General features: G+C 68.1%; 48 protein-coding genes, 2 tRNA genes and 1 riboswitch (1 of these 51 only partly in view). Of the genes, 16 read left to right on the forward strand and 34 right to left on the reverse strand.

Features of this window, described 5'->3' with window-relative positions:
- From V3W47_RS13595 to mazE, 3 genes are all read right to left on the reverse strand, one after another.
- Window positions 1-5, reverse strand: the start of a protein-coding gene (locus V3W47_RS13595; RefSeq protein ID WP_331825762.1) for a hypothetical protein. It extends 157 nt beyond the left edge of the window; 5 of the gene's 162 nt are visible here — the first part of the coding sequence; its start codon is at window positions 3-5; its stop codon lies off the left edge, out of view.
- Window positions 6-199: 194 nt separating this feature from the next.
- Complete coding sequence (locus V3W47_RS13600) at window positions 200-439, reverse strand: PIN domain-containing protein (protein WP_331825763.1); 240 nt, start codon at window positions 437-439, stop codon at window positions 200-202.
- Complete coding sequence (mazE, locus tag V3W47_RS13605) at window positions 436-687, reverse strand: type II toxin-antitoxin system MazE family antitoxin (RefSeq protein ID WP_331825764.1); 252 nt, start codon at window positions 685-687, stop codon at window positions 436-438. Before mazE ends, V3W47_RS13600 begins: the two co-directional genes overlap by 4 nt.
- A 73-nt stretch (window positions 688-760) precedes the next feature.
- Between mazE and V3W47_RS13610 the strand changes: the two genes are divergently transcribed.
- Complete coding sequence (locus V3W47_RS13610) at window positions 761-1,309, forward strand: DUF1802 family protein (protein ID WP_331825765.1); 549 nt, start codon at window positions 761-763, stop codon at window positions 1,307-1,309.
- Between the two features lie 99 nt (window positions 1,310-1,408).
- Here V3W47_RS13610 and V3W47_RS13615 read toward each other — a convergent pair whose 3' ends face one another.
- Entirely contained in the window at window positions 1,409-1,876 is a 468-nt protein-coding gene (locus tag V3W47_RS13615) for a hypothetical protein (protein WP_331825766.1), read from the reverse strand.
- A 162-nt stretch (window positions 1,877-2,038) separates the two neighbouring features.
- Here V3W47_RS13615 and V3W47_RS13620 point away from each other — a divergent pair, with 162 nt between their 5' ends.
- The 4 genes from V3W47_RS13620 to V3W47_RS13635 all read left to right on the forward strand — a co-directional run bounded on the left by V3W47_RS13620 (window position 2,039) and on the right by V3W47_RS13635 (window position 4,647).
- The gene (locus tag V3W47_RS13620) at window positions 2,039-2,803 is read left to right on the forward strand and encodes a class I SAM-dependent DNA methyltransferase (RefSeq protein WP_331825767.1); all 765 of its coding nucleotides are present in this window, start codon (window positions 2,039-2,041) and stop codon (window positions 2,801-2,803) included.
- On the forward strand, window positions 2,800-3,771 hold the full coding sequence (locus tag V3W47_RS13625) for an NAD(P)H-dependent glycerol-3-phosphate dehydrogenase (protein ID WP_331825768.1): 972 nt from the start codon (window positions 2,800-2,802) through the stop codon (window positions 3,769-3,771). The genes V3W47_RS13620 and V3W47_RS13625 overlap by 4 nt, the downstream gene beginning before the upstream one ends.
- Window positions 3,772-3,837: 66 nt before the next feature.
- On the forward strand, window positions 3,838-4,068 hold the full coding sequence (locus V3W47_RS13630; protein ID WP_331825769.1) for a hypothetical protein: 231 nt from the start codon (window positions 3,838-3,840) through the stop codon (window positions 4,066-4,068).
- Between the two features lie 6 nt (window positions 4,069-4,074).
- On the forward strand, window positions 4,075-4,647 hold the full coding sequence (locus V3W47_RS13635) for an HD domain-containing protein (RefSeq protein WP_331825770.1): 573 nt from the start codon (window positions 4,075-4,077) through the stop codon (window positions 4,645-4,647).
- A 46-nt stretch (window positions 4,648-4,693) separates the two neighbouring features.
- Here V3W47_RS13635 and V3W47_RS13640 read toward each other — a convergent pair whose 3' ends face one another.
- The 13 genes from V3W47_RS13640 to V3W47_RS13700 form a co-directional block, all read right to left on the reverse strand.
- Entirely contained in the window at window positions 4,694-5,362 is a 669-nt protein-coding gene (locus tag V3W47_RS13640) for a V-type ATP synthase subunit D (RefSeq protein WP_331825771.1), read from the reverse strand.
- A 114-nt stretch (window positions 5,363-5,476) separates the two neighbouring features.
- Window positions 5,477-6,886 (reverse strand): V-type ATP synthase subunit B, encoded by a 1,410-nt coding sequence (locus V3W47_RS13645; protein WP_331825772.1) that lies wholly within the window; start codon window positions 6,884-6,886, stop codon window positions 5,477-5,479.
- Entirely contained in the window at window positions 6,883-8,643 is a 1,761-nt protein-coding gene (locus V3W47_RS13650; RefSeq protein ID WP_331825773.1) for a V-type ATP synthase subunit A, read from the reverse strand. The genes V3W47_RS13645 and V3W47_RS13650 overlap by 4 nt, the downstream gene beginning before the upstream one ends.
- A gap of 107 nt (window positions 8,644-8,750) precedes the next feature.
- Window positions 8,751-9,107: a V-type ATP synthase subunit F gene (locus V3W47_RS13655; RefSeq protein WP_331825774.1), complete on the reverse strand. Its 357-nt coding sequence runs from the start codon at window positions 9,105-9,107 to the stop codon at window positions 8,751-8,753.
- Complete coding sequence (locus V3W47_RS13660; RefSeq protein ID WP_331825775.1) at window positions 9,104-10,081, reverse strand: V0D/AC39 family V-type ATPase subunit; 978 nt, start codon at window positions 10,079-10,081, stop codon at window positions 9,104-9,106. The genes V3W47_RS13655 and V3W47_RS13660 overlap by 4 nt, the downstream gene beginning before the upstream one ends.
- A gap of 16 nt (window positions 10,082-10,097) precedes the next feature.
- Window positions 10,098-10,658 (reverse strand): V-type ATP synthase subunit E, encoded by a 561-nt coding sequence (locus V3W47_RS13665; protein WP_331825776.1) that lies wholly within the window; start codon window positions 10,656-10,658, stop codon window positions 10,098-10,100.
- A 1-nt stretch (window position 10,659) separates the two neighbouring features.
- Window positions 10,660-10,959, reverse strand: a complete 300-nt coding sequence (locus V3W47_RS13670; protein WP_331825777.1) for an ATP synthase subunit C-like protein — start codon at window positions 10,957-10,959, stop codon at window positions 10,660-10,662.
- A gap of 15 nt (window positions 10,960-10,974) precedes the next feature.
- On the reverse strand, window positions 10,975-13,032 hold the full coding sequence (locus V3W47_RS13675; RefSeq protein WP_331825778.1) for a V-type ATP synthase subunit I: 2,058 nt from the start codon (window positions 13,030-13,032) through the stop codon (window positions 10,975-10,977).
- Window positions 13,029-13,346 carry a V-type ATPase subunit subunit G family protein gene (locus V3W47_RS13680; RefSeq protein WP_331825779.1) on the reverse strand — a complete coding sequence of 106 codons (318 nt, stop codon included), beginning with the start codon at window positions 13,344-13,346 and terminating at the stop codon, window positions 13,029-13,031. Before V3W47_RS13680 ends, V3W47_RS13675 begins: the two co-directional genes overlap by 4 nt.
- Before the next feature lie 685 nt (window positions 13,347-14,031).
- Window positions 14,032-14,406, reverse strand: coding sequence for a P-II family nitrogen regulator (locus V3W47_RS13685; protein ID WP_331825780.1), 375 nt, complete (start codon window positions 14,404-14,406; stop codon window positions 14,032-14,034).
- A gap of 125 nt (window positions 14,407-14,531) precedes the next feature.
- Window positions 14,532-15,848 (reverse strand): ammonium transporter, encoded by a 1,317-nt coding sequence (locus V3W47_RS13690; protein WP_331825781.1) that lies wholly within the window; start codon window positions 15,846-15,848, stop codon window positions 14,532-14,534.
- Between the two features lie 10 nt (window positions 15,849-15,858).
- Window positions 15,859-16,239 carry a P-II family nitrogen regulator gene (locus V3W47_RS13695; protein ID WP_331825782.1) on the reverse strand — a complete coding sequence of 127 codons (381 nt, stop codon included), beginning with the start codon at window positions 16,237-16,239 and terminating at the stop codon, window positions 15,859-15,861.
- A 218-nt stretch (window positions 16,240-16,457) separates the two neighbouring features.
- Window positions 16,458-17,015, reverse strand: a complete 558-nt coding sequence (locus V3W47_RS13700) for a DUF4126 domain-containing protein (protein ID WP_331825783.1) — start codon at window positions 17,013-17,015, stop codon at window positions 16,458-16,460.
- A 185-nt stretch (window positions 17,016-17,200) separates the two neighbouring features.
- On the opposite strand from V3W47_RS13700, the gene V3W47_RS13705 reads away from it, so the two are divergent.
- The 3 genes from V3W47_RS13705 to V3W47_RS13715 all read left to right on the forward strand — a co-directional run bounded on the left by V3W47_RS13705 (window position 17,201) and on the right by V3W47_RS13715 (window position 19,348).
- A complete protein-coding gene (locus tag V3W47_RS13705) occupies window positions 17,201-17,854 on the forward strand; it encodes a hypothetical protein (protein ID WP_331825784.1) in 654 nt (217 codons plus the stop codon).
- 136 nt (window positions 17,855-17,990) lie between these two features.
- Window positions 17,991-18,668: a MarC family protein gene (locus V3W47_RS13710; protein ID WP_331825785.1), complete on the forward strand. Its 678-nt coding sequence runs from the start codon at window positions 17,991-17,993 to the stop codon at window positions 18,666-18,668.
- 104 nt (window positions 18,669-18,772) lie between these two features.
- On the forward strand, window positions 18,773-19,348 hold the full coding sequence (locus tag V3W47_RS13715) for an HNH endonuclease (protein WP_331825786.1): 576 nt from the start codon (window positions 18,773-18,775) through the stop codon (window positions 19,346-19,348).
- Window positions 19,349-19,723: 375 nt separating this feature from the next.
- Here V3W47_RS13715 and V3W47_RS13720 read toward each other — a convergent pair whose 3' ends face one another.
- Together V3W47_RS13720 and V3W47_RS13725 are read right to left on the reverse strand one after the other, a co-directional pair.
- Entirely contained in the window at window positions 19,724-20,437 is a 714-nt protein-coding gene (locus tag V3W47_RS13720) for a DUF6973 domain-containing protein (RefSeq protein ID WP_331825787.1), read from the reverse strand.
- Between the two features lie 362 nt (window positions 20,438-20,799).
- On the reverse strand, window positions 20,800-21,939 hold the full coding sequence (locus V3W47_RS13725; RefSeq protein WP_331825788.1) for a GlgC family sugar phosphate nucleotidyltransferase: 1,140 nt from the start codon (window positions 21,937-21,939) through the stop codon (window positions 20,800-20,802).
- Between the two features lie 90 nt (window positions 21,940-22,029).
- On the opposite strand from V3W47_RS13725, the gene V3W47_RS13730 reads away from it, so the two are divergent.
- Together V3W47_RS13730 and V3W47_RS13735 are read left to right on the forward strand one after the other, a co-directional pair.
- A complete protein-coding gene (locus V3W47_RS13730; RefSeq protein WP_331825789.1) occupies window positions 22,030-22,578 on the forward strand; it encodes an HD domain-containing protein in 549 nt (182 codons plus the stop codon).
- Window positions 22,579-22,705: 127 nt separating this feature from the next.
- Window positions 22,706-23,251: a hypothetical protein gene (locus V3W47_RS13735; RefSeq protein ID WP_331825790.1), complete on the forward strand. Its 546-nt coding sequence runs from the start codon at window positions 22,706-22,708 to the stop codon at window positions 23,249-23,251.
- A gap of 85 nt (window positions 23,252-23,336) precedes the next feature.
- Here the strand turns inward: V3W47_RS13735 and V3W47_RS13740 are convergent, their stop codons facing one another.
- Window positions 23,337-23,798, reverse strand: a complete 462-nt coding sequence (locus tag V3W47_RS13740) for a response regulator (protein ID WP_331825791.1) — start codon at window positions 23,796-23,798, stop codon at window positions 23,337-23,339.
- Between the two features lie 155 nt (window positions 23,799-23,953).
- A complete protein-coding gene (locus V3W47_RS13745; RefSeq protein WP_331825792.1) occupies window positions 23,954-24,619 on the reverse strand; it encodes a response regulator transcription factor in 666 nt (221 codons plus the stop codon).
- Between the two features lie 353 nt (window positions 24,620-24,972).
- On the opposite strand from V3W47_RS13745, the gene V3W47_RS13750 reads away from it, so the two are divergent.
- The gene (locus V3W47_RS13750) at window positions 24,973-26,670 is read left to right on the forward strand and encodes a ribonuclease J (protein WP_331825793.1); all 1,698 of its coding nucleotides are present in this window, start codon (window positions 24,973-24,975) and stop codon (window positions 26,668-26,670) included.
- Window positions 26,671-27,005: 335 nt separating this feature from the next.
- Here V3W47_RS13750 and V3W47_RS13755 read toward each other — a convergent pair whose 3' ends face one another.
- Window positions 27,006-28,067, reverse strand: a complete 1,062-nt coding sequence (locus V3W47_RS13755) for an aldo/keto reductase (protein WP_331825794.1) — start codon at window positions 28,065-28,067, stop codon at window positions 27,006-27,008.
- A 330-nt stretch (window positions 28,068-28,397) separates the two neighbouring features.
- Here V3W47_RS13755 and clpP point away from each other — a divergent pair, with 330 nt between their 5' ends.
- From clpP to lon, 3 genes are all read left to right on the forward strand, one after another.
- On the forward strand, window positions 28,398-29,009 hold the full coding sequence (gene clpP / locus V3W47_RS13760) for an ATP-dependent Clp protease proteolytic subunit (protein ID WP_331825809.1): 612 nt from the start codon (window positions 28,398-28,400) through the stop codon (window positions 29,007-29,009).
- On the forward strand, window positions 29,006-30,226 hold the full coding sequence (gene clpX / locus V3W47_RS13765; protein WP_331825795.1) for an ATP-dependent Clp protease ATP-binding subunit ClpX: 1,221 nt from the start codon (window positions 29,006-29,008) through the stop codon (window positions 30,224-30,226). Before clpP ends, clpX begins: the two co-directional genes overlap by 4 nt.
- A gap of 174 nt (window positions 30,227-30,400) precedes the next feature.
- The gene (gene lon, locus V3W47_RS13770; RefSeq protein WP_331825796.1) at window positions 30,401-32,848 is read left to right on the forward strand and encodes an endopeptidase La; all 2,448 of its coding nucleotides are present in this window, start codon (window positions 30,401-30,403) and stop codon (window positions 32,846-32,848) included.
- Window positions 32,849-32,989: 141 nt separating this feature from the next.
- Here the strand turns inward: lon and sugE are convergent, their stop codons facing one another.
- The 8 genes from sugE to V3W47_RS13810 all read right to left on the reverse strand — a co-directional run bounded on the left by sugE (window position 32,990) and on the right by V3W47_RS13810 (window position 41,088).
- Complete coding sequence (sugE, locus tag V3W47_RS13775; protein ID WP_331825797.1) at window positions 32,990-33,310, reverse strand: quaternary ammonium compound efflux SMR transporter SugE; 321 nt, start codon at window positions 33,308-33,310, stop codon at window positions 32,990-32,992.
- A gap of 20 nt (window positions 33,311-33,330) precedes the next feature.
- Window positions 33,331-33,399, reverse strand: a riboswitch (guanidine-III (ykkC-III) riboswitch).
- 82 nt (window positions 33,400-33,481) lie between these two features.
- Entirely contained in the window at window positions 33,482-34,189 is a 708-nt protein-coding gene (locus tag V3W47_RS13780; RefSeq protein WP_331825798.1) for an ABC transporter ATP-binding protein, read from the reverse strand.
- The gene (locus tag V3W47_RS13785; RefSeq protein WP_331825799.1) at window positions 34,182-35,006 is read right to left on the reverse strand and encodes an ABC transporter ATP-binding protein; all 825 of its coding nucleotides are present in this window, start codon (window positions 35,004-35,006) and stop codon (window positions 34,182-34,184) included. The genes V3W47_RS13780 and V3W47_RS13785 overlap by 8 nt, the downstream gene beginning before the upstream one ends.
- Window positions 34,999-35,985, reverse strand: coding sequence for a branched-chain amino acid ABC transporter permease (locus V3W47_RS13790; RefSeq protein WP_331825800.1), 987 nt, complete (start codon window positions 35,983-35,985; stop codon window positions 34,999-35,001). Before V3W47_RS13790 ends, V3W47_RS13785 begins: the two co-directional genes overlap by 8 nt.
- 118 nt (window positions 35,986-36,103) lie before the next feature.
- Window positions 36,104-36,964, reverse strand: a complete 861-nt coding sequence (locus V3W47_RS13795) for a branched-chain amino acid ABC transporter permease (protein WP_331825801.1) — start codon at window positions 36,962-36,964, stop codon at window positions 36,104-36,106.
- Window positions 36,965-37,049: 85 nt separating this feature from the next.
- Window positions 37,050-38,192, reverse strand: coding sequence for an ABC transporter substrate-binding protein (locus V3W47_RS13800; protein ID WP_331825802.1), 1,143 nt, complete (start codon window positions 38,190-38,192; stop codon window positions 37,050-37,052).
- Window positions 38,193-38,791: 599 nt separating this feature from the next.
- The gene (locus V3W47_RS13805; protein WP_331825803.1) at window positions 38,792-40,537 is read right to left on the reverse strand and encodes an NAD-dependent malic enzyme; all 1,746 of its coding nucleotides are present in this window, start codon (window positions 40,535-40,537) and stop codon (window positions 38,792-38,794) included.
- Window positions 40,538-40,668: 131 nt separating this feature from the next.
- Window positions 40,669-41,088 carry a thioesterase family protein gene (locus V3W47_RS13810; RefSeq protein WP_331825804.1) on the reverse strand — a complete coding sequence of 140 codons (420 nt, stop codon included), beginning with the start codon at window positions 41,086-41,088 and terminating at the stop codon, window positions 40,669-40,671.
- A gap of 45 nt (window positions 41,089-41,133) precedes the next feature.
- Between V3W47_RS13810 and V3W47_RS13815 the strand changes: the two genes are divergently transcribed.
- Window positions 41,134-42,324 carry a YihY/virulence factor BrkB family protein gene (locus tag V3W47_RS13815; protein WP_331825805.1) on the forward strand — a complete coding sequence of 397 codons (1,191 nt, stop codon included), beginning with the start codon at window positions 41,134-41,136 and terminating at the stop codon, window positions 42,322-42,324.
- An 81-nt stretch (window positions 42,325-42,405) separates the two neighbouring features.
- Here the strand turns inward: V3W47_RS13815 and hisA are convergent, their stop codons facing one another.
- Window positions 42,406-43,137: a 1-(5-phosphoribosyl)-5-[(5-phosphoribosylamino)methylideneamino]imidazole-4-carboxamide isomerase gene (gene hisA, locus V3W47_RS13820; RefSeq protein WP_331825806.1), complete on the reverse strand. Its 732-nt coding sequence runs from the start codon at window positions 43,135-43,137 to the stop codon at window positions 42,406-42,408.
- A 55-nt stretch (window positions 43,138-43,192) separates the two neighbouring features.
- Here hisA and V3W47_RS13825 point away from each other — a divergent pair, with 55 nt between their 5' ends.
- Window positions 43,193-44,362: a glycosyltransferase family 4 protein gene (locus tag V3W47_RS13825; protein WP_331825807.1), complete on the forward strand. Its 1,170-nt coding sequence runs from the start codon at window positions 43,193-43,195 to the stop codon at window positions 44,360-44,362.
- A gap of 90 nt (window positions 44,363-44,452) precedes the next feature.
- Here the strand turns inward: V3W47_RS13825 and V3W47_RS13830 are convergent.
- The 3 genes from V3W47_RS13830 to V3W47_RS13840 form a co-directional block, all read right to left on the reverse strand.
- Window positions 44,453-44,537: transfer RNA gene (locus V3W47_RS13830), tRNA-Leu, on the reverse strand.
- 550 nt (window positions 44,538-45,087) lie between these two features.
- A tRNA-Thr gene (locus V3W47_RS13835) sits at window positions 45,088-45,162 on the reverse strand.
- A gap of 72 nt (window positions 45,163-45,234) precedes the next feature.
- The gene (locus V3W47_RS13840) at window positions 45,235-46,929 is read right to left on the reverse strand and encodes a dynamin family protein (protein WP_331825808.1); all 1,695 of its coding nucleotides are present in this window, start codon (window positions 46,927-46,929) and stop codon (window positions 45,235-45,237) included.
- Between the last annotated feature and the right edge of the window lie 186 nt (window positions 46,930-47,115).

Below are 47,115 nucleotides of genomic sequence, written 5' to 3' on the forward strand. Positions count from 1 at the left end.
GGCATCAAGCTCAAGGTGAGATCACCCTCAACCCAGGGAAAGCCAGTTGCTAATGCTGTGGGTCCAGCGTGACCAGGCAGGTACATGTCTGCTGTGCATGAGCACCGACGATGAAGTCAGCCAGCAGTCGTCGAGGGAGACCACCGCCGCTTGCCTTGCGGCGCAGGGCATACTGGCCGTATCCCCGCCCCGTCTCCTCTCAGACCGTGAGCGGCAACTGTTGATCGAGCGTCACCTCGGTGCTGAGCAGAAATTGCCAGAGATGCGCGACGGAGGCTCCCGGCCCGGCCAGCAGTTCGGCATACACCACTGGACAGATCACCAAAGAATGCGTTTGGCGGAGCGTACCCAGCAGACCAGCCACGCGGAGCGCAGACGGCTCACGGCGGAGCAGGGTATTCAGGATGTTGGAGTCGAGCGCCGCCCGGTCGGTCGTCAAGTGGCGTCCTCTTCCTCACCGCGCAATTCACGGGTAAAGCTTACGGCGTCCTGCCCTTCCGGCAAGGGGGGAAGGGTGCCGACCCAGGCGGTGAACGGATTGTCCCCCGCGCTGACAAGGCCACGTCCCGCCGCCAACACCGCCTCCGGCAGTTCGACGGCCTCACCCTCGTGCAACCCCAGTTGGGCCGTCACCTCGGCGGGAAAGACGAGTTGTCCGTCCTTGACTGTGCCCCGGATGTTCGTCATGGCCTCCTTATTGTAGAGGGGAACGAATGGTGTCCGAACGACCACCCGCATACCCCGCGCTACCCTCTTCCCCATGACCACCTTCGCCCTCAAGGAATGGGATACCCAGTGTCAGGCCGTCACCACCGGGAAGACCGCCCTCCTCGTCCGCAAGGGCGGCATCATGGAGACGCACGAGGGCTTCGAGGTCGAGCACCGCGCCTTTCTCCTCTACCCCACCTTCCTGCACCAGAACCCGGCGGAGCTGCGCCCGGAGTTCACACCCCTCCTGCGCGACGATCCCGATCCCGGCCAGATCATCCTTCCCGCGCTGGCTGAAGTGGTGGCAGTCCACAAGGTCGAGTCGTTGGAGCAGGCGCTCGCGCTGGAGCCGTACCAGGCGTTGACGGCGGGAGCCATCGAGCGCCGATTCCACTACCGGGGCCGCCCGTGGGTCCACGCCCTGCTGCTGCGGGTGCGCCCACTCACCACTTCCCTGCGGCTGCCCGAGACGCCCCAGATGCTCGGCTGCGTGAGCTGGGTGCCGCTGGGTGAGCTGGACGTGCAGGCCGGGCCACCCGTGCTCGGAGACGAGGAACTGGGGCGGCTGCGAACGGAAGTTGAGGGGGCGCTCGGCGTGTAGCTGCTCCTGCGAGCTTGGCTGGTCGCTGGAAGCTGGCGGCCCATCACATGGAGGAGGGAGAGGCCCGCAAGCCTCCCCCTGTCGGTGCCGCGCCGGAACCTACTGGGCGGCGATGGCGTCGAGGTCGTAGTTGTTGAGCAGGGTGGTCTGGACGCTGCCGCCGCTGTAGAGGTTCCAGCCGCGCTTGGTGCCGTTGAAGAACTGGTTGTCGCGCTGGGCGAGGACGAGGAGCTTGCCGTTGTCGCGGCTGAGCACCGTGTCGCCCGTGTTGAAGCGGTTGTCGCTGTTGGCGTCGCGGAAGACGATCACGCGGTAGGTGCCGTAGGGTACGTTGGTGGGCAGGTCGAGCGCGAAGCCGCCCGTCAGGAACTTGTCGATGACCTGCGATTGGGTGCCGTCGGCGGTGTACTGGCCGTTGTTGAAGCCGACGAGCGCGAGGCCGAGGTTCTGGTTGGCGGAAAAGCCGCGCAGTTGGCCCGTCACGTCCTTCTTGACGGGGTTGCCCGCGAGGGTGCAGGAACTGAGGGCGACGGTGCCGAGGGCCGCGAGAGCGAGAAGCTGTTTCATGGGAAGACCTCCTGTGGTGATGGCCCTACCGTAGCCCCTGGATTGGGGGATGAGCTACAGGGCAAGCCTTCCCGCTGGACTCACGGGCCATTCATAGAAGGCCGAATTCTCCCTTGACACCTGACGCGGCGTTGAGGAGACGGGGGCGGTAGACTCCCCCCCATGCAGAGTCAGCCTCCCTTCACCGCGCTCGCCGCCGTGTACGACGCAATTATGGCGGACGTGGAATACGACCACTGGGCCGACTTCGTGCTGACCTACGCGCGGGACGGGGGGCTGGAGGCGCGCTCGGCCCTGGACCTCGCGTGTGGGACCGGGGGACTGACGCGGGAACTCCTGGCGGCGGGCCTGCGGGTACATGGGCTGGACGGCAGCGCCGAGATGCTGCGGGTGGCCCGAGGGCGGCTGGGGCCGGGGGTGGCCCTCTCCGTCGGCGACCTCCGCACCTTCGACCTGGGGGAGACGTTCGACCTCGTGACCTGCGTGTTCGATAGCCTGAACAACCTCCTCACGCCCGCCGACCTGGGGGCGGCCCTGGCGCGGGCGCGGGCACACCTCCACCCAGGCGGCCTGCTCGCCTGCGACCTGAACACGCGAATCGGGGTGCGCGACCTGTGGGAGGGTGACGCCGTGGAGGGGCTGGCGCGGACGCCGGACGGGCGTGAGGTCCACTACCACTGGTCGCACCACCACGACGCGGAGGCCGACCTCGGTGTGGTCCAGGCCCTGTGCCGGGTGCAGGACGACCGGGGCGGCTGGGAGGAGTTCGTGGAGGTCCACCGCGAACGTGGGTACGACCCGGCGGACCTCGAACCGCTGCTGCGAGACGCAGGATTCGACCGCTGGGAGATTGTGGAATACCCGGACTACGCGCCGCCCTCGCCGGACACGCCGCGCGTGTGGGTCTTCGCGTGGGTGGGCGCGTGAGCGGGCCAGTTCCGGTCCTCGGGGCCGGGGGCTGGGGAACAGCTCTGGCCGTCGCGGTCACGCGGGCGGGGCGGCGGGCGACCCTCTGGGCGCGGCGGGCGGACTTCGCGGCCCGGCTCGGCGAGGTGCGCGAGAACCGGGAGTACCTGCCGGGCGTGACCCTGCTGGACGGGGTGGGCGTGACGGCAAACCTGGGGGAGGCAGTGGCGGGGGCCGACTTCGCCCTCGTCGTCGTGCCGAGCGTGGGGGTGCCGGAACTGCTGGAGGGGCTGCCGCGTGAGTTGGGCGTCGTGCTGTGCGCGAAGGGCCTCGCGCCCGACGGGCGGCGGCTGACCGAGTTGGCGCGCGAGATGGGCTTTCTCCGCGTCGCCGTCCTCAGCGGCCCCAACCACGCCGAGGAGGTCGGGCGCGGCCTGCCCGCCGCGACGGTGGTGGCGAGTACAGATACGGCGCTGGCGGCGGCGGTGCAGACGGCCCTCGTCTCCCCCAGCCTGCGGGTGTACACGAGCACGGACGAGGTGGGCGTGGAACTCGGCGGCGTGCTGAAGAACGTGATCGCGCTGGCGGCGGGCATGGGGGACGGCCTGCGGCTGGGAGACAACGCCAAAGCCACCCTGATCACGCGCGGCTTGCGGGAGATGGGCCGCTACCTGCACTCCCTCGGTGCCCACGAGGACACCGTATATGGCTTGAGCGGCCTGGGCGACCTCGTGGCGACCGCGACGAGCCGCCACAGCCGCAACCGTGCCGCCGGGGAGGCGCTGGCACGCGGCGAGAGTCCGGCGCAGGGCGGCAAGGTGGTGGAGGGCCTGCGGACGGCGGGCCTGCTGGACGCCTGGGCCAGCGCCCACGGCCACGACCTCCCCATCGTGCGGGCGGTGGCGCGGGTGACAGGCGGGGAGTGGACGCCGGAGATGGGCCTCGCGCACCTGATGGAGCGGGACGCGAAGGCGGAGCTGGAGACGTGAAAGAGTCTAGAGGGCTGGGCAAGCGCGGTCCTCTTCCCCTCTCCCGCTGATATACCAAAAGCAATTATGGAAACATTCGAGACCAAAGCTCTGCACTTCGCCTTCTACCTCACCGAGCGCAACACTTACGAGGGCACGATGGGGCAGGGCTACGTGGAGGCCCGCGCCGCCGACATCCGCCGCACCTACAACATCCTGTGCGGTCTGGACCCCGAGCATAAGCCCGCCGCCGCGCCCGCCCGCAAGCCGCCCACCCGGCGCAAGGTGGCGGACTCCACCGACTCAGCCAAGTTGTAGTCGTCGGTGAATGACGTGGAGCCGGGCGACCTTCTGACCGCCGCCGAGGCGTTCGCGCGGCCCTTCTATGCCGAGGCCCACCGCGCCTACCACAGCGCGGAGCATGTGCGGGCGGTGCTGGAGGCGCTGGACTCACGCGGGTTGCTGACCCCAACCCTCGCCCTCGCCGTCTGGGGTCACGACTTCATCTACAACCCACGGGCAAGCGACAACGAGGAGCGGAGTGCGGAGGTGTTCGGGAAGTGGTTGCGTGAGCAGGGCGCATCCTCAGAACTTATGGCCGAGGTCCGCCCCCTCATCCTCGCCACGAAGCACGCGGCTCCTCCGACGACCCGCGCCGAAGCCCTCCTCGTGGACGCTGACTTGAGCATTCTGGGTGCGGACGAGCGGACGTTCGCCGCCTACGACGCGACCATCCGTCGGGAATATGCCCACGTGCCGGGTCCGCTCTACAGCATAGGGCGGCGGAAGGTGCTGCGCGGCTTCCTCGAACGGGAGCGCATCTTCACCACGCCGGAGTTCACGGAGTTGGAGGGGCGGGCGCAGGTCAATCTCACGGCAGCCCTCAAGAGGTTGTAACGAAAAAACCGCCCCACGTGGAGGCGGTCTTCGTCCTTCTCGGCGTTCAGTCGGCGGCGGTGCCGTGCTGCCCGGCCTGGACGTTCTGCTCTTCCTTCTCGCGCTCCAGCTTCGCCTTGATCTTCTTGAGGCGGAAGCTTTCCTCGCGCTCGCGCTGGTCGAGGACGCCGCGAATGAAGCGGATGTCGTCCTGGATGCCGGGAATCACGACCTGCTCCAGCGCGTTCACGCGGCGGGAGGTCTTCTTGATCTCCTCGCCGATGCGCCGCAGCTTCGTCTCGGTCGCGGCGACCTTGACGATGGCCTCCATCACGCCGCCGAAGTCGGTCGCCGCCTGAATGGTCCGCGCGCCGACGTTGATCGGGCTGAAATTGACCTGCTGCGAACGCTCGGGAATGTCGATCTTCGGCACCTTCACGCCGTAGATGCTCTCGATCTGCATCTTCACGGCGTAGTCCCCGCTGCCCGCGAGGCTCAGGCTCTCCACCGCCTCCGGGCTGTCCCACGCCTTCGCGCCGAACAGGCTGGTATACGCGCCCTTGCTCACGCCGCCGAGCTGCTCACGGGCGGCCAGCGCGTCCTTCACGAGCGCGAAGAACTCCCCGATCAGGGCGTCCCGCTTGCGCTTGAGGAGGTCCGCGCCGCCCGAGGCCGTCTTGAGGCTGGCCTTGCTGGCGAGCAGGGCGGAGCGGGTGGGGCTGATCTGTCCTGCCATGATTCCACCTCCTTCGTCGGTGAAGCGATCAGCGGTCAGCCCTCAGCTTTCAGCAAGAAGAGACTGATGCTTCAGCTTATCTTGCTGACTGCTGAAAGCTAATTGCTGAAGGCTTTAAATCCGGTTCCCCCGCCACATCTCGTCCACCTTCGCCCCGTAGAACTTGTCGATGGAATCCTTCGAGAGGCGGGTGAGCTGGCTCTGGGGCAGCTTGGAGAGGATGGCCCACGCCACCGTCAGGCTGTCCTCGATGGAGCGGTCCTGGTCGCCCTGGCCGATGAAGTACGTCTCGAAGTCGTCGGCGAAGCGCAGGTACAGCTTGTCGGTCTCGGTCAGCGCGTCCTCACCCGTGATGGCGACGAGCTTGCGGAGGTCGAGGCCGTTCGCGTAGGCGGCGAAGAGCTGGTCGGAGACGTTCTTGTGGTCGGCGCGCGTCTTGCCCTTGCCGATGCCGTTGCCCTGGAGACGGGACAGCGACGGCAGGGGGTTGATCGGCGGGAAAATGCCCTTCGCGTTCAGGCCACGGTCCACCACGATCTGCCCCTCGGTGATGTACCCGGTCAGGTCGGGGATGGGGTGGGTGATGTCGTCGTCGGGCATCGACAGAATCGGAATCTGCGTGACTGAGCCGGGCTTGCCCTGCACCACGCCCGCGCGCTCGTAGAGGGAGGCGAGGTCGGTGTACATGTAGCCGGGGAAGCCGCGCCGACCGGGAATCTCCTCACGCGCGCCGCCGATCTCACGCAGCGCCTCGCAGTAGTTCGTCAGGTCGGTCAGGATCACGAGGACGTGATAGCCCTGCTCGAACGCGAGGTACTCGGCGGTCGTCAGCGCCATACGGGGGGTGAGCAGCCGCTCCACGGCGGGGTCGTCCGCGCGGTTCAGGAAGAGGACCGACCGGGCCAGCGCCCCCGTGCGCTCGAACTCCTGCGTGAAGAACGAGACCTCACGCTGGGTCAGGCCCATCGCCGCGAACACCACCGCGAAGTCGCCCTCGTGGCCGGGCACCTTCGCCTGACGGGCGATCTGCGCCGCGAGTTCGTTGTGAGGCAGACCCGAGCCGGAGAACACCGGGAGCTTCTGCCCGCGAATCAGCGAGGTCTGCACGTCGATGGTGCTGATCCCCGTCTGGATGAACTCCTCGGGCTTGGCGCGGGCTGCCGGGTTCATGGGCTGCCCGTTGATCGAGAGGCGCTGCTCGGCGACCACGGCGGGCAGCCCGTCGATGGGACGGCCCAGCCCGTCGAAGCGGCGACCGATCATCTCCCGGCTCACGCCGAGGCGGGCTACGTCCTCCACGAGGCTCACCGAAGCGGTGGCGAGGTCCAGCCCGCGCGTCTCCTCGAACACCTGGATGACGGCGTTCTGGTCGGACACCGAGATGACCTGCCCGCCGCGCGTCCGGCCCGTGCCGTCGCGGATATCCACGATGGCCCCGTAGGCGAGGTCCGAGGCCGCGTTCACGAACAGCAGCGGCCCGGAGATGTACGCGACATCGTTGTATTCCTTCTTCAGGAGGGTCACGCGCCCACCCCTCTCGCGGCAGTTTTGAAGGTCGTGTCGAGTTCGTCCATCACGCTCTCGCCGTAGGCGTTGAACTCACCCTCGGCCACATAGCGGGCGCGCGACAGCCTCTCGATCACGGGGTTGCGGATGATCTCGTCGATGGTGGCCCCCTGCTTCAGCGCGGCGTCGGCCTCATCGTAGAACTTCAGCATCATCTTCATCAGGCCGTAGTTCTTGGGCATGGAGGCGCTGGCGTCCACCGGGTCGAAGCCGTTCTGCTGGAGGAAGTCCTGCCGCAGCATCCGGCCCGCCTCGATGACGAGACGCTCCTGGTCCTGAAGGGCGTCCGGGCCGACGAGCTGCACGACCTCCTGCAAAGACGCCTCCTGCTGGAGGATGTTGCCGATGCGCTGGCGCAGTTCGGGGAAGTCGCGCCCCACGTTCTCGCGGTACCACGAGTCGAGGATGGGCGTGAACAGCGAGTACGAGCCGTTCCAGTTGATCGCGGGGAAGTGACGGCGACGGGCCAGGCCCGCGTCCAGACGCCAGAACGCGCCCGTGATGCGGAGGGTCGCCTGGGTGACGGGTTCGGACATGTCGCCGCCCGCCGGGGACACGGCCCCGATCACGGACACCGCGCCGTCCTCGCCCGCGAGGGTCTTCACCGCGCCGGAGCGCTCGTAGAAGGCGGCCAGCTTCGCGCCCAGGTAGGGCGGGTAGCCTTCTTCTGCGGGCATCTCCTCCAGGCGGGAGGAAATCTCGCGGAGCGCCTCGGCCCAGCGGCTCGTCGAGTCGGCCATCAGCGACACGCTGTAGCCCTGGTCGCGGAAGTACTCGGCGAGGGTGATGCCCGTGTACACCGACGCCTCACGCGCGGCCACCGGCATGTTGGAGGTGTTGGCGATCAGGATCGTGCGCTGCATCAGCGGGTTGCCGGTCTTGGGGTCCTCTAGCTCGGGGAACTCCACCAGCACGTCCGTCATCTCGTTGCCGCGCTCGCCGCAGCCCACGTACACCACGATGTCGGCATTGCCGTACTTCGCCACGCTCTGTTGCGTCACCGTCTTGCCCGAGCCGAAGGGGCCGGGAATCGCCGCCGCGCCGCCCATCACGAGGGGGAACATCACGTCGAGAATCCGCATCCCCGTGAGGAACGGCAGGCTGGGATCGAGCTTGCGGGCCACCGGACGCGGCGCGCGGACGGGCCAGTAGTGCGCCATCCGCAGCTTCGTGCCGTCCTCCAGCTCCGCGATGGTGTCGTCGATGGTGTACTCGCCCGCCGGGACGATGCTCCGCAGGCGGCCCTGCGCCTCGGGGGGCGTGAGAATCTTGTGCGTGAAGGAGAACTCCGGCACGGTGCCCAGGATGGAGCTGCCCGTGACCGTATCGCCCACCCCCACGCTCGGCGTGAAGCTCCACGTCTTCGTCCGGTCGAGGCTGCTGACCTCGATGCCGCGCGCGATGAAGTCGCCCGACGCCTCCCGAATCTTGTCGAGGGGGCGCTGGATGCCGTCGTAGATGCCGTTGAGCATCCCCGGCCCGAGTTCGACGGACAGCGGCAGGTTGGTCGTGACCACCGGCTCCCCGACCGTCAGGCCGCTCGTGTCCTCGTACACCTGCACGAAGGCCGTGTCGCCGTCGAGGCGAATGATCTCGCCCACGAGGCGCTCGTTGCCCACGCGCACAATGTCGTACATCTTCGCGCCGTACATGTGATTGGCGATCACGGCGGGGCCGGCGATGTTCTGCACGACGCCCTGCTTGTTCTGCGTCATCATTTCTCCTTCGGAGAGGTCGAGAGGTCGAGGGGTCAGTAGTCTAGAGGGTGCTCAGGACGGCGTTTGTGCCTTTTCTCGACCCCTGGACTCCTCGACCCCTCGACCTAGAGCTTGATATCGAACCCGATAGTCTCCCGCACCAGCTTGCCCATGTACGCCTTGGCGTCCACCGTGTCGGTGGCGAAGGCGTCCCTGAGGCTGGGGATGGGCAGCAGGATGGGGAGGTCGCGGCCCCGCATCACGCGGGCGGTGGCCGCCCCCGGGTCGGGAATGAGGCCCGTGTCCACGGCGACGAGGCCGTACCGCCCCTCCGTGATAACCCGTTCGAGTTCGCGCACGGCGGTCTCGGGGATCGCCTCGATGACTTCCGCGCCCGCGAGGCGGTAGCCCGTGGCGGTTTCGGCGTCGGCGAGGACGGCGACCCGCTGGGTTTGAGCGCCCGTTCCGGCTTTGGCGGTCATGCCTGCACCTCCCGGCGAATCTGGTCGGTGGCGAGGTTGTAGAACTTGCCCCGCCCGATCAGCCGCAGCTTGGCGATCTCTATTTCCTTGCGGCGCAGGAAGTCGAGGATCACGCCCACGCCCTCGGGGTCGCTCATGGACGTGTTGCGCGCGGCGCGGTCGAGGGCGGCGCGGGCCGCGACCTCGGCCTCCTCCAACGACGGGGCGTCGAGGATAGCCGCCGCGTCCGGCAGACCCCCCGCGTCCCCGCCCGCCAGACGGCTGTACCCGCCCGCGTCGAGGTGTCCGCCCGGCACGAAGAGGTTGGGATCGAGCGCCTGCCCGCGCGTGCCACGGACGATCAGGGCATTCCGCACGTCGATCTCCCGGCCCAGGTAGCGGCGCAGGCTGGTATTGCGCGCCACCGAGAGGGCGTAGCGGTAGTAGCCCTGGTCGAGCGCGACCTCCAGATCGAGGAGGCGGTTGCTCGCCCCGTAGGCGGCGGCCCCGTCGCGCATCGAGCGGGCGAGCGGGTGCCCGCTGACCGCGATGGCGGTGGCGGCGCTCGCCAAGTCGGTGCTCTGTGCGGCGGCCTGGAGGGCGGCGGGCTTGATGGTCCCGCCGGGAATCAGCCCCTCCAGAATCGCGTCGGTGCCCCGGCCCCTCACGATGCCGCGCGCAATCGTCTTGAGGTTGATCAGGTCCCAGCGCATCAGCAGGACCTCGATCTCCCGCCGCGCCTCGCCGTCCGCGAAGCCCAGGACCCGCCGGGTGGTGGCGAAGAGGTTCTGCGAAAGCGCCCGGTCGAGTTCGGGCAGGCCCGCGCCCTCGCCGGTCGTCTCGCGCAGGTTGGCGGCGAGGTCGGTTTCGGTGAGGACGCGCAGGAACTCCTGGTAGCTGCCCGCCGCGAGCGCGGAGTCGAGCGCGCGACCGTCGAGCAGTTTGGTCCGCATCACGCGGACGCGCGTATTGATATAGGCGTAGTCGTCGGGCATGGGCGCAGCCGACCCCCTATTCCCCGGCGAGCAGGCGACTGACCTGCGGGGCGAGTTCGGCCTTCACGCGCTCCAGGCGACCGCCCAGCGTGTTCGTGATGCCGCTCTTGCCACCGCGCGCCAGCAGCCGCACGCCGCCCCGGATCGCCGGGTTCTCCCGCACGGGCAGGTCGGGCACGAGTTCACGGGCGAGCGCGACCTCCGCCGGGTTGACCTCCACCGCCTCGGCATCGGGGATGGCCTGCCGGGCCTCGGTGATGAGGCGGCCCAGGATTTCGCGGTACTCGGGGGCCTGAGTGATGCCCTGGAGGTACTGCTCGACCATCCCGTACACCTGCCCCAACCCCTGCTCGCCGGCGTTCAGCCGGGCGGCGCTGAGTTCGAGGTCGGCGGAGGAGCGGGCGCGCACCAACCCGGCCTGACGCTGGGTTTCCAGGGCGCGGGTGCGGCTGTCGATGAGGGACTGGGCACGTTCGCGCGCCCCGGCCAGAATCATCCCGGCGCGGTCGCGGGCCTCGGCGCGGACGCGTTCGATCTCCGCCTGCGCCTCGTGTTCGAGGAGCTTGTCGAGCGCCATCTCAGTTGAGGATGAACAGCGCGAGGAAGCCGAAGATCACGAGCGTCTCGGGAATCAGGAAGTACAGCAGCAGGCTACCGGCCTTGCTGGCGTCCTCGGCGACCGCGCCGACGAGGCTGGAGCCGATCCGCGCCTGCGCGATGCCGGTGCCCACCGCGCCGAGGCCGAGGGCCAGACCCGCGCCGAGCGCCCGCAGGCCACGGTAGGTTCCGTCGTCGCCCGCTCCCGCCTCCTGCGCGAGACCGGTCGTGGCGAGGGCGAGGACGAGGGAGGCGAGGACGATCTTGTTGTACTTGGTCATGGGTAGGCTCCTGTTTTACTTACCTGCCCCACTCGTGGGGCTGAGGCGGCGAAGGGGGTTGTAGGCGGGGCTGGTCTCGGCGTTGAAGCCGGTGGGGTTCAGGAACTCCACCATATGCAGACGCAGCGGCTGGACGATGTGGCCGATGAGGGTCAGCGCGAGGACAAAGGAGTGGAGCAACACGCCGAGCACGATGCCCAGGATGATCCCCAGGAAGCCGATGCGCTCGTACATGCTCCAGCCCACGTCCGAGCACAGCTTGGCGAGGATCGCGGAGACCAGCCCGACCGCGAAGATACGGGCGTAGCTCACGACCGCGCCGCCCTGCGACAGCAGCTCGATGGGCAGCAGCGGGAAGTGACGGATGACGCGAATCCAGCCGACGAGAAACAGCGCGAAGCCGAGGTACATCACCAGGATCAGCGGGTTGGCGAAGTTGGTGAACTGCCCGAAGTCCTTGCCCGCCTGCGTGGCGAAGGCCATGCAGATCAGCGCCAGCACGCCGCCGAAGAGGGCCAGGCCCTCCCAGGTGTGGGTGGCGTCCCGGTGCTTGATCCCCTGCTGGATGCGGATGCCCCACCCCCACAGCACTTGCAGGATGCCGAAGAGCAGCGCGAAGACGAGCGCCACGTTCGAGAAGTATTCGGTCTCCAGACGCGGGAAGAGCGTCGGGATCAGCCCGTAGTGCTCCTCGCCCGCGTGGGCCTCGGCGCGGATGCCGGTCCAGCCCCACAGGTTGTTCACGAGGTTGGGGTCCACGTAGAAGAGGTGGAGGTGCTCGCCGAGCGTGCCGAACAGCTCGCCCGTGATGACACCCCACAGGATGCTCCACGCCGCCATCACGTTCGTGACGAACGAGAGGTTACGCAGCGTCGCGGGCGGCACGTAGGCCCCGAAGAAGCTCAGGTCCCAGCCCTCGTTCCGCCGCGCCTTGCCGCCCAGCCACAGGCCGAACAGCAGGAACAGCAGGCCATAGCCCACGTCCGCGATGATGATGCCGAAGAAGAGCGGGAAGAAGACGGCCACGACCCAGGTGGGGTCGAAGGTCCCGTACTTCGGCAGGCTCATCAGCCCCATCACGACCTGGAAGGGCCGGACGTAGCCGTTGTTCTTGAGCTGCACGGGCACGGCGGCGTCGTGGTGCTCGTCCACGGGGTGAAACTCGTAGCTCACCGCGTCCCCGAACCCGCCGAGCGCCCCCGTCAGCGCGGGCACCCGGTCGGCGGGCACATAGCCCTGCATGGCGAGGCTGTACTTGCCCCGCGCGGACACGGCGCGCACGTCGTGAATCGCCACGCGGTCCTTCAACGCGTCGCGCACGGCGAACAGCAGCGGCCCGTGCGCCTGCGCGAGGCGGTCGCGGTCCTCGGTCAGCCGCCGCGACCGCTCGGCCCCGCCCGTCCGCACCCGCTCCAGCTCGGCGGCGGCCTCGGAGAGGGGCATCCCGTCGAGGCGGCCCGGCAGCCGCAGCTCACCGAGGCGCACCCGACCGAGCGCCCCACGGGCCGCGTCCCGGTCGCCACGCAGGGTAGCGATCAATCCGACGCGGTTGACGCCCACCGTCTCCGTCGCCAGCGCGTAGCGCTCGGGGAGCGCCGATGCCAGCGCGGCGTCGAGGTCGGCGAGGTTGTCGCTGGGCTGGAGGAGGAAGGGCACCACGGCGAGGCGGCGGCTGCGGTCCAGCCCCCCGGCGAGCCGGGCGAGGGCGCGCACCGCGTCCCCGTAGGCGGCCTCCGCGTCGAGGTCCGCCTGGAGGTCCTGGCGTTGACGGGCGAGGGTCGAGACGGGACCCGCCGCGTCCTCCACCACGCGCTCCCACTCGCCCTGGGCGGGCAGCGGGGCGGGCGCGGGACGGTAGGCCCCGAGTTCGGCGATGGTGCTCTCCGCGCGGGCCAGGAGCCGCTCGTCCTCGCGGCGGGACTGGGCGTCCTGCCCGGCGAGCGAGCCGGTGGAGAGTGGGCCGCCCGTGATGGGCCGCAGGTGCAGGACCCCGGCGTCTTGCAGCGCCGTGATGACCGCCTCGCTGTCGCGCTTGCGAACGGCGATCACGACCTGCTGCATGGGGTTGATCACGGCAGCACCGCCCGCAGGATCAGCTCGGCGGCCTGCTGGACCCGCCCGCTCGCCCGCTCACGGGTGGCCTGGGTGCCCTGCTCGGCCTGCTGGCGGGCCTCGTCGCGGATGCGCGCGGCCTCGGCCTGAAGTGCCTGCTCGCTCTCGGTCTGCATGGCCTGGGCGCGGGCCTGGGCCGCCTGCACGATGCGCGCGGCCTCGGCCTCGGCGGCCTCGACCTCCCGCCGCGCGTCCTCACGGGCCGCCTCGATCTGCGCGTCCAGGGCCGCCTCACGGCTCGCCAGCTCACTCAAGACTCGACTGGAAACGTCCAAATCCCTCCTCCTTTCCTCTCACAACATCGTCCTTGCGTGGCTCGGAGCCACCCCGCCCCAAAAAACCCCCGTCGAAGGGACCGGGTGTGCGGGGTGCGGTGAACGTTCTGCGTTGGCCCGACCTTTGGAATGGCGTCAGACTCGTGGAGCATCCTAACACAGCCTTCTTTCCCGCCCCGGAGGGCCAAGCGTCCCGCAGTTCATGGGGGAGGTGACAGGAGCGGCCCCCCGCGCCCGTCCTCCTGGGGGTGAGAACAGGGCGTGGACTGTGTGCTCAAGTCCGTCTGGAAAACGGTTCTTACATTCTGACCGTGGAGGGCGGCTGAGGGACGACCACAACGAGTCGGGGAACGTCTTCACCGTCCAGAAGAAGGACGAGCGGTGTTCGTCACCCCTCTCCCCGGTCCTCTCCTGCAAACGCCTGATGTGAATTGCGAATAGAGTGAAAGGAGCGTTTTTATCTTCTGGCAGGAGGACGAGCGTCGCTCGTCACCCCCTCCCCGACCCTCCCCCACAAGGAGGGAGGGAGAAAAGGGCACGTCTGGCGCGCTGGGTTTCTATTCCACATCAGGCCTTACAAGAGGAGAGAAGAAGCACGCCGACTTCCCATCACGTATCAGACATTCAGGAGGAAGGGCGAACGAGGCTCTTCGTCCTGCGTCCAGGACCCCTCTCAACCACGCCCTCACATGCCCGGCGCGAGTTTCTTCTCGTTCACGGGGGTCAGGGCGGCCTGATCCTCCTCCCCGGTGCGGATGCGGACGACCCGTTCGAGCGGCTGGACGAAAATCTTGCCGTCCCCGACCTCGCCCGTCCTGGCCCCGCGCAGGATGGCGGCGACGGCGGTTTCCACGAACGGCTCGGACACGGCGATGCGGAACTCCACCTTGTCGCGGAACTCCACCATGACGCGCGTGCCCCGGTACTGCTCCACGATGACCTGCTCGCCGCCGTGCCCGGAGACGCGGCCCAGCGTGATGCCGCTGATGCCCGCCTGGAACAGCGCCTCCTTGACCTGCTGCACCCGCTCGGGGCGCACCACCGCCGTGATCAGTTTCATGGCTCAACCGTACCCCAACGTGGGCGGTCACACTTCACGACGGCAAGTCCCGCCACCGGGGATGCGGTCGGTGGCGGGACGGACGTGGAGGTTCTGGATTAGGGGGAGTGCGGGGTTGGGATCGGTCAGTCGCCGCCGAGGAAGACGGGGGCACCGAGGCCGGTCTCGTTCTCGCTGTAGCCCTGCTCGCTGTGGGCGCTGATGTCGATGCCCGCGACCTCCTGGCTGGCAGGGACCCGCAGCGGCATGACCAGCCCGACGAGCCGCAGCAGGATGAACGAGCCGATGCCCGTGTAGAGGATGCTGGCGACCACGCTGATGATCTGCGTGATCATCTGCTCGCCGATGGGCTTGCCGCTGCCCGTGGTCCACGCGAGCGCCCCGGTCAGCAGCGCCCCGACGATTCCGGCGACTCCGTGGCAGGCGAACACGTCGAGCGCGTCGTCGGCCCTCAGGCTGTGCTTGTACTGCACGACCCAGAAGCTCGCGGTCGCGCCCAGCACGCCCACGATGACGGCGGCCCAGGGGGCGACGAAGGCACAGGCGGGCGTGATGGCGACCAATCCGACGACGAGGCCGGTGGCGGCACCCACGGCGGTCGGCTTGCCGTTGCGGCTGCTCTCCCACGCGAGCCACGTCAGCAGCGCGGCGGCGGGGGCGATCAGGGTGGTGATGAAGGCGAGACCCGCCGTCTGCCCGGCGGCGAGGGCGCTGCCCGCATTGAAGCCCATCCAGCCGAACCACAGCAGGCCCGCGCCGAGGAGGACGAAGGGGACATTGTGCGGCACGTGCGCCGTGCGGGGGTAGCCCATGCGCGGCCCGAGCACGAACGCCGCCACGAGGGCCGAGACGCCCGCCGCGATGTGGATGACGGTGCCGCCCGCGAAATCCAGCGCCCCGTCCTTGAATAGCCAGCCGTCGGCGCTCCAGACCCAGTGGGCGAGCGGCGCGTAGATCAGCAGGCTCCACAGCCCGCCGAAGAGGATGAACGCCCCGAAGCGCATCCGCTCCACGACCGCGCCGCTGATCAGGGCGAGCGCGATGATGGCGAACATCGCCTGGAACGCCGCGAACACGTAGGTCGGGATGGTGCCCGTGAGCTGGTCTTTCAGCCCCTCCAGCCCCAGGTTGCCCAGGCCGCCGACGAGCGCGTTGCCGCCCGCCCCGAAGGCGAGGGTGTACCCGGCGAGCATCCACAGGACGCCGACGAGGCCGATGGACACCACGCTCATCATCATCGTGTTCAGCACGCTCTGAGCGCGGGTCAGGCCGCCGTAGAAGAAGGCGAGGCCGGGCGTCATGAGCAGCACGAGCGCCGCCGAGACGAGCATCCAGGCGGTGTCGCCGGAGTTCAGCGTGGGCGTCTCGGCCTGCGCGAGGGCCGCGCCACCCAGCAGGGGCAGCAGGGGCAGACCTTTTTTGATCAGGTCGGTCTTGATCATCTGGAACTCCTTAGACCGGGACGCCCGGCGTGAGCTTCTTCTCGGTGACGGGGGTCAGGGCGGCGGCGTCCTCCTCGCCCGTGCGGATGCGGACCACCCGGTCGAGCGACTGAACGAAAATCTTGCCGTCGCCCACCTCACCCGTGCGGGCCGCCGTGCAGATCGCGCGGATGGCGATCTCCACGAACGGCTCGGAGACGGCCATGCGGAACTCCACCTTGTCGCGGAACTCCACCATCACCCGCGTGCCCCGGTAGTGCTCCACGACCTCCTGCTCGCCGCCGTGCCCGGAGACGCGGCCCAGCGTGATGCCGCTGATGCCCGCCTGAAACAGCGCCTCCTTGACCTGCTGCACCCGTTCCGGGCGCACGACCGCCGTGATCAGTTTCATGGCGTCTCCTTTTTTCCGCTCAATTTGCAGTGTTCGCATCCCTGCATGGGGTCAGCGTAGGAGCGGATGTGTAAGGTGTCAATCTGTTCTTGATCAGATGTCCAGATTTTATCTAACATTCTGACGAGAGCGGTCTAGAGGAGCGGGGCAGCCAAAAGAAGGGAGAGGCGATTCGCACCTCTCCCACTCGGTCTTGAACTCCCAGGAGTCGTGGGGCTTCAAGCCACTGCACGGTCCCGCCGTCGCCCCCACATCCGAAAGGCGAGGACGAGGACGCCCACCACGCCCAGCGCGGCGAGGAGGGGCGCGAAGACGGCGAGGAGGCTCAGCGTCAGACTCAGGCCGTCCTCGGCGGTGCTGAGAACCGGATTGGCGAGGCCGCCCGTCGTGGCCGTCGCCACCGGGCGCAGCGCCGCCCGTGTGCCGTGGACGCCGCCCGTCACGATCAATCCCAACGCGAGGCTCAGCGCCGGGGGCACGTCCGCCACGCCCGCCTGCGCCGCGAACAGCACCGCGCCCGCCGAGGCGTTCACCACGCCGCCGACGAGGTGCAACACGTGGTCCACGCCCGGAATCTTGTCGCCCACGAAGTCGAGCAGGCCGAGCACGCCCACACCGAGCAGCACCCAGGTATTGCCGAGCAGGTCGAAGGGCGCGGCGAGGTCCAGCACGCCGAAGCGCGAGAGGAAGCCCACCACGAGCAGGGGCACGAAGGCGTTCAACCCGGCGGCCCCCGACAGACCGAAGGCCGACAGCAGGCCGGAGAGGAGGTCCATAGGACAGAGTACGCGGTGCGGTGAGCAGGGGGCGGGTGTGGGCGAGGAGATGGACGGGATGAGGAGCTGAGGGTTGCCCCGAAGAGCAGTGGGCCGGAGTGGGGAGTCCTCGGCGACCTGCCCGGCGCGGCGCTCACCCCGGCCCGGCCTCCTTTGTCCCCCGCCGCCCGCGCTAGCCTGCCCGCATGACCGCCCGCACGCCCGCCGCCCGACCATCCCCCCTGCCCGCCTTCCTGCTGGGGTGGGGGGTGGGGGCGCTGCTGTTCCTGGTCGTGCGGACCGTGGGGCTGGCGCTGCTGGAGGGGCCGTGTACGGGCCGGACCACCCTCGCCCTGCTGATGCCGCTCGTGCTGGGGCCGGGGGGGCTGGCCCTCACGGCGACGAACTGGGGGCGGCCCCGGCGGGTGGCGCTCGGGCTGGGGCTGGTGGTGGCGTCCTTTCTCCCGGCGCTGGCGGGCGGAGTGCGCGACCTCGGCGTGCTGCGGGCGACGGGCTGCGCGGGCGGCTACGTGGTCGTCGCCCCGGCGGGGCAGGGGTCGGTGGCGGAAGTGACCCTGCGCCCCGGCGAGACGCTGAATCTCACGGCGCGGGTGGGCGGCTATACCCCGCAGACGCATCCCGGCCCCTTCGCCCTGAGCGCGGCGAGCACCAACCCCAACGTCGTCCCCACGCTCCCAGGGCGGCGACAGGCCCCGGCGGGCGAGGCCGTGCCGCTCGCCTTGCGGGTGACGCCGGACGCCCCACGCAACAGCTACACGGTGACGGTCCAGGGCACCCAGCGGCGGGACGGGCAGACGTTCACGGCGGTGGGAACATTGACGGTGAATGTCAGTCGCTGAGGGGGCGCAGGGGTCCCCAGTAGAGAGCTGAGACGGGCTGACGGTCCTTCCTATTTCCTCCCGGAACAGCCGAGGTGAGCCTGACCTCGCACACCGCGAACCTCGCGCGACTGGGGGAGCGGGTAGGCTGGAGGGTGTGAACGTGGCCGAACTCTCCAGCCTGAGCCTCCAGACCTTCCTGACCATGCTCGTGGTGATGGACCCCATCGGCCTCGCGCCCATCTTCATCGGGCTGGCGGGACGCAGGCCGAGCTTCGAGCGGCGGCGGGTGGCGATCAAGGCCACGCTTGTGGCGGGCGGCATCATCCTCGTGTTCGGGCTGGCCGGGCGCGAGCTGCTGGACCACCTCGGCATCAGCCTGAGCGCCTTCCGGATCGCGGGGGGCATCCTGCTCTTTTTAATCGCGCTCGATATGGTCTTCGCGCGCCCCAGCGGCAGCAAGGAGACTCCGGAAGAGGAGCGCGAGGCGCAGGACCGCCCCGATATCAGCGTCTTTCCCCTTGCCATCCCGCTCATCGCCGGGCCGGGCACGCTGGCGAGCATCATGATCCTCGCGGGCGACGCGCACGGCAGCCCGCCCCTGCTCGCGGCGGTGCTCCTCGTGACCTCCTTCGTGCTGGGGCTGTGTTACCTCGCCCTGCGCCTCAGCGGCCAGATCGCCCGCGTCATCGGCCTGACGGGCGTCCACGTCGTCACGCGCGTCCTCGGCGTGCTGCTGGGTGCCCTCGCCGTGCAATACGTGGCGGACGGCGTGCTGGAGTTCCTGCGGGGCGGGGCGGAGACGACTCTCGCCGCGTTCGGGTGGGCGGGGTAGACGAACGGCCCACTCTATCCTCCTCGCCCTTCACGTCTACAAAAAGCGGCTCAAGCTCAGCTAAGCCACTCGGCGCAACATTCGGGGACGCGCCAGACCCTAGAATGCGGGCTGTGAACCCCACAGCGAGCGTGACGAGAGAGGAGGCGCGCGGGATGCGCGTGGCGGCGGACCTGAATGCCCCACGGGTCTTGGTCCTGAACGCGTCGTACGAACCCCTGCACGTGACGAGCGCCAAGCGCGCCATCACGCTCGTGCAGTACGGCGTGGCCGAGGTGCTGGAGGCGAGCGACGACGTGGTGCGCTCGCCCTCCACGGTGCTGCGGGTTCCCAGCGTCATCCGGCTGCGGCGCTACGTGCGGCGACCGCGCGTCCACCCGGTGCCCTTCAACCGCCGCAACGTGCTGAGGCGCGACACCTTCGCCTGCCAGTACTGCGGCGCGCCGGATGACCTCACCCTCGATCACGTCATGCCGAGGTCGCGCGGCGGGCGTCACGCGTGGGAAAACGTCGTCGCCGCCTGCCGGGGCTGCAATCAGCGCAAGGGCAACCGCACCCCCGACGAGGCCGGAATGCCCCTGCGGACCCGCCCCCGCGCCCCCACCTTCGGCGTCTACGCCCACGGCCAGTTCGCCCACTGGCAGCAGGAGTGGAGCAAGTACATCCACGAGCGGGGCTGAGAAGCGGTCAGTCAGACAGATAACGGTTCAAAGGAAAGAGGAGTGGAGAGACCAGATGGTGCCTCCCTCTCCTCTTTTGTTCTCCCCTGCTTACGGAGCAGTAGTTTACAGGGGGTGTAATTAGCTCAAAACTGCACTTAACATAGTTCCTCAGTCTTTTCGAGGTGTTTGACCTTTATGCTTATAAATCTTTCATCCGTTTTAAAAGGCATATTATTCTCGCGAAGACAAGCTTCTAGACCGCTGTTTAATTGAGCGGGAAGTTTCACAATTCGCTCTCCTGATGTATAGGAGCGCCAGGCAAGTATGGCTCCTGTGGTAACTATAGCTAAAACAAGTAAAGGCACTCCCACTTTGGCTAGCACATCGCTGTCCTTAGTAGCCTAAAGGCCAGTAGTAGCTATATGTGTTACTTGGTACAAGTCTATTCCAGTAATGCTTTTCCATAATGTACATGTATCCCCAACGATCGTAATCGTAAACTAAGTTCCCTAGTGCCCAGTCACTAAGACTTTGATTGTAATATTGTATTTGTCTTCCCACATTGTTATTGTAAAGGTCCATCTGAGAGACCAAAGTACCATAGGAGGGACTCCCGGTCTCATGAGCTGTTGCTATGGTTGAAGCAGCCCAACCACCGACATGTTTATTCATTAAGGCATTCCAATATGCGTGTTGAAACGCATTCCCCTCATTGCCATCTTCATATGGTTGCCAATCGAAGCGTCTAGCAGTCTCCGCTACTGCTGTCTGAGAGTCTGCCCTTGCAATAGAACATATGATAATGCCGACGGCTACGCAGGCGATGCGCTCATCCAGGTTGATACTCGCACCATATTGAGGACTCAACTTCTCATCATTTTCCTTAACAAGATTTTTGATTAAAGCTCCTACTTCATTATATAATTCAATGTTTTGCGACACGTCAGAGTTGCTGGAAGAATTTAGTAAGCTTGTTATCTTTTCTAATTGTTCTCTTGTTAGCGAGTAAGCTGACTTAACAACATTCTGCGCTTCCGATGAATCCTTTTCCAAATTTGGATAGTGTTTGGGTTTGCTTGTAGTTGGAATGGAATCAAGCGTCCTCATCCCTGGCAGAGCGGCGGGAGTCCCTGATAGTACTGGAGCCTGTGGCCTATCTTGCCCACATGCAGAAAGAATGGCAGAAAGCGTAGTGTTGCGGGAAGGAAAGCACGACGCATCGCAGTAACTCCTAATCACTGAGAACGTAATGTCGCATGGGCGGGCGACATCTCAAAGTTCCATAAACTTTTGGCCCGTAAAGAGTATAACTGCCAAGGCGTGTATAAGGCGTGAGGGTGACCAGATGGATTTTCAATTGCACATTGAATTACTTAGAGTTGTAATATTTCTAGACTTAAACGTGGCTAGGAGTTGATCTGGCAGTTCCTATAGCGCACAAAAATGTCGAAAACGAGTCCTAACCCCGTTTATTGAAGCGCGTCCGCGTCCGCCTGCCTCAGAATCCTCGCGTTGTCGGGCACGTTCGCACCGTCGGGCAGGGTCACGTCGATGACGAGGGCACCCGTGCCAATGGTCACGTTATTCCCGATCTTGGAGCGGAAGACCACCGAGTCGTCGCCCACGGTGACATTGTTGCCCATCTCCAGCGGGCCGTGGAAGACGATGTTGTCGTCGGTATCCAGACCGTCGCCGATGCGGATACTCGTGCCCTTGAGGGCGTGGAAGGTCACGCGGTCCTCTATCTCGGCGTTCCTGCCGATGATGATGGGCGCGCCCTCGTCGGCGCGGATGCTGGTGCGGCGGCCCACGACGCTGTTCTCTCCCAGCCGCACGTCGCCGACCACGCGGGCGAACTCGGCCAGTTCCACGCCCCGGCCCAGGGTGGGAGGCATGGGGTCGGGATTCCACGAGGTCCGGGGGGCGGCGCTCGCGCGGTTCACGCCGTCGAAGCCCCGCTCCCGGTACAGCCGGGTGTACCCCTCCGCGAACTCCGCGTTGACCTCCAGCACGTCGCGTTGAAACTCGGCATTGGCCTCCGCCTTGAGCGGCAGAGCGTTCGCCTGCGCCTGGGTGGTGATCACGGCACCCGTGGGCACGAGGCGGTCACGCGGCACGCGCACGTTCCGCACGATGGCCCCGTGCAGGACGAACACGCCGTCCTCCAGCACGCTGTTTTCCACCCGCGACAGAAAGCCCACGAAGGTGAAGTCGCCCACCACGCTGTTGCGGATGGTCGCCTGGTGGGCGATGCTCGCCTGATGGCCGACGGAGGTGGCGCGCGGGCCGCAGCCGCCCGCCGGGGTGGGTTCGCCCCGCCGCGCGAGGAAGGTGATGTTGTCCTGCAAGTTGGACTCACTGCCGATGCACGCCCGCGTTCCGGGCTGCGCCGTGATGACGGTGTTGCCCGCCACGAAGCTTCCCCGCCCGATGCTGATGTCCCCGAACACCTCCGTCAGCGGCGAGATGAAGCTGCCGTTGGTGACGACGGGTACCTCCGCCCGGAAGCGGCTGAGCAGCCCCTCCGCCCCGCCCGCCAGGGCCACCGCCCCGACGCCGATGCCCAGGCCGAGGACGGCAAGCCGCCCACCTCTTCGCAGGTTTCGCATTTGCCCGGACTGTATGGGGCGGGCATGAGGGCCGAGTGGGAAAGCTGACGACGCTTCCGCCTCCCCGGCCCCGTGTGCCTAAACTGCGGCATGGACCGCGAGCAGGCCTACGCGTTGATGACCGAACACACTCCCTCCGAGTCGTTGCGGCGGCACATGTTGAATGTGGAGGCGGCGATGCGCTGGTACGCCCAGCACTGGGGCGAGGACGAGGAGACCTACGCCGTGACGGGCCTCCTCCACGACTTCGACTACGAGGGGCACCCGGAGGAACATCCGATGTGGGGTGTGGACTTCTTGCGAAAGCACACCGACACGCCCCAGGAGGTGCTGGACGCGATCATGGGACATGCTACGTACACGGGCACGCCGCGCGTCACCCTGCTGGCGCGAACGCTCTTCGCCGTGGACGAATTGACCGGACTGGTGCAGGCGGCGGCACTCATCCGGCCTGATAGGGACGTGCGACAGGTCGAGTTGAACAGCCTCAAGAAGAGATTCAGGAACCGGGCCTTCGCAGCGGGCGTGAACCGGGAGGAGGTCGAGCAGGGTGCGCGGGAACTCGGGGTGGAGCTGGACGCTCACCTGGCGAACGTCCTCGCGGCGATGCGGGAGATGACACCGGAGCGCACGCCCTGACCCCCTGTCTCGTAAAGAACCTATGGAGGGAAAGCTCAGCCACGTCATAGGGTTCCCGCCCACAATGCAAGACGCTTCGGGGAGGCTCGACCGAACCTCCTCTCCGGCCTGCACTCAAGGAGACCCCATGAATAAGACGCTGCTGACCCTCGCCCTGATCTTCGCCGCCCCCACCGCCCTCGCCACCGCGCCCTCCACCCACTTCGTGCAGGTGCAGGACACGAGCGGCAACGACACGGGCACCACCGACGCCACCTCGGGCGACACCAACGCCGACGCTGCCGACGGAGCCGCCGAGAGCATCGGCGAGAACGTGGACGAGGCCGCCGCCGCGACCGGGGATGCGGTCGAGGGCGCGGTGGACGCTGCTGGTGACGCCGCCGCCGCCGCCGGAGACGCCGTGGGTGACGCCGCCGCCGCGACCGGTGAGGCCGTCGAAGGCGCTGCCGCTGCCACAGGCGAGGCCGTGGACAACGCCGCCGCCGAGGTCAACGAGGCCGTGGACCCCAACGGCGACGGCGTGGTGGATTCCAACAACGACGGCGTGGCCGATACCCGCCAGTTCCCCTGGGGCCTGCTGGGCCTCGCTGGCCTCGCTGGCCTCCTGGGCCGCAACCGCCGCCCCGAGCGCGTGGTGACGACCACGACCACGACCGGCACCGACCGCCGCTGAGTCAGATTCAAAACGAGCGTCCCCGGCCTGAAGAGCTGGGGACGTTTTCTGTTCTGGTCCTGAATTGTGCTGGAAGCTAGCCGCCCTACGCGCGCGGCGGAAACCGCACGAACGTCATCCAGAAGTCCTCGAAGGCGCGGATGGCCTGAAGGAAGTTCTCGAAGCCCACGGGCTTGACGACGTAGCCGCTGGCGTGCCGGGCGTAGGAGCCGCGCACGTCCTCCTCGGCCTGGCTGGTGGTAAGCATCACGACGGGGATGCTGCCCAGCGCGGGGTCGGCCTTGATCTCGCTGAGGACCTCCAGCCCGTTCTTGCGCGGCATGTTGATGTCGAGCAGGATCACGTCGGGGCGCGGTGCCCCCGCGTACTCCGCCTCCCGGCGCAGGAAGCGCAGCGCCTCCACCCCGTCACGGACGACGTGGACCCGGTTGGGCACGCGGGCACCCTCGAAGGCCTCCTGCGTGAGGAGGACATCGGGTTCGCTGTCCTCCACGAGCAGAATCTCGATCAGGGACGAGGGGATGACGGGGGCTGGGGTCGCTGGCATGGGGATCAAGGGGAGTCCTGGGAGGAGAGGAAGACGAGGAGCAACTCCGGTGGTTCGTCCACAGGATACGACAAGGAGGGCCGGATCATCACCGCTCCTTCATCTTACTCAGGCGAAATCACGCCTCCGTCACCGGCCACACGAACCTCCCCGCCTTAACCCCGCAGCGCGTAGCCCACGCCGCGCACCGTCCGCAGCAGGCCGTAGCCGTCGAGGTCACGCAGCTTGGCACGCAGGTTCGCCATATGCACGTCCACCACGTTGCTGCCCTCGGGCAGGCGGCCCTGCCAGATTTCCTGACCGATCTCGTGGCGCGAGTACACCCGGCCCGGCTGGCGGATGAGAAGGGCGAGGATGTCGAACTCCTTCGGCGAGAGCCGCAGCTCCTCGGCCTTGTACGTCACCAGCCGCTTCTGGGGGTCGAGGGTGAGGTCACCCATGCTCAGGCTCTCGGTGGTGCGCTGCCGGAGCTGCACCTTCACGCGGGCGAGCAGCTCGTCGGGGTGGAAGGGTTTGATGAGGTAGTCGTCGGCCCCCAGCCCCAGCAGCCGGACCTTCTCGTCCACGGTGTCGCGGGCGGTCAGGACGATGATGGGCACGGCGCTGTTCTTGCGCAGCCGCTGCACCACGTCCCCGCCGTCGAAGTCGGGCAGGCCGAGGTCGAGCAGGATCAGGTCGGGGTGGTCCTCGCGGGCCTTGATCAGCCCGTTCATCGCGGAGTCGGCGTGTTCGACCCCGTAGCCGGCATCGGTGAGGTCCATCCGCAGCACGTTGGCGATGTCGAGGTCGTCCTCGATCACAAGGATTCGTTGGGCGTTCACGCCTTCATGATACGCGTCTTCACCACGACTTCACCCGGCAACTTCGTGATGGAGGAGTTTAGGGAGCCAGAGGCGGGGGAACGGAGGCGTGGGAATGGGCAACCGGCGCGGGCCAGAGCCGGGATGTGCCGGGCCGATTCTTCAGTCGGCTCAAGACGCGGCCCTGTGCTACCCTGAGCGCACTGCGCCGCGACCGCCTTCCCGGTGGTCGGGTGACACAATCCGCCTTCCACGGGCCGCGCCCCCGCGTGGCCGCACCATTCAAACCTCGCGCCGCCCTGTTCCCGACCCGTCTCTGACAGACCAGATGAACACCACCGGAGAGTAAGCGTGCGCCGGAGCCAAGACGACACATGACCCAACCAGAACAAGACGCCCGGACCCCCCAGACGGGGCAGCAGGCCGGGCCGGAGCAGACCGCCCACCTCGAAGTCATTCCGCTCGGCGGCATGGGCGAGATCGGCAAGAACATCACCGCGTACCGCTACGGCGACGAGATCATGGTGGTGGACGGCGGCCTCGCCTTCCCCGACGCGCACCAGATGGGCATCGACCTGATCATCCCGCGCATCGACTACCTCCAGCAGCACGCCGCGCTGATCAAGGGCTGGATTCTCACCCACGGCCACGAGGACCACATCGGCGGCCTGCCCTATATCCTGCCCCGGCTGCCGCGCGTGCCCGTGTACGGCGCGCCCCTGACCCTCGGCCTCGTGCGCGAGAAGCTCGCGGAGTTCGGGGTGGGGGGCGGCGACGTGGACCTGCGCGAGGTGGACCTGAACGCCAAGGTCCGCATCGGCAAGAGCTTCCACGTGGAGTTCATCCGCATGACCCACTCCATCCCCGACAACGCGGGGTACATCCTGACCACGCCGGTCGGGCGGGTGGTGCATACGGGCGACTTCAAGCTCGACGAGGAACCCAGCGACGGCAAGCTCAGCGACCTCGGGCGCATCGAGCAGGCGGGCAAGGAGGGCGTGCTCCTCCTGATCAGCGACTCCACGAACGCCGAGCGACCGGGCCGCACCGTCAGCGAGGCGGAGGTGACGCGCAACCTGGAGGACGTGATTTCCAAGTGCCGGGGCCGCGTCTTCATGACGACCTTCGCCTCGAACGTGCACCGCATCGGGAACGTCATTCAGATCGCGCACCGCCAGAGCCGCCGGGTGGTGATGGAGGGCCGCTCGATGCTCAAGTACGCACAGGTGGCGCAGGGGTTGGGATACATGGACCTGCCCGAACCCCTGCTGACGAACGAGGAGGTCGGCAACCTTCAGGACCAGCAGGTGCTGTACGTCTGCACCGGGTCGCAGGGCCAGCCCATGAGCGTGCTGTCGCGCCTCGCCTTCGGCACCCACGCCAAGATCGCGCTGCGGCGGGGCGACTCGGTGATCCTGAGCAGCAACCCCATCCCCGGCAACGAGGAGGCCGTCAACCTCGTCATCAACCGCCTGTACGAGATCGGTGTGGACGTGTACTACCCGCCGACCTACCGGGTCCACGCCTCCGGGCACGGCTCGCAGGAGGAGCTGGCGACGATCCTCAACCTCGCCCGGCCCAAATTCTTCCTGCCGTGGCACGGCGAACCCCGCCACCAGATCAACCACGCCCGCCTCGCCCAGACGCTTCCCCGCCCGCCCAAGCGCACCCTCATCGCCAAGAACGGCGACGTGGTGCGGCTCGGCCCGGACGAGTTCAAGGTGACGGGCACGGTGCCCGCCGGGGCCGTGTACGTGGATGGCCTCGGCGTGGGCGACATCGGCGACGACATCCTGCTCGACCGCGTGAGCATGAGCCAGGAGGGCATCCTGATCATGACGGCGGTGCTGCACCCTACCCCCCACGTCGAGATCGTCTCGCGCGGCTTCGTGCGCGCCAACCGCGACCTCGACAACCAGATTCGCAAGGTGGCGCTGGAGGCCGTTGAAGGCGGAATGCGCGAGAAGAAGCGGCTGGAGGACGTGCGCGACGATATGTACGGGGCCGTGCGGAGGTTCGTCCGCAAGGTGACGGGGCGCAACCCGGTGCTGATCCCGATGATCGTGGACTGAGGGGGTCCAGGGGTCAAGAGGTCGAGGGGTGTCGTTTCGGGCGACGCCCCTCCCGCTTGTTCGCAGCTTTGCCAGTCCAGGGGGAGGGGCAGAAGAACCGGCTCCACGTCCTCCCGTGGGTGTCCACCGGAGCAGTGAACACGAGAGTGGTCACGCCGAGCGGCAACGGGGCAAAGGAGCAGCTCGACATCCGATGGATAGGCCCCTCGCCTCGCCCAGAGCGGGGCATACAAGAGTGGTCCTGCTGAGCGTCCACGAAGCGTCCCCGAGCGCCGCGACCCAACGCCCGCGCTCAGGGTGACCAACCTGATGAGCCTCGAAGCGGCTTTTGCCATCTACGGCTGCGGAAGCCAACCCTGCACGTCCGCACCGCCAAAAATGAGCCGTCTCAGGGTGTCCGAGAAGAACAGGGGCGCTTCGGGAGTGCTGGCTTCACCCAGCAGCTTCAACTGCTCGGCACTCAGCTGCACTTCCAGCGAGGCCAGGTTGTCGGCCAGTTGTCTGGCGCTGCTGGCCCCGATGATGGTGGAGGTCACGCCCGGCTGGGCCACCACCCAGGCCAGGGCCACCTGCGCCGGTGGGCGGCCCACCCCCTCAGCCACGGTCTTCAAAACCTCCAGCGTGTGCCAGTTGCGCCCGGTGAACTTGGTGTCGCCAAAGGGGTTGGGACCGTTCAGGCGGCCCTCGCCCTGGGCGCTGCCCCCGGTGCCGCCGGCCTCGCGGGTGTACTTGCCGGTCAGGAAGCCGGCGGCCAGGGGACTCCAGGGGGTGAGACCCAGCCCCAGTTCGCGCGCCGCCGCCACATGCTCACGCTCCAGGTCGCGGCCCACCAGCGAGTATTCCAGTTGCAGGGCCACCGGGCCGGGGACGCCGTGTACTTGCGCCAGCGTGGCGGCCCGCGCGGCGTACCAGGCCGGCACGTTGGAAAATCCGAAGTACCGCACGCGCCCCTCGCGCACGAAGTCCCCCAGGGTCTGCAAGGTCTCCTCCACCGGAGTCACCATGTCCCAGATATGCACCCAGTAGAGGTCCAGGTAGTCGGTGCCCAGGCGGCGCAGGGAGGCCTCCAGCGCCTGCCGCAGATGCTTGCGCCCGTTGCCGCTGCCGTGCGGGTTGCCCCTGTCGGTGGCGAACGACGCTTTGGTCGCCAGCACCAGCCGGTCACGCAGCCGGCCCCGCGCCACATAGCGCCCCACCATCTCCTCACTGCGGCCCCCGGCGTACACGTCGGCGGTATCGATGAAATTGCCGCCAGCCTCCACATAGGCGTCGAAGATGGCCTTCGATTCGTCGTCGGACGCGCCCCAGCGGGCGGTGCCGAAGGTCATGGTGCCCAGGCCGAGGGGGCTGACCACCAGGCCCGAGCGGCCCAGCGCGCGGTAAGAGGCGAGATTCACACCTCAGCGTGGGGGGAGAACGGGGCGGTGGACTGTACCGGGGCGTACGGATGAGGTAAGGGGTGAGGAGGGCGGAATCTCCAGTCCGTCCATTGCAACGCGAAAGGTTCTGAAGTTCGGGCCATCCCGAGAATGACTTCCGGGAGACGCCCCCTCGGGTTGAAGCCGTGCTCAGATGATCGCGCTCAGGTAACGAGGAGGCCACCGTGCATGACGGTAGGGTGGCACGAGGCGGCCCACTTCCAGGCCCCCAACGCTGTGCCGCCACCGGGACTCCTGCCCTCCCCCCCTCCCCATCCCGACACGTTCCGCTTCTCGTCCCGTGCGATAATCGCCCCCATGAGCGTGATTCCCTACGTGATCGAGCAGACCGGTCGGGGCGAGCGGATGTACGACATCTACTCGCGCCTGCTCAAGGACCGGATTATCTTTGTGGGCACGCCCATCGAGTCCCAGATGGCGAATACCATCGTGGCCCAGCTTCTCCTGCTCGACTCGCAAAACCCTGAGCAGGAAATCCAGATGTACATCAACTGCCCCGGCGGCGAGGTGTACGCGGGCCTGGCGATCTACGACACCATGCGCTACATCAAGGCACCGGTCTCGACAATTTGCGTCGGCATCGCCATGAGCATGGGCAGCGTGCTGCTGATGGCCGGGGACAAGGGCAAGCGTATGGCCCTGCCCAACAGCCGCATCATGATTCACCAGGGGTCGGCGGGCTTCCGGGGCAACACCCCCGACCTGGAGGTGCAGGCCAAGGAGGTGCTGCACCTGCGTGACCGTCTGGTGGGGCTGTACCACCGCCATACCGACCTTCCCCACGACAAGCTGCTGCGCGACATGGAGCGCGACTACTTCATGTCCGCCGACGAGGCGATGAAGTACGGCCTGATCGATTCGGTGATCGAACACACCCGCGTGACCGAGGCCGCCCTGTGACCGGGCGCGGCGGCACGACGGGGGGCGACCGCTGCTCGTTCTGCGGGCGGCAGCATCCCCAGGTCGCCCAGCTCATCGAGGCTCCGGGGCGCGCGGCCTTCATCTGCAACGAGTGCACCGACCGGGCACACGAACTCGTCAAGCAGAACAAGAAGGCGGGCAGCGAGTTCAATCTCGCGGAGCTGCCCAGCCCGAAGGAGATCAAGGCCTACCTCGACGAGTTCGTGATCGGGCAGGACGAGGCGAAAAAGGCGCTGGCGGTCGCGGTCGTCAGCCACTACCAGCGCCTGTCTCACCCCGACGTGAACCTGCAAAAGAGCAACATCCTGCTCGTCGGGCCGACGGGCACGGGCAAGACGCTGCTCGCCCAGTCGCTCGCCGAGATGCTGGAGGTTCCTTTTGCCATCGCGGACGCGACCACGCTGACGGAGGCCGGGTACGTGGGCGACGACGTGGAGAACGTGATCGTCCGGCTGCTCCAGGCCGCCGAGTACGACGTGGCCGCCGCCGAGCGCGGAATCATCTACATCGACGAGATCGACAAGATCGCCCGCAAAAGCGAGGGCACCTCGATCACCCGCGACGTGAGCGGCGAGGGCGTGCAGCAGGCGCTGCTCAAGATCATCGAGGGCACGGTCGCGCAGGTGCCGCCGCAGGGGGGCCGCAAGCACCCGCAGCAGGAACTCGTGCAGGTGAACACGCGCAACATCCTGTTCATCGTGGGCGGCGCTTTCGAGAGCATGGCCGAGATTGCCCGCGCCCGCACCAACGTCCGCGCGGTGGGCTTCGGGGCCGAGCACAAGGGTGAGGAGAAGGAGGAACTGCGCTTCCTGCCGGAGGACCTCGTGAAGTTCGGGCTGATTCCTGAGTTCGTGGGCCGCCTGCCCCTCGTGGTCCAGCTTCAGGACCTCGACGAGGACGCGCTCGTCCGCATCCTCACCGAGCCGCAGGGGGCCATCGTTCGGCAGTATCAGGCGCTGTTCGGGTTCCAGAACGTGGACCTGAGTTTCACCGACGCCGCGCTGCGTGAGGTGGCTCACCGGGCGAAGGAGCGCAAGACGGGCGCGCGTGGGCTGCGTGCGGTGCTCGAAAAGGCGATGACCGACCTCCTCTTCGAGTTGCCGCTGGAGGGCCTGCGCGAACTGCGCTTCGACGCCCCCAGCATCGACCATCCCCTGAGCCTGCTTGAGTCGAAGGGACTCAAGAAGTCTGCTTAAAAGAGAGATAGATTACAGCCACCCCCCGCCCACGTCCTTACAATCTGGGGACATCGTGGGCGGGGTGTCTTTTGCAGGGGTCACGCCACAGAGGAGCGCGGCCTGCGCAGGGTTCCCCGCTTTCCCCCTCACCCTACCCCCTGGCCCCTTCCGGCCCGGTTTCAAGGAGCAAGCATGATCTGGGAACTTCCCGTAGTTGCGCTCAGGAACATCGTGATCCTGCCCGGCATCACCATGAACGTCGATGTGGGCCGCCCCAAGAGCAAGCGCGCCGTGGACGAGGCGCAGGCCTCCGACCGCCGCGTGCTGCTGCTGACCCAGCGGGACGCCCGCACCGACGATCCCACCCGCGCGGAGCTGTACGAGATGGGCGTGCTGGCGGTCGTCAAGCAGGTCGTCCGCATGCCCGACAACACCTACCAAGTGCTCGTGGAGGCGCAGGAGCGTGCCCGCGTGACGGGCGAGGTGCCCGCCGCCTACCTGCGGGTGCGCGCCGAGACGCTGCCCGTCGCCGAAACGCTGGACGAGACGGCGGCCCGCGAGGTGCAGGTGCTCGTGCAGGAGGTCAAGTCGGCCTTCGAGGAGTACCAGCGCCAGAACAAGAACCTGCGGCTGGACAACTACCAGCTCGAGGGCCTGAAGAACCTGAACGACGCGGGCGCGCTGGCCGATTCCGTCGCGCATCACGCCACCTGGACGCCCGAGGAGAAGCAGGAGGTCCTGAACGCTGCTGCCCCGCGCACCCGGCTGGAGGCGGTGCTGCGCTTCCTGACGCGCGACTCCGAGCGCTTCAACATGGACAAGAAGATCGCGGGGCGCGTCAAGGAGCAGATGGACGCCAACCAGCGCGAGTACTACCTGCGCGAGCAGATGAAGGCCATCGGCAAGGAGCTGGGCGGCGGCGAGGACGGCCCCGCCGAGGTCGATGCCCTGCGCGAGAAGATTGAGGCCGCCGGGATGCCCGAGTCGGTCAAGGACAAGGCCCTCAAGGAGCTGGCCCGCCTGGAGCGCACTCCCGGCGGCAGCCCCGAGAGCACGGTCGTCCGCAACTACATCGACTGGCTGACCGACGTGCCGTGGAGCAAGCGCGACGAGGAGATTCTCGACGTGAACCGCACGCGCGAGATTCTGGACGCCGACCACTACGCCCTCGGGGACGTGAAGGACCGCATCCTGGAGTTCCTGGCCGTGCGCCAGCTCACCCACAAGGAGGGTGAGACCGAGGAGCAGCGCCGCGAGCGCACCGCCGAGGAGCGCATCGACGACGGCGAGTTGCGCGCCCCGATCCTGGTGCTGGTCGGCCCTCCCGGCGTGGGCAAGACCTCGCTGGGCAAGAGCATCGCCCGCAGCCTGAACCGCAAGTTCGTGCGGATGGCGCTGGGCGGCGTGCGGGACGAGGCCGAGATTCGCGGCCACCGCCGCACCTACATCGGCTCCATGCCGGGCCGCATCATCCAGGCGATGAAGACGGCGGGCGTGACCAACCCGATCATCCTGCTCGACGAGATCGACAAGATGAGCAGCGACTGGCGCGGCGACCCCTCCAGCGCGATGCTGGAGGTGCTGGACCCCGAGCAGAACCACACCTTCCAGGACCACTACCTCGAGGTGCCCTACGACCTCTCGCAGGTCATGTTCATCACGACGGCCAACACCCTCCAGACCATCCCCCGGCCCCTGCTCGACCGCATGGAGGTCATCCAGATTCCCGGCTACACCCAGCCCGAGAAGGTGGAGATCGCCAAGCGCTACCGGGTGCCCCGCCAGATCAAGAGCCACGGCCTGACGGGTAAGCTGGAAGTCACGGACGCGGCGCTGAACCGGATCGTGGAGGAGTACACCGCCGAGAGCGGCGTGCGTAATCTCGACCGCCAGATCAGCAAGCTCGCCCGCAAGGCGGCCCGCGAGCTGCTGGAGAAGCCGTGGGAGGGCCTGAAGGTCCTTGACGCGCCTCAGATTCCCGACTACCTCGGCGTGCCGCTGCACCGCCCCGACCGGATGGAGAAGGAACCCCAGATCGGCGTCGCGCAGGGCCTCGCGTGGACGAGCGTGGGCGGCACCATGCTGGTCGTGGAGGCGCTCGCCACCCCCGGCACGGGCAAGATCAGCATGACCGGCTCGCTGGGTGACGTGATGAAGGAGAGCGTCAGCGCGGCGGTCGCCTACCTGCGCGCCCACGCCGCCGAGTACGGGGCCGACCCCGACTTCCACAAGAATCTCGATCTGCACGTCCACTTCCCCGACGGCGCGACGCCGAAGGACGGCCCCAGCGCGGGCATCACGATTGCCACCGCCGTCATCAGCGCGATCACGGGTCGCCCGGCCCGCATGGACGTGGCGATGACGGGCGAGATCAGCCTGCGCGGGCGCGTGCTGCCCATCGGCGGCCTCAAGGAGAAGCTGCTCGCCGCGCACCAGGGCGGTATCCGCGAGGTCATCTTCCCGCAGGACAACGAGCCGAACCTTCAGGACGTGCCCGAGAGCATTCGCGCCGACCTGCGGATTCACACGGCCCAGCATGTGGGCGAGGTGCTGAACCTGCTGCTGCTGCCCGCGCCAGAGGGCCAGCCCGCGACGATTCCGCCCAGCCAGGGGCAGAACGTGGCGCGACCGGGGGCGTAAAGCCGCCAGCGGCCAGCTTCCGGCCACCAGCAGAAGAAAGGACCGCCTCCAGTGATCGGGGGCGGTTCTTCTGTTGGTCACTTGGAAAGGTTGTCTCCGGGATTCTGCTGGCCGCTGAAGGCTGGCGGCTGGCGGCTGCCTTCAATGCCCGCTCGTCGCCTTCAGCCCGATGATCGCCACGATCATCATCGCCACGAAGACGAGGCGGGAGAGCGTGGCAGGTTCGCGGAAGAGGACAATGCCGAGGATGGCGGCCCCCACCGCGCCGATGCCGACCCACACGCCGTAGGCTGTGCCGATGGGCAGCGTCTTAGTGGCGAGGCCGAGCAGCCCGATGCTGGCGACCATGCTGATCACGGTGAGCACCGTGGGCAGGGGACGGGTAAAGCCCTCCGTGTACTTCAGGCCGATGGCCCAGCCGACTTCCAAGAGACCCGCGACGACGAGCAGAATCCAAGCCATACCGTGACACCTCCCTGGTGTCCGCGCCGTCTTGTCTTGACCGGGTACGGCGGTGCTCTCGTCCGGGTTCGCCCCGACTGGGGCCACTGGAATGGAGTGTAGCCGGGCCGCATCACCACAATGACAGCGGAGTGTAAATACGAACTTACACTCCGCCCCATGTCTTCATCCTTACACGCCCAGGTACGCGCTCCTCACCCGGTCGTCGCCCAGCAGCTCCCCTTGCGAACCTTGCAACGACACGCGCCCGCCCTCCAGCACGTAGCCCCGGTGGGCGATGCCGAGGGCAGCGAAGGCGTTCTGCTCGGCGAGAAGGACGCTCACGCCCGCCTCGTTCACGCGCCGGATCGCCCCGAAGACCTGCTCCACGACGAGGGGCGCGAGGCCGAGCGAGGGTTCGTCGAGGAGCAGGAGTTGCGGGCGGGCCATCAGCGCGCGGGCGATGGCGACCATCTGCTGCTGCCCGCCCGAGAGGCTCCCGGCGGGGTCGGCGCGTTTCTCCACGAGGATGGGGAACAGGGCGTAGACCCGCTCCAGCTCCCGCGCGGTCCCGGCCCCGTCGCGGCGGTGGACGAAGGCCCCCAGCCGCAGGTTCTTCTCCACGCTGAGGTCGGGGAACAGCAGCCGTCCCTCGGGACACAGGGCCACGCCGCGCGCCACGTTGTCCTCGGGTCGTCCACCCGTCATCGGCACGCCGTTCCAGGTGGCCGTCCCGCCCGCCGGGCGCTGAAGGCCGCTCAGCGTGCGGAAGAGGGTACTCTTGCCCGCCCCGTTCGCGCCCAGCAGCACGACGATCTCTCCGGGCTGGACGGTGAGATTGACCCCGTGCAGGGCGGTGAAGTGGCCGTACTTCACGCTCAGGTCGCGGACCTCAAGCATGCGGGACCTCCGGGGCGGGAGCGGGAGTCGCCTGCCCCATCTGCCCGCCGTGCGCGTGGCCGCCCAGGTACGCCTCGATCACGGCGGGGTCGCGGCTGACCTCGCCCGGCGTGCCCTGCGCGATCTTCTGGCCGTGGTGCAGCACCACGATGCCGTCGGCGAGGCCCATCACGAGGCTCATCTTGTGCTCCACGAGGGCGACCGTCAGCCCACCCGACACCAGTTCGCGGATGAGGGCCATCAGGTTCACCGTCTCCTCGGGGTTCATCCCGGCGGCGGGTTCGTCCAGCAACAGGAGTTTGGGATCACTGGAGAGCGCCATCGCGATGCCGACCCGCTTCTGCCCCTCCTGCGTCAGCGCCCCGGCGGGCCGCCCGGCGTGCGCGGCGAGGCCCACCCGTTCCAGCGACCGCATCGCCCCGGCGCGGCTCTCCTCCTCGTCGCGGCGCTCGCGGCCCGTGCGGAGGAGAGCGTCCAGCAGCCCGGCGCGCGTGCGGACCCGGTGGCCGATCATCGCGTTGTCGAGGACGGAGAGTTCCTTGTAGATCGTCGTCGTCTGGAAGGTGCGGGCGATGCCGCGCGAGACGACCTCGTGGGTCCTCAGGCGCGTGATGTCCTCGCCCTGAAAGGAGATGCGCCCCGACGTGGGCTTGTAGAAGCCCGAGATCAGGTTGAAGAAGGTGCTCTTGCCCGCCCCGTTCGGCCCGATGATCGCGGTGATCTGGCCCACCGGGAGGGTCGCCGTCACGTCGCGGACGGCGTGGAGGCCGCCGAAGCGGATGCCGAGGTCCCGCACCTCCAGCATGGTTTCAGGCATGGTCCACCGACCTCTCCGTGCGCGTCTGCACCCGCCGGGCCTGAGCGCGGTCCCACAGTCCCGCCAGCCCCTGCGGCGCGAACAGCACGAGCAGGACGAGCAGCGGCCCGAACACGATGTACTGGTAGTCCTGGAGGCCCTTCATGAATTGCAGCGCCACGTAGATCAGCGCCGTGCCCACGAGCGGCCCCGCGAGCGTCCCCACCCCGCCCACGAGCAGGTACAGCAGGATCGTGAAGGTCGTGACCGGCCCGGTGACGCCCGAACCGAGGAAGCCCACGTAGGCCGCGTACACCCCGCCCGCGAAGCCCGCGATGGCGGTCGAGAGCATCAAAGCGCGCAGCTTGTGGGTGTAGACGTTGATTCCGGCGCTTCGAGCGAGGTCCTCCCCGCCCCGGATGGCGACGAGCGAGCGCCCGAACACGCTGCCCCGCGACCGCGCCACCACCAGCACCGTGACCGCCAGCGCCGCGAGCGCCACGTAATAGAAGTTCGCCGAGCGCGAGAAGTCGATGCCGAACAGGCTGGAGGCGGGCGGCACCCCGTTCAGGCCGTCGTTGCCGCCCGTCAGATCGTCCCACTTGTTGATGATCAGGGAGATGATCACGCCGACGCCCAGGGTGAAGATGGCGAAGACCTCCCCGCGTGTGCGGAAGGCGATCAGCCCGAGCAGCAGCCCGCCGAGCGCGCACAGCACCACCGCCAGGGGCCACGCGAGCCAGAAATTCCACCCCTGTTTCAAGGTCAGGATGCCCACCGTGTACGCCCCGATCCCGAAGAAGCCCGCGTGCGCGAGCGGGAGCTGGCCCGTGTAGCCCAGCATCACGTTCAGGCCGTAGGCGACCATCGCCCAGATCATCGTGTTGATCGCCACGTCGAGGACGTAGTTGCCGGGCCGCAGCAGCGGCAGCAGCGCCGCGAGCGCGAAGACGGCGACCCAGCCCCAGACGCCCGGTTTGAACCCTGCCGCGCGGTTCATCGGAACACGCTCCCGTTCCGTACCGGGCGGACAACCCGCCACCCGGCCCTCCACGTCCGCGTGTTCCTCATTCTTCCTACTCCTTCCAGTCGGGTTCGCGCAGTCGCGCTCACCGGAATCACGTCCCCCTCCTGAACAGCCCCTCGGGCCGGATGGCGAGCACGATCACGAGCGCCGCGAAGCCGATCACGTCCGCGAAGTCGAGGTTGATGTAAAAGCCCCCGAAGACCTCCGCGAAGGCGAGGAGGAACGCGCCGACAATCGCGCCCGGCACGCTGCCCATCCCGCCGAGGATGATGATGGCGAAGACCTTGAGGTTCATGACCTCCCCCATGCTGGGCGCGACCGAGATGATGGGCGCGATGAGGGCGGCGGCGGCGGCGGCGAGCGCCCCGGAGATGGCGAAGGTGAGCATCCCGACCCGGTTCACGTTCACCCCGACGAGGCGGGCACCCTCGCGGTTCTGGCTCATCGCCTCGATGGTCGCCCCCGTCAGCGTGCGCTTGAGGAAGAAGTTCAGCCCCAGCATCACGAGGACGGACGCCACGATCACGAGGAGGCGCTGCCACGTGATGATCACGCCGCCCACGTTCAGGATGCCCGGCACCGGCTCGGCGATCTGCTTGAAGTCCGGCCCCCAGATCAGTTGCACCGCCGCCTCCAAAAAGAACAGCACCCCGACGGCGGCGATCATGGAGTGGACGTGCGGGGCGTTTCTCAGCGGGTAGAACACCAGCCGCTCCAGCCCGGCGGCGAGCAGGGCCACCCCCAGAGCCGCAATGAGGAGCGCGGGCACGTAGCCCACCCCCAGCCCGGAGAGGACGGCATAGGTGAAGTACGCGCCGAGCATGTACAGCCCGCCGTGCGCGAAGTTGGGCACGCGCATCACGCCGTACACCAGGGTCAGCCCCAGCGCCACGAGCGCGTACACGCCCCCCAGCGCGAGGGCGTTGAACAGTTGTTGCAGGAAGAGGGTCAAGGCTCAGTCTCCGGTTCAGAGGGGACCGCGCCCCTCGTGGTGACGGGACGCGGCGGGATCGCTTCGGTTCAGGTCGGCGGCGCTCTTACTTGAACACCTTCGCCACGCGCAGGCGGCTGTACTTGCCGTTCTTCACCGAGGCGATGATGAACTCCGCGTCCACGTGCCCGCCCGCCGTCACGCCCGTCAGCTTGTAGACCGTCTTGCCCAGCGGCAGACTCTTAGCGGCGGCGTTGAGCTGCGCCCGGATCGCCCGTGGGTCGTCGGTGGTGCCCGCCAGCTCCATCGCCCGCGCGATGACGTTCATGCCCATGTAGTTCAGGCCCGCCTCGCTGGTGGGAATCTTCTTGTAGGCGCGCTGGTACTGCGACACGAAGACCTGCGTGCCGGGGAACTCCTTCGTGGGCAGCACGCCGACCGAGCCGTCGAGGTAGGCGCGCGGAACCACCGTGTCCATCTGCTCGAACTTCGCCTGGTCCATCACGATGAAGCCGCCCTTGAACCCCTGCTCGCGCGCCGCCTTCACCACGAGCGCGGTGGGCTGCGACGGCCCGCCGATGAACAGCACGTCGGGCTTCTCGGCGAGGGCCTTCGTCACGGCGCTGGAGTAGTCCACGGTGGTCGCGTAGTCCACGCCGTTGTTCGCGCCGACCGTGCCGCCCTGCTTGGCCCACTCCCCGGTAATCGCCTCCGCCCACTGCTTGCCGTAGGCGCTCGTGGTGCCGACCATGCCGAGCTTCTTCCCGAACGCCCGCATCTGCGTGGAGACGAAGGGCTGGAGGTAGTTGTCGTAGCGGGGCGGCAGCATGAAGGTCATGGGGTTGTTGGCCTCCAGAATCTTCGGCTCGCTGGAGTACGCGACCAGCAGGAAGTTGGGGTCGCGCCCGGTCAGCGGCTGCACGGTCAGGATGCCGCCCGCGTGGGGCACGAACACCACGTTGATGCCCTGCGAGGTCAGGCGTCGCACGTTCGTCGCCGTCTCGTTGGGGAGGTAGCGGTCGTCCAGCGACACGAGCCGGAACGTCACCTTCTCGCCCTTGACGGTCACGCCGCCCGCGCGGTTGATCTCGTTGATCGCCATCTCGATGCCGCTCTGGGTGTCCTTGCCGTAGAAGGCCGCGCCGCCCGAGAGGGGACCGCTGTAGCCGATGTTCACCACCTTGTCGGCCAGAGCCGTGCCAGCGCCGAGGGCCAGGAGGAGGGGCAACAGGGAACGGGTGTGCTTCATAGGAGACCTCCAGCGCCAGGCACAGGGCACCCGCCGGAAGCGGGAACCGTGCAAACCCTGCACGCAGTCCAAGTTATATGTGCAGGACATGCTGGCACGGGGGCAGGGGGGTGTCAATTCCCCCTCCCTCATTTGGCACCGGGACGGTCAGAAGTTCCGGGTCAGGTTGTTCCGCCTCTCCCCTCGTCGGTCATTCGGAGAGCCGCCTTCGAAGGGGCGGGGTGACTCGCAAAGCTGCAAGGCAGAGGGGACGTGGAACCCGCTTCGCTGGTGGAGCAGGGCCTGAACGCCTTTCAAGTCTGCGGGGACGCTCGGCCCGTTCACCCCCTCCCAGCCTCCCCCAGGGGACGCTTGATGTGAATTGCAGATCGGGCGGTGGAGGTACTTCTACCGTCTAGCAGGAGGACGAGCGGTGCTCGTCACCCCTCTCCCGCAAGGGGAGGGGGGGCAAAAAGTACATCTGACACGCTTATTTTCTAATTCACATCAGGCGTTCAAGGGGGAGGAGCTAAAAACACAGAGGAGATGTTCAAAACGGCGTTCCTCAGCAACCGCCCTAACCGCTCACCCCTCACCCCTCACCCCTCACCCCTTACTCCTTACTCCCGCGCGCCTACCGCCTTCCTCAGCGGCAGATACTTCGGCGTCCACTGGCGGCCCCGCACGAAGGCTTCCAGCTCGTCGTCGGTGAGGTTGCGAATGCGGCGCTCGGCACAGACGCCCTCGTCGATGGCCTTGCGGGCGACGCGGACGGCCACCCTCATGCTGACCTCGCGGAGGTGGGAGATGGGCGGGTACACGCGGTCGCCGTGCGCCTTCGTCTCGTCGGCAAGGGTCTGCGCGGCCTCCATCACCATGCCGTCGGTGATCTCGCGGGCGCGGCTGATGACGGCCCCGAAGCCCAGGCCGGGGAAGATGAAGGCGTTGTTGCCCTGCCCGACCGGATACATCTTGCCGCCGTACTCGATGTCCGGGAAGGGGCTGCCCGTGGCGATGATGGCCGCGCCACCGCTCCAGCGCAGAAGGTCGGCGGGCTGCGCCTCCACGTTGCTCGTCGGGTTGGAGAGGGGGAAGACGATGGGGCGCTCCGCAAACGCCAGCATCGCCTCCACGGTGGGTTGCTGGAAGAGGCCGGGCACCCCCGTCAGGCCGAGGAGGGCGGTGGCGCGGGCGTTCACGACCGTCTCGTGCAGGGTGGGCCACTCGCCCGCGACCTCCCAGCCGGGCAGGTCCTCCGGGTGCTTGGCGAAGGAACGCTGGTGGTCCTCGATGGGCTGGCCGTGCATCAGGAGGCCGAAGCGGTCCACCACGAACAGGCGGGCGTTCGCCTCCGCGTAGCTCAGGCCGTCATGCATCAGCCCCTGCCGAATCGCGCTCGCCACGCCGATACCGCCCGCCCCCGCGCCGACGACGACGAACGTTTGATCGTGCAACACCTCGCCCTTGAGACGGCTCGCGCTCATCAGCCCCGCGAGGGCCATCGCGCCCGTGCCCTGGATGTCGTCGTTGAAGGACGGCACGACCCGGCGGTAGCGTTCCAGCACCCGGAAGGCCGTGCCCCGCGCGAAGTCCTCCCACTGGATGATCGCCTTCGGGTAGCGCGCGGCGGTCGCCTCCACGAAGCGGTCGAGGAACTCGTCGTACTCGGGACCCGTCAGCCGCCGGTGGTGGACGCCGAGGTACAGGGGATCGTCGATCAGGTCCTGACGGTCGGTGCCCACGTCCAGCTCCACGGGCAGCGTCTTGTCAGGCCCGACGCCGCCCGCCGCCGTGTACAGGCTGAGCTTGCCGATACTGATCGCCATGCCCCCGAAGCCCTGGTCCCCGATGCCGAGGATGGCACTGGAGTCGGTCGCCACGATCATCCGCACGTCGTTGAGGGGCACGTTCCCCAGCAGCTCGTCCACCCGGTCGATGTCCTCGGTGCTGACCGCGAAGCCGCGCGGGTAGCGGTAGATGTGCGAGAAGATGCGGACCGCCTCGCCCACCGTCGGTGTGTAGAGGATGGGGAGCATCTCCTCCAGGTGGTCGGCGAGGATCGCGTAGAACAGCACCTCGTTGCGGTCTTGCAGGGCGCGCAGGAACTCGTGGCGCTCCAGGTCGGTTCCGAGTTGGACGTAGCGCAGGTAGGTGCGTTCCTTCTGCTCGGGCAGGGTGCTCGTGTGGGGCGGGACAAGACCCTCCAGCCCCAGGGCGCGGCGTTCCTCGCGGGTGAAGCCGGTGGACTTGTTGAGCAGGGGCGTTTGCAGCAGCGAGAAGCCGGTCACGTTCACGTCGAGGTAACGGTGGCCGTCTTCGTCGCGCCGCACGTCGTAGTAGCGGGAGACGCGGGGGGCTTCGGGCATGGCGGTACAGGATAGCCCGCACGGATTGGACGGGGTTCAGGCACGAAAAGCACAGCGAAAAGTACACAGGGAACGCCGGTCAGGGCACGCCGACTGGCCGGGGCTTTCCGTGCGGGGCGTGAACAGAACGCTCAACCCCGCCGCTCCGCCCACCGCGCCCGCAGCGCCCCGAATCCTGCGTCGATCCTCGCCTGCGGCAGCGCCATCTGGCCGGTCGTGCCGTGGCCGATCTCGTCGCCCAGCTCGGAGACGGCGCGCATCCGGCACACGACGCGACGGCCCTCCATGCGCTCGAAGGTGGCGGTCACGGTGACGGTCATGCCGGGCAGCGCCGAGGCGGTGTGCGTGACCTCGACGGAAGTGCCGATGCCGCCCTCGCCGTCCTCCAAGAAGGGGAGGATGATCTTGCGCCCAGCCTCCTCGAAGTGCCGCGCCATCCAGTAGGTCGCGTAGACGGGATGGACCGCGCCGAGTTCTCCGAACTGGACGGTCATCTCATCGGTGACGCGCACGGTAAGGGTCTGCGTGAAGCCGGATGGGATGGGGCGCATGGAAGCAGGCTAAGCCTCTTGCCCCGTCCCGGTAGACTGCCCGACGTGAAGCTCAAGCTCGCGGACCTGTTCACCCTCATCCGGGAGGCGGCGCTGGCCTTCGGGCAGGACAAGGCCCCCCGGCTGGCGGCGGCCATCGCGTACTACGCGCTGTTCAGCCTCGCGCCGCTGCTGCTGTTCGCGGTGGCGGTGGCGGGCTTTTTCCTCTCGGATGAGACGGTCGTGACGAACCTGCTGGGGCCGGAGAGCCTGCTCGCGCTCAACCTCGGGGAGCAGGCGGCGAGCTTCCTGCGCGAACTCATCGCCAATCAGGAGGGCTTGCAGCGCGGCTCGCTGATCGCCACCGTCCTGGGCTTCGTCACCCTGTTCCTGGGCGCGACGGGGTTGTTCGTCCAGCTTCAGGATGCCCTCAACAGCCTGTGGGGGGCCGACCCGCCACCGCCGCAGGGGGCGCTCGCCATCGTGAAGAGCCGGGTGCTGTCGTTCGTCCTCATTCTGGTCATCGGGCTGGTGCTGCTCGCCTTCCTGGGACTGAACACCTACCTCGCGTCGGTGGCGCAGCAGTTGGGCGACATCATCGGGGCGGGGGCCATCTTTGTGCGGCTGGGCACCCTCGCGCTGGGGGTCGGGCTGCTGACGCTGGTCTTCGCCGCCGTGTACAAGGTGCTCCCCAGCGTCCGGCTGGAATGGCGCGAGGTCTGGGTGGGCAGCGCCGTGACGGCGGTCCTCTTCACGCTGGGCCAGCTCGCCATCGGCCTCTACCTCGGTCGGGCCGCGCCGGGCAGCGTGTTCGGGGCCGCCGCGTCGCTCGTGATCCTGATGCTGTGGCTGTACTACAGCGGCATGATCTTCTTCTTCGGGGCCGAGGTGACGTGGGTCTACTCCCAGAAGTACGGCACGCGCGCGGGCGGGGCCGCCAACGTCGGCAAGAAGGAGGCCGTCGCCGCGAGGGGAGCGGACATCAGCACCCAACCCAGCGGGCAGGAGCAGGCCGCCGCCGAGAGTGCCTCCCCGGCGGAGACGGTGCGCGACTCGCGGGGCCGTGTGCTGGGTCTGCCGCTGCCCCGGCGTGGGCACTCCGCATCCGCCTCACCCCGCCCCAGTGCCCCCCCCCGCGAAAGGCGTCTGACGCCCGGCGTGGGGGCCGCACTCTGGAATGCCGTCAGCGCCGTCCTCGCCCTCCCCGTCGTGATCGTGCTGCGGCTGGTGGGGTTGGGGAGACGGAAGAAGGGGTAAAGCCCTTGCTCTACGAACTTCTTCAAGCGGTAGCTCTGTTGTTCTGATGGCTGAAAGCTGATGGCTGACCACTGACCGCTGCTAAAGCCCCACCACCGGATACGCCAGCGTCCCCTCGTAGATCGCGCGCCCGACAATCGCCCCCTGAATGCCCTCCCCGGCGAGCAGGCGCACATCGTCCTGCGTGGCGACGCCGCCGCCCACGATCAGGGTATTCGTCCACAGCTGCCGCACGGCCCGCATCAGCTCGCGGTCCAGTCCTTGCAGGCTGCCGTCGCGCGTCACGTCGGTGAAGATCAGGGTCTCCAGCCCCGCGTCGGCGAGGATGGGTGTCAGGTCGGCGACGGTGAGGCCGCTGCCACGCGCCCAGCCGTGGGTGGCGACCTCCAGCCCGCGCGCATCGAGGCTGACGACGACCCGCTCGGGACCGTGAGCCTCGATCAGAACGCGCACCAGCTCGGGATCGCGGACGGCGGCGGTGCCGATCACGACGCGGCTCACGCCCGCCCGCAACAACTCCTCGGCACTCTCGCGGTCGCGGATGCCGCCGCCGACCTCGATCTCCACTCCCTCCAGCTCGGCGACGATGCGGCGGATGACCCCCCGGTTCTCGCCGCGCCCGGTAGCGGCGTCGAGGTCCACGAGATGCACGAGGCCCGCGCCCAGGCCCGCCCAGTGGCGCGCGGCGTCCAGCGGGGAGTCGAAGTACACCGTCTCCCGGTCGGGGTCGCCGCCCAGCAGCCGCACGGCGCGGCCCGACTGGATGTCCACGCAGGGGATGACGAGGGGGACGCCGTGGGCTGGGCCGGTCATGCCCGGCAGGATAACGCCCTCCCCCACCGCCCCGCCCGGTACACTCTCGGGGAACGTGCGAGTCGGGATCGTCACCGCCACCTACCTGCCGTCGCGCAACGGCGTCGCGACGAGCACCGCCCTGTACGCACGCGGCCTGCGCGAGCGGGGCCACGACGTGCGCGTGTTCGCCCCCCGCCACCCACAGGCCCCGGCGCGCGAGGAGGGGGTGTACCGCCTCAACTCGTCCTTCGCGGGGGCGCGGGCGCTCGGTGCCCCCGCCGACTACCCGGTGATGCTCGCGCCGGGGCCACTCCTGATCTCGCGGCTGCCGCTACGTGATCTGGACGTGCTCCACACCATGCACCCCTTCCTCGCCGGTCGGCTGGCGCTGACCTGGGCGCGGCTCTCCGGTGCCCCCGTGGTCTTCACCGCGCATACCCAGTATGACCAGTACCTGCATTACGCGCCCATGCCGAGGCGGGTGGGCCGCGCGATGCTGCGCCCGCACGTGTCGGCCTTCGCGCGGCGGGTGGACGCGGTGCTCGCGCCGGGCCGCGCGATGGTGGAGATGCTGCGCGAGTACGGCTACGGCGGGGAGGTTCACCTCTTCCCCAACCCGGTGGACCTCGCCGCCTTCGCGCGGGCGGGGGGTGAGGCGTTCCGGGCCGAGTTCGGTGTGCCGGGGGACGTGCCCCTCGTGATGTATCTGGGCCGCCTCGCCCACGAGAAAAATCTCAGCGTGATGCTGCGCGCCTTCGCCCAGGCGCAGGCGTCACGCCCGGAGCTGCGCCTCCTGGTGGTGGGGGACGGCCCGGCCCGCGCCGACGCCCAGGCGATGGCTCCTGAGGGCGTGACCTTCACCGGCCCGGTGCCCTACGCGCGGGTGCCCGAGGCGCTGGCCGCCGCCGACACCTTCCTCACCGCCAGCACGTCCGAAGTCCTGCCCATGAGCATGATTGAGGCCCTCGCGGCGGGCACGCCCCTTGTCGCCGCGCGCAGCCCCGCCGCCCTGGACCTCGTGACGGAGGGCGTGAACGGCACCGTCACGGACGCCACACCTGATGCGCTGGCCGCCGGACTGCTGCACGTCCTCGACCCCATTCGCCTGCCCGCCCTGCAAGTGGGGGCGAGGGAGAGCGCCCGGCAGTACGACCTGCCCGTGCGGGCCGCCGCACTGGAGGAGGTCTACCAAGCGGCGGTGGTCCGCAAACGCCAATCGAGAAGCTCTCCCCTCAGCCACTGACGTTCGTTCAACCCCACCCGGCACTTCTGGCTGGCAGCCTCAATCAGCCGAAAAGCGAACGCCCCCGCGCGGGGCGGGGGCCTTCTCCTGTGGTGCCGAGGATGGGACTTGAACCCACACGCCTCGCGGCGCTAGTCCCTGAAACTAGTGCGTCTACCAATTCCGCCACCTCGGCACGTCTTGGCTGTGTCGCCCGCGCAGGGGCGCGTTTCAGGGCTTGTCTACTTTAGCGGGGGGTACGGAGGCTGTCAACCGGGCACGGGGCGGGGTCTTTGGGGCAAGAGAGCCGCCGCTCCACTCCTTGCCCCGGACCGCCGATTGGGAGAGAGGCCAGCGCCGCCTCAAGGAGGGTGGGGACCAACGACACCGGGCGGTCCCGGGAGGACGGGCAGAGGTCGTCCTGAGACAGGCCGAGGCGGACTGGTCGGCGGGCGGTGGGGTGAGGGGACGTAACATGGCCTTCTCCCAGGCGGCGGCAACGGCGGGAGGTGGGCGACCGGAGTAGCGAAGCCCGCCGGCCATTGACCACCAATGGCCGCCACGCAGGCCTACCCTCCTCCGATGCCCGCTTCCTCTCTGTGCGGGAGTGGGTCGTGGGTCTGGCGTCAGCCTTGAGAAACTCTGTCGGACACTGACAAATCAGGAGGGCACTGAAACCATGGCCCGCCCTGTCGAAGACGGCAGCAAAAGAAAAAACCCGCTGCTGGAGCGGGTCTGTGAGATTCTGGAGCCAGGGGTCGGATTTGAACCGACGACCTACTGATTACGAATCAGTTGCTCTACCGCTGAGCTACACTGGCAGGCCGAACACGGGGAGGCAAAAATGCCGCACGGACAAGGGTAGACGATGCGCCCCCCGTTGTCAAACCCGGCTACCGCAGGGCGCTCACCTCGGCGCGCAGGGCGTCCAGGCGGACGCGCAACTCGGCGGCCCGCGCTCCTGCCTGCGCCAGCCGTTCCTCCTCCCCCTCCGTAAAGCGGGTGTAGGGGCTGATCGCGTCGCGGAGCCGGGCGTCGGCGCGCTCCTGCTCGCGCCCGTACTCGCGGCGGACGATACGCTCCAACGCCTCGCGCAGGGCCGCGACCTTCTGGCGCAGGCCACGGTGGGCCTGAAGCCGCTTGTTGGGCAGCACGAACAGGCCCAGGCTCCCCAGCGTCAGCCCGGCGAGGATGCCCCCCGTGAAGTCCATCGCCGTCGCGCCGACGAGCGCCCCCAGCCCCGCCCCGATGCCGATTCCCCCGGCGAGACCGCCCACCGCTCCCTTGAGGGCGTCCTCCGCGTCGCGCGAGAGCTGGCGGGCGAGTTCGTGTTCGGTGGTCGTCTCCAGATGCTGACGCGCGCTTCCGGCGATGCCCTCCAGCAGCGCCCCCCGGTCGTAGGAGAAGCGGGTGCGGGCCACCTCGCTCGACGGCTGGCGGCGGATCAGGAACGCCTGCACGTCCTCCCAGAAGTGCAGGTTCGCCTCCACGAAGCGGTCGATCATGGAGCCGAACTGCCGGTCGATGGCCTCGGGGAGTTCGGCGACCGCCTCGCGCCGGAAGCCCTCCTCCAGCTCGCGGCCATTGATCAACCCGCGCAGGTTGGAGAAGCGCAGGCGGTCGTCGATAAAGCGGTCGGCCCGCACCTCGAACTCCCCCAGCAGGCGGCCCAGGCGATTGAGCTGCCCGTCGAGTTCGCCCAGCATGGTCTCGCGGTGGCGCTCGCGCTGGGCCTCCAGGTCGCGCAGGATGGCCTGATCCCCCTCCAGCGTCCGGCGAGCGGCCTCGGCACGGGCCTCCTCGCCGCTCAGGATTTCGGCGGCGGTGCCCAGGGGGCTTTGCAGCTTGAGGCGCGTGCGCTCGGCCTCCGAGAGCCGCGTCCGCAGGGCCTCGCGCAGGGCGGCAAACCCAGGGTCGCCCCCCCGCTGCTCGCCCCGCGCGCTGACGAGGAAGACGGGCGGCGTGAGGCCCAGCTCGCCCCGTGCGCCCTTCTCCACGAACTCGCGGACCTGCTCACGCTGCTCCCCGGTCTCCAGCAGGTCCGCCTTGTTCACGACCATAACCACGCTGCGGCCCCAGCGAGCGGCGAGGCTCAGGAACTGCCGCTCGGACTCCGTGAAGGGGCGGTCGGAACTCGTCAGGAACAGCACGAGGTCGGCGCGGGGCAGGAAGCCCTCGGTGAGCGCCTGATGCTGGCGGATGATGGCGTTCGTGCCCGGCGTGTCCACGAGGGCGACCCCCTCCAGGCTGGGCAGGGGCCACGTCAGGCGGCTCACGAAGGGGTCGCGGGTCGGCTCCACCTCGCCGGGCGTGTCCCCGTGGACGAGGACATAGATACGGTCGGTGGTGGGCGTCACGCCTTCGGGGAGGACGGCGGCCCCCAGCAGCGCGTTCACGAAGCTGCTCTTGCCCGCGTTGAACTCCCCTACGACCACGAGGAGAAAGCTCTCGTCGAGCGAGCGGACGGCCCCCCGCGCGTACTCGACCGCCTCGGGGGGAGCGCCCTGCATTTCCAGAAACGCCTGGAGGTCGGCGAGGAGCGCCCGCTCCCGCGAGAGGAGGTCCTGCACCCGGCTGGTGACGAGCATGGGGGCAGTCTACCCGCCCCCACGTCCCTCTCTCTTTTCTGGCTTCGTTGAGACGAGAAGGCTGACCGCCTGACAGAAAGTATGAGAAAGCGTCCCCGGTAGGGGACACTTTCTGTTTGTGACAACTGAAAATGCCGCCGGGGACGCTCCTCGACTCTACCAGGCTGTCCTGGCTCAGCTCCAGAC

Origin of the sequence: Deinococcus sp. YIM 134068, assembly GCF_036543075.1 — a bacterium.
Lineage (GTDB): Bacteria > Deinococcota > Deinococci > Deinococcales > Deinococcaceae > Deinococcus > Deinococcus lichenicola.

Excerpts from the sequence above, each read along its gene's own strand:
- V3W47_RS13800 (WP_331825802.1), bottom strand. The coding sequence starts at position 38,192 with ATGAAGCACACCCGTTCCCTGTTGCCCCTCCTCCTGGCCCTCGGCGCT.
- V3W47_RS13690 (WP_331825781.1), bottom strand. The coding sequence starts at position 15,848 with ATGATCAAGACCGACCTGATCAAAAAAGGTCTGCCCCTGCTGCCCCTG.
- V3W47_RS13670 (WP_331825777.1), bottom strand. The coding sequence starts at position 10,959 with ATGACCAAGTACAACAAGATCGTCCTCGCCTCCCTCGTCCTCGCCCTC.
- V3W47_RS13750 (WP_331825793.1), top strand. The coding sequence starts at position 24,973 with ATGACCCAACCAGAACAAGACGCCCGGACCCCCCAGACGGGGCAGCAG.
- V3W47_RS13615 (WP_331825766.1), bottom strand. The coding sequence starts at position 1,876 with ATGAAACAGCTTCTCGCTCTCGCGGCCCTCGGCACCGTCGCCCTCAGT.
- V3W47_RS13685 (WP_331825780.1), bottom strand. The coding sequence starts at position 14,406 with ATGAAACTGATCACGGCGGTGGTGCGCCCCGAGCGGGTGCAGCAGGTC.
- V3W47_RS13700 (WP_331825783.1), bottom strand. The coding sequence starts at position 17,015 with ATGGACCTCCTCTCCGGCCTGCTGTCGGCCTTCGGTCTGTCGGGGGCC.
- V3W47_RS13640 (WP_331825771.1), bottom strand. The coding sequence starts at position 5,362 with ATGGCAGGACAGATCAGCCCCACCCGCTCCGCCCTGCTCGCCAGCAAG.
- V3W47_RS13720 (WP_331825787.1), bottom strand. The coding sequence starts at position 20,437 with ATGAGGACGCTTGATTCCATTCCAACTACAAGCAAACCCAAACACTAT.
- V3W47_RS13655 (WP_331825774.1), bottom strand. The coding sequence starts at position 9,107 with ATGACCGCCAAAGCCGGAACGGGCGCTCAAACCCAGCGGGTCGCCGTC.
- V3W47_RS13665 (WP_331825776.1), bottom strand. The coding sequence starts at position 10,658 with ATGGCGCTCGACAAGCTCCTCGAACACGAGGCGCAGGCGGAGATCGAA.
- V3W47_RS13735 (WP_331825790.1), top strand. The coding sequence starts at position 22,706 with ATGAATAAGACGCTGCTGACCCTCGCCCTGATCTTCGCCGCCCCCACC.
- V3W47_RS13650 (WP_331825773.1), bottom strand. The coding sequence starts at position 8,643 with ATGACGCAGAACAAGCAGGGCGTCGTGCAGAACATCGCCGGCCCCGCC.
- V3W47_RS13715 (WP_331825786.1), top strand. The coding sequence starts at position 18,773 with ATGCGGGCTGTGAACCCCACAGCGAGCGTGACGAGAGAGGAGGCGCGC.
- V3W47_RS13840 (WP_331825808.1), bottom strand. The coding sequence starts at position 46,929 with ATGCTCGTCACCAGCCGGGTGCAGGACCTCCTCTCGCGGGAGCGGGCG.
- V3W47_RS13785 (WP_331825799.1), bottom strand. The coding sequence starts at position 35,006 with ATGCCTGAAACCATGCTGGAGGTGCGGGACCTCGGCATCCGCTTCGGC.
- V3W47_RS13810 (WP_331825804.1), bottom strand. The coding sequence starts at position 41,088 with ATGCGCCCCATCCCATCCGGCTTCACGCAGACCCTTACCGTGCGCGTC.
- V3W47_RS13740 (WP_331825791.1), bottom strand. The coding sequence starts at position 23,798 with ATGCCAGCGACCCCAGCCCCCGTCATCCCCTCGTCCCTGATCGAGATT.
- V3W47_RS13805 (WP_331825803.1), bottom strand. The coding sequence starts at position 40,537 with ATGCCCGAAGCCCCCCGCGTCTCCCGCTACTACGACGTGCGGCGCGAC.
- sugE (WP_331825797.1), bottom strand. The coding sequence starts at position 33,310 with ATGGCTTGGATTCTGCTCGTCGTCGCGGGTCTCTTGGAAGTCGGCTGG.
- V3W47_RS13660 (WP_331825775.1), bottom strand. The coding sequence starts at position 10,081 with ATGCCCGACGACTACGCCTATATCAATACGCGCGTCCGCGTGATGCGG.
- V3W47_RS13705 (WP_331825784.1), top strand. The coding sequence starts at position 17,201 with ATGACCGCCCGCACGCCCGCCGCCCGACCATCCCCCCTGCCCGCCTTC.
- mazE (WP_331825764.1), bottom strand. The coding sequence starts at position 687 with ATGACGAACATCCGGGGCACAGTCAAGGACGGACAACTCGTCTTTCCC.
- V3W47_RS13630 (WP_331825769.1), top strand. The coding sequence starts at position 3,838 with ATGGAAACATTCGAGACCAAAGCTCTGCACTTCGCCTTCTACCTCACC.
- V3W47_RS13790 (WP_331825800.1), bottom strand. The coding sequence starts at position 35,985 with ATGAACCGCGCGGCAGGGTTCAAACCGGGCGTCTGGGGCTGGGTCGCC.
- V3W47_RS13730 (WP_331825789.1), top strand. The coding sequence starts at position 22,030 with ATGGACCGCGAGCAGGCCTACGCGTTGATGACCGAACACACTCCCTCC.
- hisA (WP_331825806.1), bottom strand. The coding sequence starts at position 43,137 with ATGACCGGCCCAGCCCACGGCGTCCCCCTCGTCATCCCCTGCGTGGAC.
- V3W47_RS13725 (WP_331825788.1), bottom strand. The coding sequence starts at position 21,939 with ATGCGAAACCTGCGAAGAGGTGGGCGGCTTGCCGTCCTCGGCCTGGGC.
- lon (WP_331825796.1), top strand. The coding sequence starts at position 30,401 with ATGATCTGGGAACTTCCCGTAGTTGCGCTCAGGAACATCGTGATCCTG.
- V3W47_RS13620 (WP_331825767.1), top strand. The coding sequence starts at position 2,039 with ATGCAGAGTCAGCCTCCCTTCACCGCGCTCGCCGCCGTGTACGACGCA.
- V3W47_RS13695 (WP_331825782.1), bottom strand. The coding sequence starts at position 16,239 with ATGAAACTGATCACGGCGGTCGTGCGCCCGGAACGGGTGCAGCAGGTC.
- V3W47_RS13610 (WP_331825765.1), top strand. The coding sequence starts at position 761 with ATGACCACCTTCGCCCTCAAGGAATGGGATACCCAGTGTCAGGCCGTC.
- V3W47_RS13780 (WP_331825798.1), bottom strand. The coding sequence starts at position 34,189 with ATGCTTGAGGTCCGCGACCTGAGCGTGAAGTACGGCCACTTCACCGCC.